The organism is Agrococcus sp. Ld7 (genome assembly GCF_045064095.1).
Classification (GTDB): domain Bacteria; phylum Actinomycetota; class Actinomycetes; order Actinomycetales; family Microbacteriaceae; genus Agrococcus.
On record NZ_JBISGY010000002.1, the window covers coordinates 220,326 to 277,996 of the forward strand.

Here is a 57,671-nt window from a genome sequence, read left to right on the forward strand (position 1 = left end):
CCCCTGCGGCCGTGGAGCACGAGCTGCACGATGACGAACCCCAGCGTCAGCACGGTGGAGATGGCGGTGGCCACCACCATCCAGAGGAAGTTCGGGTGGCTCACGAGGCCCGCGGGAGTGATCGCGCCCGTGGCGACCTTCAGCAGCGTCGGCAGCGCGACGAGCCAGTACGGCAGCTGCAGCAGGACGTAGACGGCGAACTCGATCAGCGACGCGACCGCGCGACGGCCCAGCGGCGCGCTCTTGAGCCCGAGCGCCGCAGCGTAGGCAGGGTCGGGCCGGCCATCCTCATCGAGTCCCTCGATGACCTTCCGGTCGTCCTGGATCTCCCAGATCATCGGCGTCGACGCTCCTTCCTCCGTCGTGCGAACGAGCGCAGCGACAGCCTGCCGCGCACGCGCGTGCGCAGATCCGCCTCGGCATGCATCCCCTGCACGCTCCGCTCCACATCGAGCCAGAACGCGTCGACCTCGTCCTTGGCGGGTTCGCCAGGGCCGAAGACGCCCTCGTCGACGAACTCGCCGATCTCGGTCGCTCTCGATCGAGGGTAGCGATCCTCGACGAGGCCGGCGACCTCGCGGCGGGTGACGCCGGCAGGCACGGGCAGCCCGAGATCGACCGCGTGATCGACGACCTCGTGCCAGCCGCCGGCGAGCCGGTCGCTCTCGCGCTCGGCGCGTGCCCTGCGCCGCCACCGGGCCGCCTTGATCGCTCCCACCAGCAGGAAGGGCGAGGCGAGCAGCAGCAGGAGCAGCAGCACCGAGCCGCCCACCCAGAGCCAGATCACCCAGGAGGTGTCCTCGAGCTCCTCCTCATCCTCCTGCCCCTCATCGGCCACGGTGTCCGGCGACATGTCCGCGGGCTCCTCCGGCGGCTGCGGAGGCTGCAGCACCTGCGGCTTCGGGTCCGGCTCCGGCTCCGGCTCCGGCTGGATGTCGTCGTTGTCCTCCGGCGGTGTCGGGTCGAACCTGACCCACCCGTGGCCCTCGAAGGGCACTTCGACCCACGCGTGCATGTCGCCGCCGGTGAGCTCCACCGGATCGGCGCTGCCCGTGAACCCGTCGCGCGGGTAGAGGCCCATGACCACGCGAGCCGGCACGTTGATGCGGTGCAGCGCGAGCGCGAACGCGGTCGCGTACTGCTCGTCGTCGCCGACCAGCACGTCGCGCTCGAACATGGCCTGGATGCGCGCGGCGCCGTGGCCAGCGAGCGAGGGGATCTTGTCATCCTCGAGGCCGTGGCTGAAGCTGCCGTTCTGCATCAGCCGCTGCATGTTCTGGATGTTCTCGAGCTGGTTCTGCCCCTCGTTGCCCCGCGTCGCGACCCATGCCTGCAGCAGGTCGGGCACGACAGCAGGATCCGGGACCTGCACATCGGTGACGCGCGCACCCTCGAGCCCCTCGTGCTCCGGCTGTGATGGCACGATCGCCTCGAGCGTGTAGGAGTCCCCGGCCGACAGCCCCGCGAGCGTGATCGCCGTGCCCGTCTGACCGTTGTAGTGCAGCGTGCGCTGCAGGGCATCCTCACGCTCGCCCTCGAAGCGCAGCGACTGGATGAAGCCCGTCTCCGGCACCCAGATGCCGGCGTAGTCCGCGAGCTCGACGCGCACGGTCGCGGGGCTCCCCGACTGCTGCACGAGCACCTCGTCGCCGATGCGCGCGAACGAGCCGGAGCCGGACGCCTGCTGCGACCCCGCCACCGCGAACACGGTGCCGTCGTAGTAGTCGAAGGTCGCCAGGCGCAGGCGCGCGCCGGCGGGCATGCCGCTGACGGTCATCAGCGTCGAGTCCTCGAAGTTCTTGTGCCAGCCGCGGTAGCCGGCGAGCGGACTCGGGTACTCGGCGAGCTCGATGGGCGGCTGCACGGTGTCGCGGAGCACCACTCGGCTCGCCGGCTGCACGGGGATGCTCAGCAGACCCGCGACGAGCAGCGCGGCCGCGATCATGCCGACGGCGCCGCGGGTGCGCTGCCGTCGCGCGCGATTGCGATGGCGCGAGTCGTTCGTGACCTCGACCTCGTCGTTGAGCTCGGTGCGCAGCGACGCGCGCCGCCATGCGGACCACGCCACCACGACACCAGCAACCACGACGCCGAGCGCAGCGGGCCAGAACGCGATCTTCGTGCCGAAGCTGATGCCGACGAGCAGCGCGAGCACGCCGGGCAGCATCGCGAACAGCGCAGCCCGGCGCAGTCGCAGCGCGAGCACGGTGGCGACCGTCGAGCACACCAGCAGGGTGAGGAACGGCACCACCAGCAGGCTCGGGAAGCCCTCGGCCGGCGGCTCTGCCGTCAGCAGGCCCTTCCAGGAGAAGACCACGCCCAGCAGCAGCTCGCGCCAGGCGTCGAGCGTGGGGATGACGCCGCCGATGGTCTTGCGCGGCACCGCGAGCGCCGGCCCGAAGAGCACCAGGGCGAGCACGACTCCCGCGACCGTGAGCAGCCAGCCGCGCAGCGGGCGCAGCGAGGTGACGGTCCCGACGGCGATGCCGAGCAGGGTGCCGCCCATGCCAGCAACCAGGTATGCGGTGCCGCCGAACACGGGGCCGAACGAGAGGGTCGCCGCGAGGCCGAGGACGGCGATCACCGCGGCGTCGACGAGCGCCTGCTTCGGGGCGCGCGGCAGCATGGAGGCGTCGATCACTGCAGCGCCACCCCCCGCATGATGCGCGGCAGGTCGCTCACGCTGCCGACGGTCGCGAGCAGGCTGTCGCCCATCGGCTGCAGGCGAGGCTTGGCGCCCTCGACCACGGTGAACGTGATCACCCGGGCCTGCGGCGGCAGCAGCGTGCGCGCCCGTCGCACGAGCGCCGGCTCGACTCCCCCGCCCGCGTGCAGCATGATGACGGACGCTCCGGCGTGCTCACGCGCGATCGTCGCCGCGAGGTCCAGGAAGCGATCGTCGCGCCCCGACCACTCGATGCCCGAGAGCGCGTCGAGCAGTCGCTTGCCGGTCGAGGCCGGCAGTGTGCGGCGCGAGGTCTGCACGACCACATCCATCTCGTCGCGCACGGCCTGCAGGCCGAGCGAGCCCAGGATCGAGATCGCCGTCTCGAACTCGGCCGGGTCGGCATAGTCCTCCGCGGCGGTTGAGAGCCCGAGTGCGAGCACGCTGCGCCTGGTCTGCTCGAACTGGCGCACCATCAGCGTGCCGGTGCGCGCAGACGACTTCCAGTGGATGTACCGCCGATCATCGCCCGCGACGTAGTCGCGCAGCGCGTGGAAGGCGATGTCGCTGTTGGTGAGGTCGCGGGTGGTGATGCCCTCGAGGTCTCGGATGAGGCCCGGAGCGCTCTCGTCGAGCTGCACCGTCTTCGGGTGCACGAACAGCTCGACCGGCTCGGTCCACTTCACCTGTCGGCGCAGCAGGCCGACGGGGTCGCCGCGCACCGAGCGCACGGGGCCCACCTGCAGGATCGTTCGGCGGCTGGTCGGGATCGCGAACACGTCCTCGTGCACATCCCCCGGCTGCATGCGCGGCAGGTGGAACGAGGCGAGCGCCTTGCCGACCGGCACCTCGATGGTGGCTGGCAGCAGCGGCTTCTGCGACGCCGCGTGGATCTCGATGCGGCCCAGCGCGCGCTCCCCCACCACGACGCGCGTGTAGGCGAGGTCGAGCTCGATCCGGTAGCGGTTGCGCCCGACCACGAAGGCGATCCCGGCGACGATCAGCAGCGCGCCGACGATGCCGATCACGATCAGCTCCTTCCACCCCAGCGCGATGCCGACGGCGAGCGCGGAGCCGGTGGCGATCAGCACGGCCCAGCCGAAGCCGGTGATCGGCTCCAGCACCGGCCACACGACGCGACGCAGCCACGCAGCCACCGCTGCGGACCAGGTGCTGGTGATGGATTCGTCGCCGACGACCGTCTCCATCGCACGCTGCAGCGGCGTGCGATCGCGCTGCACGGCGCTGCGCAGCCGCGTGGTGCCGGTTGCGGACGCGGCCGTGGCGCGCTCGGTGTCAGGGGCGGGGGTGGACGTCGCCCGCTCGGGCGCCGTCGTCATGCAGCGTGCTGCCGATCCTGCGGCGCCGCGACGTCGGCGATCGCCCGATCGATGATGCGGTCGCCGGTGACGCCCGAGAACTCCGCCTCTGGGTCGAGCACGATGCGATGCGCCCAGACGAACTGCGCGAGCTCCTTGACGTCATCCGGCAGCACGAACGCTCGGCCCTTCGCGGCCGCCCACACCTTCACCGCGCGCATGAGCGCCATCGCGCCGCGGACGGAGACGCCCAGGCGCGTGTCCTTCGACTCGCGCGTGTGCTCGGAGAGCTGCGCCACGTAGTCGAGCACCGATGCATCGACGTGCACGGTCGCGGCGAGGTCGATCATCTCGGCGATGGCGCCGGTGGTGATGACCGGCTCCACGCCTGCGGAGGCGTTGCGGATCGAGGCGCCGGCGAGGATCCGGATGGTCTGCTCGCGACCCGGGTAGCCGATCGACGTCTTCATCAGGAATCGGTCGAGCTGCGCTTCCGGCAGCCGGTACGTGCCAGCCTGCTCGATGGGGTTCTGCGTCGCGATCACCATGAAGGGGCGCCCGACCTCGTACGGCGTGCCGTCGACCGTGACCCGGCCCTCCTCCATCACCTCGAGCAGCGCCGACTGCGTCTTCGGGCTCGCGCGGTTGATCTCGTCGGCGAGCACGATGGAGGCGAAGATCGGGCCCTTGTGGAACTCGAAGGTTTGGGACTTCTGGTCGTACACCGTCACGCCCGTCACGTCGGAGGGCAGCAGGTCGGGCGTGAACTGGATGCGGTGATCGGTGCCCTGCACGGTCGCCGCCATCGACTTCGCGAGCTGCGTCTTGCCGGTGCCGGGCGCGTCCTCGAGCAGCAGGTGTCCTTCCGAGAGCATCGCCGTGAACGCGAGCCGAATGACGTCCTCCTTGCCGAGCACCACGGTGCCGACGTTGTCGACCAGCCGGGTGAAGGTCTCGGCGAACCAGTCCGCCTGCTCGCGGGTCATGGATGCGGTCATGGTGTTCCCTATCGTCGTCATGGCCAATTCACTTTCGGCGTGGTGAGGTCGATGCCGTGTCCGCTCACGCGCATCCACGCCTGTCCGGCGAAGCCGGAGTAGCAGGTCCGCGTGTCTCCGGGCTCGCCCTGGTACTCGGCGATCGTGCTGCCGTTGCGGCTGGTGATGTTCACCTTGCCGGTCTCGAACGGGTTGCTCGCGCCGTTGTTGGAGCCGGAGTTGTGGCACGTGAAGGTGTAGATGCCGGGCTCGAAGTCGTTCCAGTTGAGCTGGAACCACTGGCACTGCTCGCCGTTGTTGCCTCGGCAGTCGCCGGGATAGGCCACACCGCCCCTGCTGAGGCTGACGCTCGGGTTCAGCCGCTCCCGCGCGGTCGCCTGCGCGGTTGCCGTGGTGGTCTGCGCGCCGTGGCCCGACTCGGCGGCGCCGGTCGTCGATTCGACCGTGATGCGGACCGTCTGATTGCCGCGTGCACTGACGGTCTGCGTGCCGGAGTTCGCCACGCTCTGCCACGCGCCGCTGTCGATCCGGATGCGCGTCGAGATCGATCGACCGTTGGCTCCCGGCGCATCCCAGCTGAAGGTCACCTGCTCGATCTGCGCCGATCCGCTCGCAGCCGGCGCAGCGATGGGCCCGTACGGCCGCGCCTGGTTGCCCGCGTTCGTCCATCCCGAGGCGTACGCCGTGCCGTCGATCACGGCGACCGCGCGCACCGAGAACGTGTACGGCCCGCCATTGTTGTTCATGCCGGTGTAGGTGCCGCCGGGTCCGAACGACTGCGTGCCGGCACCGCCGCCGCGCACCTCGAAGCGGACCTCGTTCGACCGCAGGCCGTTCGAGCTGCCGGGCGTCCAGGTCACGACGGCATCCGTGTTGCCATCCGTCGCCGAGACCGCGGACGGCGCATCCGGTGCCGTGAAGGTCCGCACGGCAGGCGATGCCGCGGACGGCGTGCTGGTGCCCGCGTCGTTCGTGGCAGTCACCGTGAACGTGACGTTCTCGCCCTCGGCCGCGAGACTGAAGGTCGCCTGCGTGCCGGTGACCTGCGCCGGCGCGGCACCGTTCGACGGCGTCACGGTGTAGCCGGTGATCGTCGCGCCGTTCGCGTTCGGCTGCTGCCAGCTGACGGCGATCTGCACCTCGCCCGGGATCGAGCGGTCGGGGGTCGCACCGACGCCCTGCACCTGCGTCGGCGGGCCGGCGGGCGTGACGGGCTGCGAGTACGCGGAGAAGTCCCCCGGCTCGACCGCGAGGTTCACCGCCTGCACGCGGAAGGTGTAGGACTTGCCGTTCTCGAGCCCGGCCCACGTGTGGTTCAGCCCCTGCACCTGCTGCTGCACCGCACCGTTCGGCGCCGGCGGTGAGATCTCGACGACGTAGTACTGGATCGGCGAGCCGTTGTTCACCGGTGCCTGCCACGAGAGCGCGACCTGCGTGTCACCGCGCTCGCGCTGCGGGGGCGCGGGCTGCTCGGGGCGCACGTCGGGGCGCGCCTCGAGCGAGGGCGCAGAGGGGTCGGAGTCGCCGACCTCGTTCTGCGCGACCACCCGGAAGGTGTAGGTGGTGTTGTTGGTGAGCCCGGTGATGACGCACGTCGTCGATGCGCAGCCCTGCTGCACCGAGCCGTCGGACGACTGCACGAGGTAGCCCGTGATCGGCGCGCCGTTCGATGCCGGCGGTGCCCAGGTGAGCGTCACCTGCGCGTCGTCGACCGCGTCGACGTTCGGCCGCGGCGGCGCCTCGGGCCTGCCCTTGACGTTGAGCGTCAGCGTGCCCGACACCTGCCGCTGGATGAGCTCGGTGGCGTCCTGCACGGTGTAGCGCACGGTGAGCACTCCCGAGAAGTCCGCGCCGGGCGTGACGGTCACCTCGCGGTCGGTGTGCGAGACCTCGCCCTCGCCCCCGACCCGCTCGGCCGAGACGATCCGCAGCGGCACCCCGTCGCGAGCGAACGGGTTGAAGTCGTCCTGCACGACGTCGAGCGTGAAGCCGACCCCCTGCGTCGCCTCGCCGGTGTTGGGCCGGGCGATCGCCATGGGGCGATTGGTCGGCACCACCTCGACGACCACCGTGCCGGGCGCCCGATTGCCGTGCGGGTCGATCGCCACGATCTGGAACGAGCCGGTCGTGCCCGGCGGGGTGTTCGCGGCGGCGGACGCCGAGAAGACGCCGTTCTCGAGCGAGGTCTCGACACCGCTCATCGAGCCACCGGCGGCCTCGAAGACCATCGCCTCCATGTCGCCCGGGTCCGGATCGGTGGTCGCGTCGCGCAGGTCGAAGGCGACCGCCGCCTCGCCGGCGACCGGTCGCAGCACGGCGCCCGCGAAGACGGGCTCCACGACGCTCGAGGGCGTGACGTCGATCGGGATGGTCAGGAATACGGCGTTGCCGCCCTCTGCACCCTCCCCGTCGGTCACCTCGAAGGTGATCGACGCGGGCCCGACGTAGCCCTCCGGGGACCGGAACTGCAGCGTCTCCTTGTTCACGACCAGACCGGTGTCGTCGCTGTTGACGGCCGAGACGGACTCTCCGTTGGTGATGCGCGGCGGGTTGCCGTTGAAGGTGGCGACCCACTCGCGCAGCGGCAGCTCCCGCAGGGTGCCGGATGGGATCTGGATCGGCTCCGTGCGAGAGAGGGACGGCGCCCGGTCGCGCACCGGCGGCACGGCCACGAATGCCTCGGCGACCAGTCCGTCGATGTCCGTCACACGGTAGGTGACGACCTGGAACTGGTCGTTGGGCACGACCTGGATCGCGTCGCCCGCGACGGTGCCGGGGCCGGTGGCGACCGAGAGCGTGAGCTCGCTCGGGTCGCCGTCCGGGTCGAGATCGTTCTCGAGCACGGGCACGTCCAGCGGCACGTCGAGCTCGACGCCGTCGCGCGGCAGCGGGTCGTCGCGCGCGATGGGCGGCAGCAGCGGCGCGTCCTCGGCCACCGTCACGACCACGGACCCGGTCGTCGACGCGCCCCGCGCATCCGACACCGCGTAGGTGAACTGGTAGTCGCCGACCTCGGACGGCGAGCGAAGATCGACGGTGTGGCGCTCGGTGTTGACGACCGCGTCCGCGAGCTCCTGCGGCAGGTCGAGGCCGTCCACCTGGAGCGAGAGCGCGTCCTGGTCCGGATCGGAGTCGTTCTCCAGCACCGCGATCGCGACGGCTCGATCGGGCCGCACGGTGACCAGATCGACCTGGGCGAAGGGTGTCTGATTCACGTCCGCCGCCTGGGCGATGCCGATGATCGCAGACGCCGTGCCCTCCTCGCCCCACCGGTCGCGCACGCGGTAGGTGAACTCGACCGTTCCCGCGCTGTCGGGGAAGGCCTCGAAGTCGAAGTAGTCCGGACCCACCTCCGGCAGGATGCGACCGCCCTCGGGGCCCGTGTCGTAGCCGACCAGCTCGACGCCATCGCCGTCGGGGTCGATGCCGTCGAGCGGGATGGGGATCCGCACCGTCGACCCGGCGAGCACACGCGAGGTCACGACCTCCGGTGCGGGCGGCGCGTTCTCCTCCTCATCGCGCGGCACGATCGTCAGGGCGACGGTCGCGGAATCACGGTTGCCGAACGCATCGCTGATCTCGTACGTGACGGTCGCGCGCGTGGGCGCGTCGACGAGCGCGTGCACGCGCAGTCGCCCCTCGGAGAGGAACGCGATGCCCTCCTCGTCGGAGGCGAAGCTCGTGTCGACGATCTCGTCGACGAGCTCGAAGGGCGTGCCGTCGGGCGAGAAGTCATTGGCGAGCACATCGATCGACGCGTAGTCCCCCGCCCGCACTGTCGCCGCGTCGTCGACCGCCTTGGGCGCGCGCGGCTGCGCGGGCGGCGCGACCGGGATCACCTCGACGGTGCCGGTCTCGGAGAAGCGGCCGTTGGAGACGGTGTAGGTGAACTGGAACGGTGCGTCGAGGCCGTTGTCGCGGATGCTGACGACGCGACGGTCCCGCAGCTCGACGGTGATGGGCGCGGCGCCCTCGACCGTGATCTGCTGCACGACGAGTACACCACCGGCCGGATCCACGTCGTTGGCGAGCAGGTCGACGACCGCAGATCCCTGCCGCGGCAGCAGCGCCGTGTCCCGCACCGCGACCGGGCGCGCTTCATCGTCGGGCGTGCGGATGTCGACGCGGATGCGACCGACGCTCGGGAGCGGTCCGTCCGCGATCATGTAGTTGAGGTAGTGGGTACCGACCGTGCCGGAGATGATCCGCACGACGCCGGTCGACCTGTCCGACTCCATCTCGAGGCCCGCGGCCGGATCGACGGATGCGAGGCGCAGCGGCCGGCCGGACGGCGAGTAGTCGTTGAGCATGGGACGGATCGTCGCTTCACGACCCTCGACCGTGCTGACGAAGTCGGCGTTGGCGAGCGGCGGGGCATCGCCGCGCTCGCGCACGTCGACCTCGACGTCCGCAGTGGCCTCGCTGCGCCCGTCGCTGACGGTGACGGTGAGGGTCTGCACGCCGACGTCGCCGGTGGCCGTATAGATCAGTCGGCCGGAGGGATCGGTCTGGACGGTGTCGCCGGAATCGGTCGTCGCTTCGGTGAGGTACATGTCGTCGCCGTCGGGGTCGACCCAGTCGGCAAGGACCTGGTACTCGTACTCGCCGCCCTGCTCGACCGCGAAAGCCTGCGCGCGCAGCTGCTCCGGCGGAGCGTTCTCGGCATCGCTGCGCACCGCCACACGCACGCCTGCCGTGTCCGTGCCCTGTCGCCCGTCGTCGATCTCGTAGTTGAACGTGAAGCCGCCGGTGAAGCCCTCCGGCAGCTGGAGCTGCAGCGCGGAGTCGTTGGAGACCGGTGCGATGGAGACGCCCTCCGGGACCTCGCCCACGACGCGCGCAGTGAGCACGTCGCCATCGGCATCGCTGTCGTTCCAGAGCACCGGCAGGATGGTCGATCGGCCGGGGCGTGCGCCGAAGCTGTCGTCGTTCGCGTCGGGGTCCGTGTTCTCCTCGTTGAGCGGCGGCGGCTGATTGGTCAGCAGGTCCTCTGTGGACTCCGAGTCGTCCTCGTCGCTCGTCTCATCCGACTGCTCCGGCACCAGATCATCCCAGTTGTCGACCAGCACGAGCGTGTCGGCCAGCAGCCAGGAGGAGCCCTCCTGGAACTGGTTGAGCACGACGGCGTCGCGATTGATGCGGAAGGTCGCAGGACCGCCGGTCATCTCCGGTACCTGCTGCTCGCTCCGCTCCTGTCCATCGCAGTCGCGCACGAACTGCGCGCTGCCGGTCCAGACGGCGTACACGCACCCGTTCAGCTGCACCGGGCGCACGGCGTCGCCGCCGCCCTGACGCTGCTCGACCTGCGGCTGCCCGCCCCCGAGCGGCTGTCGAATGAGCGCCGTCGGCGTCGACACGAGCACGTCTCCGGCGTCGTCGCCGACGAGCTGCACCGCGGCATCCTCCGGCACCTCGGTCGCACCATCCGGCAGCAGCAGCGTTCCCGTCGACGGGTCGTGCACGACGGCCCGCGTGCCGACCACCGTCACGAGCGGCTCCTGCATCGCTCGCAGCTCGTCGCGATCGCGCACCACCGGCTCGTCGAAGGTGCCGTCGTCGAGCCGCGCGATGCTGAGCTGGGTGCCCTCGCTCGTCGACACCGCGTGCACGGTGCCATCGCGGCCGACCTCGACCGCGGCTCCACCGCCGAGCTCGGCGAGAGGTTCGGTGTTCTCCGGAGAGAATGCCAGGAAGTCGGCGAACGACATCGCCCACAGCATGCCGTCTGCGGGATCGACGACCGCGACCACGCCTCCGCCCATCGCGATCCTGCCCTGCACGGGCAGCTGCACGCTCGACCCCATGACGACCTGCACCGGGTCGACGACGATCGCCGTCGACGCCTCGCGGTTGTGGAGCAGCACATCATCGCCGTCCTGCAGGACGTCGAAGCTCGCGGTGGGCGAGGTCAGGCCGCCGTCGAGCTCCTGCGCCTGGATGTTGATGCGGCCGAGCTGCTGACTGTCCTGCTTCGTGACCCAGACGCCACCGTCATGCAGGTCGACATCGGTGGTGGTGAAGCCGTCGTAGGTGATCGCGAGGATGCCGAGCGCGAGCGAGACGGCGGTGATGAGCCCACCGGCCACCGTCGACTTGCGATGGCGCCTGATCCACCTGAACACTTCGGCCTCCCCGTGACCCCCGCGGCGGGCGCAGGGGTGCCCGCGGTCGCGGGCGCGACCTCGGCCATTGTGCCAGAACTGAGCAAAACAAGACCTGCGGATGAGCACAACGACGAGCGGGCCCATCCGTGGGATGGGCCCGCTCGTCGTTGCAGGTCGATCAGCCGCGCGCGCGCTCGTACGCCGCGAGCCGCTCCGCGTTCTCGGCGTTGAAGTCCTCGAGCGCCCGACGGTTCCACTCCCGCGCCCTGCGGCCGCGCCGGGCGACGATGCCGCCGACCCAGATGGGCACCTCGCGCGCGAGGATGAACGCAAGCACCGACAGCGGCGCGAGCACCAGCTGGCCGAGCGACTGCAGATCCATCCCGAACACCGATCCGTAGGCCGACCAGCCGCCCTCCTGCTCCATGTACGCACCCGCGATGTGCGCCGCGTAGACCAGCAGCGCAACGATGAAGCCGCCGAGGACGTGCGCCCACCAGCCTGCACGGTTGACGAGCAGCGTGATGAGCCAGTACGCGAGGAAGAACACCACGACCGGCAGCAGGTAGGACGGCAGCAGCCACACCGTCTCCAGCGTCTGGATCGCGTCGAAGCCACGGTCGAAGAGATAGCCGACCGCGAAGAACGCCGCGGCGAAGAGCGCTGCGAAGATCACGGTCGCGAGCAGTGCGACCGCGAAGCCCACGGCCCGCGCGCCCTTGCGACGAGGCGGCATCGGCTCCTCGACGAGGACGATCGGCGTGCCGCCGGCCGCCGCACGCGCGGTCTCGTCGTCGACGGCGATGCTCGACGCCGGCACCTCGTCACGCACGATCCCGAACCGCTCGGTGCGCTGATCGCCGTCGCCAGTCCGGTCGCCGTCCTGGGCCTCCAGCACGCGCGTCTGGGCGCCGGTGCGGTCGACGTCCGGTGTGCGGTGCGCCGCCATCGCGCGCGTCGCCTGATCGTCGTTCGACTGCTGCGGCAACGCCTGCGTGGGCTCCGGCTCGACGAAGTCGTGCCGCGAGGTGCCGGCTGCCTCATCCGAGCTGTGGTCGGACGCGCGCCCTGGCACGTCGTGCATGCTGGCGTCCTGGACGACCAGGTCATCCGCGGCTCTGTCGTCGCCTCGCGCGTCGGCGACTGTCTCGTCGTCTGCGTCGGCGCGTCGGCGCAGGCCGAAGGAGGGACGGCGCGGCTCCACGAGCGGCGGCGGCGAGGCGGGCACGCCCGCGTCAGCGGCGCCATGCTCGTCACTGCCGCCGGGCTGCTCCAGCGAGCTCTCCGCCGCCTCGTCATGCACCTGGTCGGCACTGGCCCGTGCGGAGTCGTCGGGGTGCGCCGCAGAGTGCGAGGGCCCGCGGAGGGTCGAGGGCGCGATCACGGTCGGTTCGATCGCGCTGTCGCTGCGCTCGTCCGCTGGCGTGTGCTCCGCGAGCGGCTGCCGCTCATCGTGGTCGGTGACCGAGGTCGAGGCGTCGTCGGCGTCCAGGGGCGCAGCCGCATCGCGGTCATCCGTGCGCGCGGCCCCGTCGGCCCCATCATTCGATGCGGCGTCGTCATCGGTCGACGGCGGGCTGCCGAAGAACCGCTCCCGCCACGAGGTGGGCTGCTCGTCGCTCATAGAAACCTCCTGCAGCGGCACGGTGCCGCGTCGTCGGCCGATTCTAAGCACTGCGCCTGCGGCGCCAGCCGCGCCACCCCGCCGCTGCCGCAATCGCCGCGACACGCAGCAGGGGCCGCACCCGATGTGGATGCGGCCCCTGCTGCGTGCGACGGTCAGACGATCTGACCGGGCTCCTCGTTGAACTCGCCACCGGTGAAGGCGTCGAAGTCGAGGTAGGAGAGGTCGGACTCGTCCACGCCGCCCGCATCCGCGAAGAGGCGGTTCGGGTAGCGCTCGGCCTTCGCCTCCTCCGTGGCCTCGACCGACACGTCGCGGTAGCGCGACAGGCCGGTGCCCGCGGGGATGAGCTTGCCGATGATGACGTTCTCCTTGAGGCCGAGCAGCGGGTCGCGCTTGCCGGCCAGCGCCGCCTCGGTGAGCACCTTGGTCGTCTCCTGGAAGGACGCGGCCGAGAGCCACGACTCCGTCGCGAGCGACGCCTTGGTGATGCCCATGACCTCCTGGCGCGCCGAGGCCGTCTTCTTGCCGTCGGTCAGCGCGGCACGGTTGAGCTCGTTGTACCGCGAGCGGTCGACGAGCTCGCCCGGCAGCAGATCCGTCTCGCCGTGGTCGACGACGGTCACCTTGCGCAGCATCTGCCGCACAATGACCTCGATGTGCTTGTCGTGGATCGGCACGCCCTGCGAGCGGTACACGTCCTGGACGCCGGAGACCAGGTGCTTCTGGACCTCGCGGACGCCGCGCACGCGCAGCACCTCCTTGGGGTCCACCGCACCGAGCTGGATCTGCTGACCCTGCTCGACGTGATCCCCGTCGCCGACCTCGAGGGTCGCGCGGCGGAGCACCTGGTAGACGACTTCCTCGTCACCGTTGTCCGGGACGATGACGACGCGCTTGGACTTCTCGTCCTCCTCGATGCGCACCCGACCGGCCGCCTCCGCGATGGGCGAGGCGTTCTTCGGGGTGCGGGCCTCGAAGAGCTCCGTCACGCGGGGCAGACCCTGCGTGATGTCGCTCGCGCCCACCGAACCACCGGTGTGGAAGGTGCGCATGGTCAGCTGCGTGCCGGGCTCGCCGATCGACTGGGCGGCGATGATGCCGACCGCCTCACCGATGTCGACGAGCTTGCCCGTGGCCAGCGAGCGGCCGTAGCAGTGCGCGCAGACGCCGACCGCGGACTCGCACGTGAGCACCGAGCGCACCTTGACGGTCTCGACACCCGCAGCGATGAACGCACGGATCTCGCGGTCGCCGATGTCCTGCGCAGCGGTGGCGAGCACCGTGCCGTCGTTCGTCACGACGTCCGTCGCGAGGTTGCGGGCGTAGACCGCCGACTCGATGTTCTCGTGCAGCGAGAGCTGACCGTCGATGACCTCGGCGATCGGCACCTCGAGGCCGCGCTCGGTGCCGCAGTCGTCCTCACGGATGATGACGTCCTGCGACACGTCGACGAGACGACGCGTGAGGTAGCCGGAGTCCGCGGTGCGGAGCGCGGTGTCGGCCGAGCCCTTGCGCGCACCGTGGGTGGCGATGAAGTACTCCGCCACCGTCAGGCCCTCGCGGTACGAGGAGATGATCGGACGCGGGATGACCTCACCCTTCGGGTTGGTCACGAGACCGCGCATACCGGTGATGTTGCGCACCTGGATCCAGTTGCCGTTGGCACCTGCGGTGACCATCCGGTAGATCGAGTTCTCCTTGTCGAAGGCCGCCTCGGTGGCCTTCTGCACCTCGTTGGTGGCCTTGGTCCACAGCTCGGTGAGGTCACCGCGGCGCTCGGAGTCGGTGATGAGACCCTTCTCGAACTTGCCCTGGATCTTCGCAGCCGACTCCTCGGCGCCGGCGACGATCTCGTCCTTGCGCGCCGGCGTGATGACGTCGGAGAGCGCGACCGTGATGCCAGAGCGCGTGGCCCAGTAGAAGCCCGCGTCCTTGATCTTGTCGAGCGTTGCCGCCACCACCGTCTTCGGGTAGTGCTCGGCGAGCGCGTTGACGATCAGCGAGATGACCGGCTTGGTGGCCGCCTCGCCCACGAACGGGAAGTCCGCCGGCAGCAGCTCGTTGAAGAGCGCGCGGCCGAGCGTCGTCTCGTGCAGGAAGGTCTCGCCGTCGACGAAGCCCTCCGGACGGTCCTGGTCGCGGAAGGCCAGGCCGTCGAGACGGATCCGGATGACCGAGCCGAGGTGGAGCGAGCCCTGGTCCATCGCCATGATGGCCTCGGCGACCGAGGAGAACGCACGGCCGGTGCCGACGCCATCCTCCTTCAGCGAGGTCAGGAAGTGCAGGCCGGAGACCATCTCGTGCGACGGGAGGGTGACCGGACGGCCGTCCGACGGCTTCAGGATGTTGCTCGAGGCGAGCATCAGCACGCGGGCCTCGGCCTGCGCCTCGACCGAGAGCGGCAGGTGCACAGCCATCTGGTCACCGTCGAAGTCGGCGTTGAACGCCGCGCAGACGAGCGGGTGCAGCTGGATGGCCTTGCCCTCGACGAGCAGCGGCTCGAAGGCCTGGATGCCGAGGCGGTGCAGCGTGGGCGCACGGTTCAGCAGCACGGGGCGCTCGCGGATGATCTCCTCGAGCACATCCCACACCTGCGGCTTCGAACGCTCCACCATGCGCTTGGCGTGCTTGATGTTCTGCGAGTGACCCAGGTCGATCAGGCGCTTGATGACGAACGGCTTGAACAGCTCGAGCGCCATCTGCTTCGGCAGGCCGCACTGGTGCAGCTGCAGCTGCGGGCCGACCACGATGACCGAACGGCCCGAGTAGTCGACGCGCTTGCCGAGCAGGTTCTGACGGAACCGGCCCTGCTTGCCCTTGAGCATGTCGGAGAGCGACTTCAGCGCGCGGTTGCCGGTGCCCGTGACGGGACGGCCGCGACGGCCGTTGTCGAACAGGGCGTCGACCGCCTCCTGCAGCATCCGCTTCTCGTTGTTCACGATGATCTCGGGAGCACCGAGGTCGAGCAGGCGACGCAGGCGGTTGTTGCGGTTGATGACGCGGCGGTAGAGGTCATTCAGGTCGCTGGTCGCGAAGCGGCCACCGTCGAGCTGCACCATCGGGCGCAGCTCCGGCGGGATGACCGGCACGACGTCCAGCACCATCGCAGCCGGGCTGTTGCCCGTCTGCAGGAATGAGTTGACGACCTTCAGGCGCTTGATCGCACGGATCTTGCGCTGGCCCTTGCCCTCGGCGATCTGCTTGTGCAGGTCCTCGCCCTCGGCGACCAGGTCGAACGCCTCCAGGCGCATCTTGATCGCCTCGGCACCCATGTGGCCGTAGAAGAACTCGCCGTACAGGTCGACCAGGTCGTGGTAGGTCGCGTCCTCGGCCTTCAGCTCGCCCACCTTCAGCGTGCGGAAGTCATCGAAGACGCGCTCCATCTGCGCGATCTGCTCGTCGGCGAACTTGCGCAGCTGCGCCATCTCGCGCTCGCCGGCGTCCTTGACCTTGCGCTTCTGGTCGGCCTTGGCGCCCTCCTCCTCGAGCTGGGCGACGTCGGTCTCCAGCTGTGCGAGGCGAGCGGCGATGTCGGCGTCGCGGCGCTTCTCGATCTCGCCGACCTTGAGGCGCAGCTCCTGCTCGAGCTGCGGCAGGCGCTCGTGACGCGCATCCTCGTCGACCGAGATGATCATGTACGCGGCGAAGTAGATGACCTTCTCGAGGTCCTTCGGCGCCATGTCGAGCAGGTAGCCGAGACGGCTGGGCACACCCTTGAAGTACCAGATGTGCGTGACCGGGGCGGCGAGCTCGATGTGGCCCATGCGCTCGCGGCGCACCGACGACTTCGTGACCTCGACGCCGCAGCGCTCGCACACGATGCCCTTGAAGCGCACGCGCTTGTACTTGCCACAGGCGCACTCCCAGTCGCGGCTGGGACCGAAGATCTGCTCGCCGAACAGGCCGTCCTTCTCCGGCTTCAGCGTGCGGTAGTTGATGGTCTCGGGCTTCTTCACTTCGCCGTGAGACCAGCCTCGGATGTCGTCGGCCGTTGCCAGCCCGATCCGCAGCTCATCGAACGTTGTTGCGTCGATCAATGCAATTCCCTCTTGTCGAATTCTTGTGCAGCTGCCGGATCAGATGTCGTCGATCGACGACAGCTCAGGGCGGGAGATGTTGATGCCGAGCTCCTCGGCCGTGCGGAGTGCCTCATCCTCGTCATCGCGGAGCGTGACGACGTCGCCGGCTGCGTTCAGCACCTCGACGTTCAAGCAGAGCGACTGCATCTCCTTCATGAGCACCTTGAAGGACTCGGGGATGCCGGGCTCCTGGATGTTCTCGCCCTTGACGATGGCCTCGTACACCTTCACGCGGCCGACGATGTCGTCCGACTTGATGGTGAGGAGCTCCTGCAGGGTGTAGGCGGCGCCGTACGCCTCGAGTGCCCAGACCTCCATCTCGCCGAACCGCTGGCCGCCGAACTGGGCCTTACCGCCCAGGGGCTGCTGCGTGATCATCGAGTACGGGCCGGTCGAGCGCGCGTGGATCTTGTCGTCGACCAGGTGGTGCAGCTTCAGGATGTACATGTAGCCGACCGAGACCGGGTACGGGTACGGCTCACCGGAGCGGCCGTCGAACATCTTCGCCTTGCCGCTGCCGTCGATCAGGCGGACGCCATCACGGGTCGGGAGCGTCGCGTCGAGCAGGCCGATGATGGCCTCCTCGGTGGCGCCGTCGAAGACCGGCGTCGCGACCTTGGTGCCCGCGGGCGCCTCGAGCGTTGCCGGGTCGAGGTCCTTCGCCCACTCGGGCGTGCCATCCACCTTCCAGCCCGTCGCGGCGATCCAGCCGAGGTGCGTCTCGAGCACCTGGCCGAAGTTCATGCGCTTCGGGATGCCGAGCGGGTTCAGCACGATGTCGACCGGCGTGCCGTCCTCGAGGAACGGCATGTCCTCCTCGGGGAGGATCTTGGCGATGACGCCCTTGTTGCCGTGACGGCCGGCGAGCTTGTCGCCCTCGGTGATCTTGCGCTTCTGCGCGATGTAGACCACAACCTTCTCGTGGACGCCGGAGCCGAGCTCGTCGTCGCCGTCCTCAGCGCGGAACTGCTTGACAGCGATGACCGTGCCCTGCTCACCGTGGGGCACCTTCAGCGACGTGTCGCGCACCTCGCGGCTCTTCTCGTTGAAGATCGCGCGCAGCAGTCGCTCCTCGGCGCTCAGCTCGGTCTCGCCCTTCGGCGTCACCTTGCCGACCAGGATGTCGCCGGGCGCGACCTCCGCGCCGATGCGGATGATGCCGCGCTCGTCGAGGTCGGCCAGCAGGTCGGGGCCGACGTTCGGGAGGTCACGGGTGACCTCCTCCTTGCCCAGCTTCGTGTCGCGGGCGTCGACCTCGTACTCCTCGATGTGGATCGACGAGAGCACGTCGTCCTTCACGAGGTTCTGGCTGAGGATGATCGCGTCCTCGTAGTTGTGGCCCTCCCACGGCATGAATGCCACGAGCAGGTTCTTGCCGAGCGCGAGCTCGCCGTCCTCCGTCGCAGGGCCGTCGGCGATGACCTCGCCGACCTCAATCCGCTCACCCGCCGAGACGATGACCCGGTGGTTGTACGAGGTGCCCTGGTTCGAGCGGTCGAACTTGCGCAGGAAGTACTGCTGCGTGCCGCCCTCGTCGAGCTGCACGGTGACCAGGTCGGCCGAGACCTCTGCGACGACGCCCGCGGCGGTCGCCGTGATGACGTCACCGGAGTCGATGGCCGCGAAGCCCTCCATGCCGGTGCCCACCAGCGGCGACTCCGAGCGCACGAGCGGCACGGCCTGACGCTGCATGTTCGCACCCATGAGCGCGCGGTTCGCGTCGTCGTGCTCGAGGAACGGGATGAGGCTGGTCGCAACCGACGCCATCTGGCGCGGCGAGACATCCATGTAGTCCACGGACTCGGGCAGGACGAGCTCGACCTCTTCGCCCTTCTTCCTCGCCACCACGCGCTCCTCCACGAAGCGCTGCTTGGTGTCGAGGCGGTTGTTGGCGTGGGCGACGATGAACTCGTCCTCCTCCGACGCCGTCAGGTAGTCGATCTGCGTCGTGACCACGCCGTTGTCGACCCGGCGGTACGGCGTCTCGATGAAGCCGAAGGAGTTGATGCGGCCGAAGGTCGCGAGGCGACCGATGAGGCCGATGTTCGGGCCCTCAGGGGTCTCGATCGGGCACATGCGGCCGTAGTGCGAGGGGTGCACGTCTCGCACCTCGACGCCGGCGCGCTCGCGCGACAGGCCACCGGGGCCCAGCGCCGAGAGCGTGCGCTTGTGGGTCAGGCCCGCGAGCGGGTTGTTCTGATCCATGAACTGCGACAGCTGCGAGGTGCCGAAGAACTCCTTGATCGCCGCGCTCACGGGGCGCACGTTGATCAGGGTCTGGGGCGTGATGGCCTCGATGTCCTGCGTCGACATGCGCTCGCGCACGACGCGCTCCATGCGAGCCAGGCCCGTGCGGACCTGGTTCTGGATGAGCTCGCCGACGGCGCGGATGCGACGGTTGCCGAAGTGGTCGATGTCGTCGATGTCGAGGCGGATGTCGACCGCCTCGCCCTTGCGCGTGCCCGGGACCGTCTGGTCACCGGCGTGCAGCGCGACGAGGTACTTGATGGTCGCGACGATGTCGTCGACCGAGAGCACCGAGTCGCTCATGGGCACGTCGATGCCGAGCTTGCGGTTGATCTTGTAGCGACCCACCTTGGCCAGGTCGTAGCGCTTCGGGTTGAAGTAGAAGTTGTCGAGCAGCGCGCGGGCGGCCTCGGCGGCGACCTGCTCGCCCGGACGCAGCTTGCGGTAGATGTCGCGGAGGGCGTCCTCCTTCGACATCGGCACGTCCTTCTCGAGCGTCGCCATGATCGACTCGTAGCCGGCGAACTCGCGGGCGATGTCCTCGCTCGTGAGGCCGAGGGCCTTCAGGAAGACCGTGACGGACTGCTTGCGCTTGCGGTCGATGCGCACGCCCACGGCGTCGCGCTTGTCGATCTCGAACTCGAGCCACGCACCGCGGCTGGGGATCACGCGGGCAGAGAAGACGTCCTTGTCGGAGTTCTTCTCGGGGGTGCGGTCGAAGTAGACGCCGGGGCTGCGGACGAGCTGCGAGACGACGACGCGCTCGGTGCCGTTCACGATGAACGTGCCCTTCTCGGTCATGAGCGGGAAGTCGCCCATGAAGACCGTCTGCGACTTGATCTCGCCGGTCTCGTGGTTCATGAACTCGGCGGAGACGTAGAGCGGTGCGGCGTAGGTCTTGCCGCGCTCCTTGCACTCCGCGATCGTGTACTTCGGCACATCCAGCACGGGCTCGGAGAACGAGAGCTGCATCTTCTCGCTCAGGTCCTCGATGGGCGAGATCTCCTCGAAGATCTGCTCAAGACCGGAGTCCGAGTGGACATCGTCGCGACCGGAGTCCTTCGCGGCATCCGCGCGGACCTTCCATTCGTCGTCGCCGATGAGCCATTCGAAGCTCTCGGTCTGCAGTGCGAGCAGGTCGGGTACAGTCAGCGTCTCCGCGATCTGTGCGAAGCTCAGGCGGCTCGCGTTTCGACCAGTCTTGGGGCTCAGTTCAGCCAAGGCAGATACCTCCGGTCCGGAAAGGGTTGCGGGTCTTCCCGGGATCGTGTCGTCGGTGAGAGACTCGTCAACACCCTGAAGCGCCCGATTCGGGCGCGCGCCGACCGCAATATGAAGGCAGAGGGGATGTCTTTGAGCGCAACTCGCTACGTTACGCCGCGAACGCGCTGATGTCCAGTCTGCGCGGCGTGTCGGTTGGCGGCGGTCGTCGACCCGATGGTAGCGGGGCTCGGGCGCGAGAGGATGGGCCGGTGAGCACTCCCAGCCGACGCCTCTCGAGCGGCCTGCACGCCGAGATGCGCTTCTCCGGCGCCGGCGGCTGGCAGCTCGTCGTCGACGGCACGCCGCAGTCGCACGTCGACCCGGAACGGCCGGAGCTGCTGGTCTACGAGTACGTGCAGCAGATAGGCCACGTGATCGACGCGATGCCGCCCGGGCCGCTCACAGCGGTCCACCTGGGCGCGGGCGCGCTCACCATCCCGCGCTTCATCGACGCCACCCGGCGCGGCTCGCGCCAGCAGGTGATCGAGCTCGAGCCGCTGCTGGTCGAGCTGGTGCGCGAGGTGACGCCGCTCCCCCGCGGCGCGAGCATCCGGGTGCGCTACGGCGATGCCCGCGAGCAGCTGACCCGGCTGCCGGCGGGCCTGCGCGGCGCGGTCGACCTGGTGGTGGTGGATGTCTTCTCCGGCGCCCAGACGCCCGCGCACGTCACAACGGTGGAGTTCCACGCGCTCGTGCGCGACCTGCTCGCTCCCGGCGGCGTCGCGATCGTGAACATCGCCGACGACCGCACCCTGTCGTTCGCGAAGCGGCAACTGGCGGCGCTCGACGAGGTGCACGGCGACGTGGCAGCGCTCGCCGACCCGGGGATGCTCAAGGGCAGGCGGTTCGGGAACGTGGTCGCGGTCGCGGGCGCGCTGCCCGATATCGACGAGATCGGCCGCGCGCTGCGGCGCGATCCGTTACCCGGCAAGGTGGTTGCAGGGGCAGAGCTGCGCCGCTTCCTGGGCGGCGCGCAGCCGGCCCGTGACGCCGATGCGACGCCCAGCCCGGCGCCGGATCGCGGCATCTTCGGCTGATCGATTCGGCACCCAACCGAGCGCTCCACCGCGGCCGCGACTGCCGGCCCTGGCGGCCGCGAGGGCCTCAGTGCGACGGAAGCGCGTCCTCTGCAGCCAGCGCGCGAACATCCTTCATCCGTTCGATCTGCAGAGCGATGAGCACGCCGGTGACGACAGCGCCACCGAAGGCGAGGGCAGGCCAGTTGTCGTGGGGCGAGAGTCGCGGCCATGCCAGCGCGGCCGCTCCGACGACGACGAGTGCCGCAAGCGCGCGGACGACGCTGCGGCCGTGCCAGGGGCCATCCGTCGGCAGCAGGTAGCCGAGCGCCAGGCCGGTCACGATCGCAGCAGCGAGCATCATGCCGATGAGCATTGCTAGACGCACGATGGCACGATGGGGCTGCAGGCCGACCGTCGTTTCCGCAAAGCTCGGCCCGGATCGGCGCGTGCTTCGCGCGAATCGTGCCGGGTGCGCGATCATGGCGACATGAGCGAGTCGATCGGCTACGACCAGACCGCGTTGCGGAACGCCGTCGACGTCGCTGCCGCCGCGCGCCGGCTGCGCCAGCTCGGCCGCGAGCGGTCGCTCGCCGCGGTCTCCGAGCGCGCGTGGCTGCTCGAGTCGATCGGGCGACTGGACGATGCGCTCGCCGCCGCGAACGAGGCCGTGACGCTCGCCCGCGCCTCCGGATCGCGCGACCGCGTCGCCGAGGCGCGGTTGCTGCGGGCATCCGTCGTCCAGACCCGCGGCGATCTGCGCACGGCGCTGCGCGAGTGCACGGCGATCATTGCCGAGTCGCGCTCCAACGACTGGGTCGAGCTGTGGGCGCACGCGCTGCAGCAGCGCGGCACCGTGCACTTCGCGCTCGGTCAGTGGCACGAGGCGTGCGTCGACTTCACGGTCGCGGTGGAGCTGTGCCGCGAGGCGGAGCTGCCCGCCGAGCAGCTCGAGGCGGCAGAGATCGCGCTGATGGTGGCGACCGACCGCGACCAGACCGAGGCGCTGCGCGCCGAGCGCGACGTGCCGCGCGCGAGCCACCCGATCTGGGGCGGGCGCTGAGCCGCACCGTCCACAGGTGCCCGCACGCGGTTCGCGCCGCATCGACCGCTGCTGGCATGCTTCCAGCCGGCGGAAGGTGACGGATGGCTGATCTCGAACGAGTGCGCGTGTGGGCGGCAGCGCTCATCCGCCTGCACCTCGACGACTCCTGGCACTTTGACTTCGACCGCGCCGCGAAGCGCGCGGGACTGACGAACTACACCGCGAAGCGCATCTCGGTCTCGCGGCACCTGGCCGCGCGCTGGGATGACGACGAGGTGCATCAGATCCTGCTGCACGAGGTGGCGCACGCGATGGTCGGGCCGGGCGCCGGCCACGGCCCGGTGTGGCGCCGCACGGCGCGCGAGATCGGCTACATCGGCGGGCGCACGCATCAGGGTGAGATCGCTGCGGAGCGCGCTGGCTGGGTGGGCAGTTGCCCGGGCGGGCACGAGCACGTGCGCTTCCGCGCACCGCGCGGTCGCTACGCGTGCAAGCCCTGCACGCGCGCCGAGCGACGCGTGGTGGAGGTGCGCTGGCGGAAGCGGGCGGACGCCGCCTGAGTCGCGCCGACGGGGGTCGGACTTCCACGACTCCGGCTCACGCGGCTCTGGCGCTCCCCGCGCTGACCTCCGGCAGCGAGCGTCCCATCAGCGCACCGATGACGCCCAGCACGGCGAGCAGCACCAGCGCCCATTCGTTGCCCCAGATAGCCAGCAGGCCGGTCAGTGCACCGGCCGCGAGCAGCAGCACGCCCATAGCCGTGTTCGCAACCGCCACGTACTCCGTGCGCCGGTCGCCATCAGCCATGTCGACGACGTACGTCTTGCGAGCCAGCCGCGTGCCGAGGTGCACGAACGCCAGCAGCAGGAACGTCACCGGGTAGAGCCACTCGGAATCGCGGGCCGCCGGCACCTGCAGGAGCACGAGGAACGCCGCGATGAACGCTGAGGCTCCGAGCGCGCACCACACCATCAGCAGTCGCGAGGAGCGGTCGGCAAGGCGCCCGAAGACGCGGCCGCCGAGCACGTTCGCGACGCCCTGGGCGATCACGAACAGGCCCAGGCCCGTCAGGTCGCCCCCGTGGTTGGCCACCCCGATCGCGACCACGAAGGGCGGGCTGAGCGCCGAGACGAGCAGCAGCGCGCGCACGAGCACGAAGCGGCGGAACGTTGGGTCGTGGCGCAGCAGCTGCCAGGACCGGCCGAGCCAGCTGGAGCCGTCCCCCGATTCGCCGGGCTCGGTCTCCGGCTCGCGGATCGTGGCATAGACGATGAGGGCCAGCACCCAGGTGCCGGCCGCGCCGAGCAGCAGCGCTGCGAGCAGTTCGGCGCCGACATCCCCGCCCCACACCTCCAGGCTCAGTCCGAGCCCGAGTGCGACTGCTCCGGAGAGCACCGTGACGATGCCGGTGATCTGCCCGCGCTGGCCCTTGGGGATCGTGCGCCCGAGCACGTCCTTGCTGGCCAGCGAGCAGAGCGCACGGCCGAGGGCGAAGACCGCGAGCGCCGCCAGGATCGCCGCTCCCGCCGCCCATCCCCGCAGTCCGAGCGCAGAGGCGGCGATGGCGGCGGTCGCCAGAGCCTGCGCGGCCGCGCCACCGACCCACGCCCACTTGCGGGCGGCGAGGCGCCGCATCCACGGGGTGAGTGCGGCCTGCGGGAGCATCGAGCCGGATTCCCTGATCGGGACCAGGAACGCCAGCAGCGAGCCGGGCGCACCGACGGCGGTGAGCAGCCACGGCAGCACGGTCTTCGCGCTCACGACCTGGTCACCGATGCTCTGCAGGGCCTGCGCGCCCATCTGGCGCATCCCGTTGCTGGCGATGTCGGGCCTGGCCGAGGCGACCACGTCGTCGTCGCTGCCCTCGCCCTTGACGAGCTTCGGGTACAGCCACGTCACAGCGCTCTCCCCCTGGCGATGGTCATGCATGCATCATGCCGTGCGCGAGCCTGCACGCAGGCGCGGCGCGGCGCCTCCTAGCCCCTCGGCTCCGACGACGCACCATCGGCCCCGGTCTCGCCGTTCGCGCTGCGGCCGTCGCGCTCGGGTGCACCGCGAGCATCGACCGCGCCACCTCTCGCGGCGGGCGCGGCGACCGAGGTCACTGCGGCATCCGACCCCGCTTCGCCGCCGGCCGTTGCCGCTCCGGGCGCGCTGGCCTCGTAGGAGTCGCTGATGCGCCGGTAGGACGTGGTGAGGAACGCGAGGCCCGCGGCCACGACCATCAGCGCACCCGCGCACAGGAACACCAGCGCGATCCCCCGGGCGATGCCGACGCCGAGCACGGGCTCGAGCACCGCGGCGCCCTCCGGCGATCGTGCCCACGGAAGGATGAGGAACTCGGCGAGCGGCGCGATCAGGAACGCGGCGATCGGCGCGGCCGCCGATTCGAATGCCATCGCGAACCCGAACACCCGCCCCTGCCGCGGCAGCGGCACGACGCGCTGGATGATCGTCTGCTCAGCGGCCTCGGCCGCTGGGATGAGCGCCATGTAGGCCCAGATCCCCAGCGCGTAGAGCCACCACCACTCCCGGATCGTGAAGACGGCACCCAGCACCCCCATGATGGCGACGACGATCAGCAGCGTGCGGATGGGGCGCTTCCCGAGGCCGAACCTGGCGATCACCAGGCCGCCCACGACGAAGCCGGTGGAGGCGAAGCCGAAGATCATGCCCCACGTCTGCACGTCGAAGAGCTCGAGCCCGTACGGATCCATGAGCGCCATGTAGACGCCGCCGATGAGGTTGTTGAAGGTCGAGAAGATGATGAGTGCGAACAGTCCGCCGATCGCCAGCACCGCGCGCACGGAGCCGCGCAGGTCGATGCCGCGCGCGTCGTCGTCGGGGTCGACCGCGACGACATCCTCCGGGATCCGCAGCGTCACCAGGTGCCCGAGGCTCAGTGCGAGCATGCCGATGGCGATCGCGATCGTCCATCCCATGCCGAGGAACCCGATCGAGAGGCCCGAGAACACGCTCGTCACGATCATCGCGAGCCCCTGCACGGTGCCGACGAGCCCGTTCGCGTTGGCCCGCCGCGCATCGGCGACCAGGATCGTGACGGTCGTCGACAGCGCGATGTTGCGCATGTGCTCCACGACCGAGCCGGCCAGGATGATCGCCATGAACAGCCACAGCCACGGCGCCCCGAGATCCAGCAGCACGGGCTCGGGCAGCAGCAGGTACATCGCGCCGGCGACGGCGAAGGCGGCGAGGGTGATGGAACCGGAGAGCACCATGACGCGCAGCTTGCGATGGTGGTCGACGATGGAGCCGAAGAGGATGCTGCCGAAGGCGACGAACAGCATGTAGGCGCCGCCGATGAGCCCCGTCGCGAGCACGCTGCGGGTCTCGAGGTAGACCCAGAACGTGAGCGCGAACCACACGTACGCGGTCGTCACGTTCGCGAGCGCGGTGTTGGCGAGCACGTGCAGGAACATGCGCTCGCCCCGACTGCGCCCAGCCGTGCGAGGCTCACGGGGAGCCACGTGGTCGACGCTAGCGATCGGCGGCGCCGCGCAACACCCACCTTCTCGCGCGCTCCGCCCTCCGCTGACAAGCGGTACGGAACGGCCGCCCCACGGCGCGACACCCGACCGTTCGGTACCGGTGGCGGCACTCGCGCGACCGAACGCCACCGCGGCGGGCCCGCGAGCGCCACCGGCGGCGGGCCCGCCCGCGCCACCGGGGGCAGGTGGGCAAGCGGTACGAGATGGTCGCCCCACGGGGCGACATCCGACCGTTCGGTACCGGTCGCGCGCGTGGCACCTGCGCCCCGCGAGCGAAGCGGTACCGAACGGTCGCCCTGCGGCCGCGGCGGCGACCGTTCCGTACCGCTACCGCTACCGCTACCGCGCCGCGGGCGCTACGAGCGCGAGTCGCGCGCGTCGGCCCACAGATCGACGCCGGGCTCGTCGCTCGCGAGCTCGTCGATGGCCGCGAGCTCGTCGGCGGTGAGCGGTGCTGCCGCGAGCGCCCCCAAGTTCTGCTCCAGCTGCTCGACGCGGGAGGCGCCGATCGTGAGCGAGGTCATCCGCTCGTCGCGCAGCGCCCACGTGAGCGCCAGCTGAGCGAGCGACTGCCCGCGCTGCTCGGCGATGTCGGCGAGCCCGCGGATGCGCCGGGTCGCCTCGCCAGACACGTTCGGGTTGACCGAGGCGCCCTCCCCGTACCGGCCGGCGCGCGAGTCGGCGGGCACCCCGTCGAGGTACTTGCCCGTCAGCAGGCCCTGCGCGAGCGCGGTGAAGCCGATCACGCCGATGCCGAGCTCGCCCGCGGTCTCGAGCAGGCCATCCGTCTCGATCCAGCGGTTGAGCATCGAGTACGAGGGCTGATGGATGGTGAGCGGCGTGCCGAGCGAGGCGAGGATCTCGTGCGCCTGACGGGTCTCCTCCGCGGAGTAGCTCGAGACGCCCACGTACAGCGCCCTGCCCGTGCGCACGATGTGATCGAGCGCACCCATCGTCTCCTCGAGCGGCGTGTCGGGGTCGGGGCGGTGGTGGTAGAAGATGTCGACGTAGTCGAGGCCCATGCGCTCGAGCGACTGGTCGAGGCTCGAGATCAGGTACTTCCGGCTGCCGCCGATGCCGTAGGGGCCCGGCCACATGTCCCAGCCCGCCTTCGTGGTGACGAGCATCTCGTCGCGGTGGGCCGCCAGGTCGCCAGCGACGATGCGACCGAAGTTGCGCTCACTCGCGCCATAGGGCGGGCCGTAGTTGTTGGCGAGGTCGAAGTGGGTGACGCCGCGGTCGAAGGCCGTCGTCACGAGCGCGCGCTGCCGCTCGAGCGGTGCGTCGTCGCCGAAGTTCTGCCACAGGCCGAGCGTGAGCACCGGCAGCTTGAGGCCCGAGCGGCCCGCGCGGCGGTACTGCATGGCGTCGGGGCGGTCGGTGTCGTAGCGGGTGGGGTCGGCGGTCCAGCTCATCGTGAGGCTCCAGCGTGCTCGTGGGTGGTGTCGGATGCGGTGCCAGCGTCGCCCGCGGGCGTGGCGTCGGCTGCAGCGCGAGCGTCGCCCGCGGGCGTGGCGTCGGATGCAGCGCGAGCGTCGCCCGCGGGCGTGGTGTCGGATGCGGAACGCACGTCGGCAGCGCGCGTCGCCGCGGCCGCCGCCTCCGCGGCGATCAGGCTGCGGGAAGCGCCTCGGAGCGCGATCGCGGCCGCGCACGCGGCGGCGCATGCCGGGCTGTGGAAGTCGATGCCGAGCGCTGCGAGCTCGTCGACGACACGGCCCGCGACCAGCAGGTCGGCAGCGGTCGGTCGCAGCGATCCGTCGGGCCACCGCCGACCGACCGCGATGATGGCGACGGATGCGCGGTCGCCGCGTCGCTCCTGCTCGTCGAGCGCTGCGCGCGCGACGAGCGCGGCATTCTCGAGCGTCGCCTCGAGCAGCAGCGCCGAGCGCGGCGCGAGAGTCAGCAGCGCCGCACGCTCGGGCCCTGGGTCGGCCGCGGCGAGCACGATCACGTCGGCAGCGGCTGCTCGGAGGCCCGCCGCGCCCCACTCGAGGGTGACCTGGTAGTCGGCGCTCATCAGCGCAGCGCGCCCAACCGGGCGAGTGCCGCGCGCACGAGTGCGCCGCGGCCACCCTCCATCTCGCTCGTCACCGTCTCGGATGCCGCGGCCTCCGGGCTCAGCCAGGTGAGCTCGAGCGCATCCTGGCGCGGGTCGCAGGTGCCCGTGACCGGCACGATGTAGCAGAGCGAGACCGCATGCTGCCGATCGTCGGAGTAGATGCCGTCCCCCGGCAGCGGGAAGTACTCGGCGATGTGGAACGGCGTCGGGTCGGCGGGCAGCTGCGGGAATGCCATCGGCCCCAGATCCTTCTCGAGGTGACGGGTGAGCGCATCGCGCACCCGCTCCCCGCGCATGACGCGCCCGGAGACGACCGTGCGCGTCATCTGGCTCTGCGCGTTCATGCGCAGCAGCAGGCCGACGTCGGTGACCTGGCCGAGTCCGTCGAGCCGCACGGGGAGCGCCTCGACGTACAGGATCGGCATCCGCTCCCTGGCCTGCTGCAGCTCGTCGTCGCTCAGCCAGCCGGGATTGGGGTCAGGGGTGCGCACGGCCATGGCCCCATTGTGCCTGCCCCGCGCGCCGCCCGCTCGCGAGCCGCGGATCAGGGGCGCAGTCGGCGTCCCGCGCGCTCCGCCCAGAGCGCGATCGCGAGCCACAGCGCCACCACGATGAGGCCGAGTGCGATGGACGGGATGTCGCCGAGCGCAGCGAACCAAGCGAGGGGGCTGGGCGTCATCGCCTCCAGCAGCGAGCGGGCCGCGAGCGTCGTGCCGACCGCGAGCAGGCTGATGCGGCCGACCGCAGCGACGGGCTCGGCGAACACGCCCAGCGCCGACGTGCTGCCCCGCAGATCCATGTCGATCGCCGGGTGCATCGCGGTCGCGAGCAGGCTGGCGAGCGACGCGACGGCGAGCGTCAGCGGCGGTGTCCACAGCACGGTCGAGGGCTCGAGGCTCTGCTGCCCCCAGACGGTGGGCGTGAAGTAGGCGAGGATGCCGAGCACGCCGAACAGCAGTGCGGCGAGCAGCCCGTAGCCGACCACGCGACCGCGCTGGTGCCGCGTGACGCTGCGCGCCCGCAGGAAGGCGTGCACGAGCGCCGCACCCGCCGCCGCCGGCAGCGCGAGACCGAGTCCTGCGACCACGGTCGTCACCCCGGCGGTCACGAGCGGATCCGCCGTGACGCCCGCCGCATCCGCCACCCCGCTGACGAGCAGCGTGGCAGGCGTGCAGCGATCGCTGAGCTCGCCGCAGAGGCCCACCGTGAGCCAGAGCGATCCTGCCCCGACCAAGGTAGCGATCGCGACGGCGAACGCCCACCCCGACCAGCTGCGGGCGAGCAGGCCGACGAAGCCCAGCGCCGCCACCGCGACGGCCAGCTGCAGCAGCGGACCGGTGACGCGCATGCGCTCCAGGCCGCCGAGCGTGCCGGCGTCCGGCGCCACGGGGATCCCCGCGACCGCTCCGCCGATGAGTGCGGCGGCAGCCGCGATCAGCAGGCCGAGGAGGATGAGCAGCAGCATGCGGCGCACGATCCGGCCGCCGCCCATCCAGCCGCGGTGCTGCCCCATCGCGAACGCGCAGCCGAGCACGACGGCGAAGGCGGGCATGGCGATCGCGTCGAGCCCGATCGCATCCCAGCCCTGCGAGGACGGGAAGGGCCTCCGGGGCGCGGCGAGCCAGAAGACCGTGCCGAGCACGAGCACGCCGCGCGCGGCGTCGAGCGACACAACGCGGCCGATGGTCCCGCGACGTCGGCCGGCGGCCTGGCGGCTCCCGCGCTGCGGGCCGCCAGCGGTGCGCAGCACCCTGGTGGTCGCCGAGGTGTTCGTCATGCTTCGAGGCTACGGTGTTGCGAGCGACGCGCGACGCTCGATCGGCGCCGCGGAGAGGGGCTTCCATGCTGCAGATCGACGCGGATGCGGTGCGCTGGCGCGAGGGCACGGACGGCGGGCACGACCTGCTCGTCGTCATGCACGGGCTCGGCTCGCACGAGGGCGATCTGTTCGGCCTCGCCCCGCACCTGCCTGCGGCGCTGACGATCGCCTCGCTGCGCGCGCCCCTGCCCTACGGCGGTGGCTTCGCCTGGTTCGACTTCTCGCCGATCGATAGCGCGGATCACGCGCTCATCGATGAGGCCGCTGCGGCCGTGCTCGCCTGGCTGGACGGCCTGGAGCGCCCCTGGCGGCGCGTGCACCTGCTGGGCTTCTCGCAGGGCGGCGCGATGGCCGTGCAGCTGGCCCGGCTGGCTCCCGAGCGCTTCGCCTCGATCGCGCACCTCGCATCCTTCGTGCACGCCGGCGAGCTGGAGAGCGACGCCGCCCTCGCCGCACGCGACCCGCGCATCCCGCTGCTGACCACGATCGGCACCCTGGACGACGTGATCGGACCCGACCGGGTCGCGCGCTCCGCCCCATGGCTCGACGCGCACTTCGACGTGGAGCGCCACACCTACGAGCGCCCGCACTCGATCGTCGCGGACGAGCTGGCGGACGTCGTCGCGTTCCTCGAACGCGTCTAGCACCGCCGAGGTGCGCGACGCGCCAGACTGGACGCATGGAGCGGTTCAGGCTGGGCGGTGTGCCGGGGGTGACCCCCGCGAAGTGGCTGCGGGTGTGGCGCGAGCGGGTGCCCGACGTGTCGGCGGTGCTCGTGGAGGTCGACGAGACGGATCCGGTGCGTGCGCTCCGCGACGGCCGCGCCGATGCGGTGCTCGCGCGGCTGCCGGTCGACGGCGACGACCTGCACGTGGTGCGGCTCTATGACGAGCTGCCGGTGGTGGTCGCCGCGAAGGGACATCCGATCGTCGCGTTCGAGTCCGTGACGGTCGCGGATCTCGACGGAGAGGAGATGCTCGACCAGGGCGGCATGTCGCTCGCCCAGCTGCTCGAGACGGTGGCGACCGGCGCGGGCCTCGCGATCGTGCCCATGTCGGTCGCGCGCGCGCTCGGCGGGCCCGGCACCCGCAGCCGGGTCGTGACCGACCTGCCGGTGACCACGATCGCCCTCATCTGGCTGCAGTCCGAGGACTCGCCGCTGCACCAGGAGCTCATCGGCATCGCGCGGGGGCGTCGGGCGGGCTCTTCACGCGGCGACCGAGGGCACACGGTCGAGCCCGGCAACGCCGCGATCGGCGCGAAGCCGCGGACCTCGAAGCCGAAGCCGACTGCCAACCGTCCGCACCGTCGCGGCGGCCCGGGCCGCTCCGGCAGGCCCGGTCCCGGCGGACGACGCTGACCCCGGCCGTGGCGGATGACCGGGCGGACCGCCCCACGGTCGAGGTGGAGGCCCCCTGGGCACGGGAGGCGCTCGCGCTGGCTGCCGACCTCGGGGTCGACCCCACCGTCGGGCTGAGCACAGCCGAGGCGGCTCGCCGGCTCGCGGTGAACGGCCCCAACGAGCTGCGCGGCACGCCGCCGGTCGCGTGGTGGCGGAAGCTGCTCGCGCAGCTTCGCGATCCACTGGTCTTCCTGCTCTTCGTCGCGATCGCGATCTCGCTCTTCGCGTGGATCGTCGCGGGCACCCGTGGCGCTCCGGTGGACGCCATCGTCATCGCGCTGATCGTGATCCTGAACGCCGTCATCGGCTTCTCCCAGGAGGCCAAGGCCGAGCGGGCGGTCGCGGCGCTCGCGACCATGACCGCCGCGACCGCCACGGTGCTCCGCGACAGGACGCTCACCACCGTCCCCTCCGACCGGCTCGTGCGCGGCGATGTCCTCGTGCTCGAGGCGGGCGATGCGGTCGGCGCCGATGCCCGCCTCATCGCCGCCTCGGCGCTGCACGTCCAGGAGGCATCCCTCACCGGGGAGTCGGCGGCGGCCCACAAGAGCACCATCGCGCTGCCCGTCGACGCGCAGCTCGGCGACCGTGCGTCGATGGTGCATCAGGGCACCGCTGTCGCCCAGGGCGTCGGTCGGGCGCTCGTCACCCGCACCGGCATGGGCACCGAGATGGGCTCGATCGCGCACATGCTCGACCGCACCGCGTCGAGCCCGAGCCCGCTCGCGGTGGAGATCGCGCGGATCTCCAAGGCGCTCGGCATCGTCGTGGTGCTCATCGCGGTCGTCGTCATGGCGACGATGCTCCTCATCACCGGTGCGCGCAGCGTCGACGAGGTGGTGCAGATCCTGCTCCTCGGCGTCTCGCTCGCCGTGGCGGCCGTGCCGGAGGGACTGCCCGCGATCCTTTCCGTCGTGCTGGCGATCGGCGTGCAGCGGCTGGCCGCGCACAACGCCGTCGTGAAGGAGCTCGAGGCAGTCGAGACGCTCGGCTCAGCGACGATCATCTGCTCCGACAAGACGGGGACGCTGACGAGGAACGAGATGACGATCGAGCGCATCGTCACCGCATCCGGCCGCGTGAGCCTCACGGGCATCGGGTATCGGCCGACGGGCGAGGCACTGCTCGATGGAGTGCCCGAGGACGCGATCACCGAGGCTCGCTTCGTGCTGGCCGCGGGCTCGCTCGCGAACAACGCCCAGCTGACCGAGGTCGACGGCGTGTGGCAGATCCAGGGCGACCCCACGGAGGCGGCGTTCCTCGTCGCTGCGCCGAAGCTCCCTGGCACGCTCGCCGCGATCGAGCGCTTCGAACGCACCGGAGAGATCCCCTTCACTTCGGATCGGAAGAAGATGTCGGCGCTGCAGGTGGATGCGGCCGGCAGGAAGGTGCTCATGAGCAAGGGCGGCCCGGATGTGCTGCTGCCCGACTGCACGCACATCCGCGTCGGCGACGGGGTCGTCCCACTCGACCAACAGCGACGCGCCAGCGCGCTCGCCGATGTCGATGCCCTCTCCCGCGAGGCCTACCGCACGCTCGGCGTCGCGTATCGGATCGCCGACGAGCATGCGCACGACCTGCTCGATGGCGACCTCGACGGTGATGAGGAGCACGATCTCGTCTACCTCGGCGTCGTGGGGGTCATCGACCCGCCGCGAGCCGAGGCCGCATCCGCCGTCGCCCAGGCTCGCCGCGCCGGCGTCGCCGTCACGATGATCACCGGCGACCACCCGGTCACCGCAGCCCGCATCGCCGCCGACCTCGGGATCGTCGAGGCTGGTGCGCGCGCAATCACCGGCGCCGAGCTCAGCGCCATGGACGACGAGGAGCTGCGGCGGGCGGTCGAGCAGGTGCGGGTCTTCGCCCGGGTCTCGCCTGCGCACAAGCTGCGCATCGTCGACGCGCTGCAGGCGAACGAGCACATCGTCGCGATGACCGGCGACGGCGTCAACGACGCCCCGGCGCTGAAGTCCGCGGACATCGGCGTCGCCATGGGCGTGACGGGCACAGGGGTGACGAAGGAGGCGGCGCGCATGATCCTCGGCGATGACAACTTCGCCACGATCGTCACCGCGATCCGTCAGGGCCGCGTCATCTTCGACAACATCAAGAAGTTCCTCCGCTTCCTGCTCTCGTCGAACCTGGGCGAGGTCCTCACGGTCTTCCTCGGTGTGCTGCTCGCCAGCGTGCTCGGGTTGACGGATGCGTCCGGCAGCGGACTGGCTGTGCCGCTGCTGGCCACCCAGATCCTGTGGATCAACCTCGTCACCGACTCGGCGCCGGCCCTCGCGCTCGGCATGGATCCGGAGATCGACGACGTCATGGGGCGCCGACCGCGCCGGCCGGACGAGCGCGTCATCGACAGGAGGATGTGGGGCGGCATCCTGTTCGTCGGCACCGTGATGGCGATCACGATGCTGCTCACCATCGACATCTTCCTGGCGGGCGGGCTCATCGCCGGCGACGACGCTCTCGACGTCGCGCGCACCGCGGGATTCACCACCCTCGTCTTCGCGCAACTGTTCAACGCGTTCAACTCACGATCGGAGACCACTTCCGCCTTCCACCGCATGTTCGTCAACCGGTGGCTGTGGGGATCGATCGCCCTCGTCGTCGTGCTGCAGGTGCTGGTCGTCGAGGTGCCGCTGCTGCAGACCGCCTTCGGCACCGCATCGATGGACCTCGTGCACTGGGCCGTATGCGTCGGCATGGCGTCCCTCGTGCTGATCGCCGACGAGCTGCGCAAGCTCGTGCTGCGCGCCATCGAGCGAAGCAGGAGTGCCCGGCACAAGAAAAACCGCGCCCTTGCTGGCGAGAGCAAAGACGCGGTTCCGCGGTGACGGTGGGATTTGAACCCACGGTAGGGGGTTGCCCTACACGACTTTTCGAGAGTCGCACCTTCGGCCGCTCGGACACGTCACCAAGGGGAGAGCGTACACGAGCCGCGGGGCACCGCTCAAACCGGCGCGATACCGAGCTGACGCACGTGCCGGTGCTCCACGAGCCCCTCGTGCGTCTTCTCCCCGCCGTCGGCATGCCAGCTGTGCGCCTCGTAGAAGTGCTCCGCGCGCTCGTTGCCGAGCAGCACCCACAGGTAGGCGGTGGCGTGGCCATCGCGAACGAGGCGCCGCTCGAGCTCACTGAGCAGCGCGTGGCCCACCCCGCGCGACCAGCGCGACGCATGCGCGTAGATCGCATAGACCTCACCGGTCGCGGGCGCGTCCGCATCGCGCGCGGGCCCGCACATCGCCCAGCCGACCACTTCCGCATCCACGACCGCCACCAGGTCGTGGCAGCGCGGATCGGCGTGCATGTCGTCCCAGTGCTCCATGCGACGAGCGGTCTCGCGCTCGATGTCCATGCGGTCGAGGATCTCCTGCGGCACCAGGCCGCCGTACGCCGCACGCCACGTCTCGACCCGCACCCGCGCGATGCCGGCGACGTCGTCGATCGTGGCGTCCCTGATGTTCGCGGTCACGCGAGCTCCCCGCTCGTGGCGTCCCGCACGCGGATGCGAGTGCTGACGGTGCCGACGGTGAGCATGGGGCAAACGTAGCCGATGCCGGCCCCGCACCGCTGACACCCCCGGCTGGGCCGCCGTCGCGTGTCAGCGCTCGCCGCTAGCCTGAAACCCATGGCCAAGGCACCCGCATTCCGCTGCTCCGAGTGCGGCTGGACGACCCTGAAGTGGGTCGGTCGCTGCGGCGAGTGCCAGCAGTGGGGCACGATCGAGGAGGTCGGCGTCTCCACGGCGCGCGTGAGCGCCGGCGCCGTGCCCGCCTCGCGCGCTGCGCGCCCCATCACCGAGCTGCAGGCGACGGATGCGCCGCGCTGGCCGACCGGCGTCGCCGAGTTCGATCGCGTGCTCGGCGGCGGCATCGTGCCAGGCGCGGTCGTGCTCTGCTCGGGCGAGCCCGGCGTGGGCAAGTCGACGCTGCTGCTCGCTGTGGCGGCGAAGGCCGCGGCGGCAGGCAGGCGCGTGCTGTACGTCTCCGGTGAGGAGTCGCTCGCGCAGGTACGGCTGCGCGCGGAGCGCACCGGCGCGCTCGAGCCGCAGCTGTACCTCGCGAGCGAGACCGATCTCGCCACGATCCTGGGGCAGGTGCGCGACACGAGGCCGGAGCTCGTGATCGTCGACTCGGTGCAGACGGTCGCGAATGCCGACAACGAGGGGCTCGCGGGCGGGCCCAGCCAGGTGCGCGACGTCGCGTCGGCGCTGACCCGCGCCGCGAAGGCCGCGGACCTGCCGCTGCTGCTCGTCGGCCACGTGACGAAGGACGGCTCGGTCGCGGGGCCGCGCGTGCTCGAGCACCTCGTCGACGTCGTCGCCCACTTCGACGGCGACCGGCAGACGGCGCTCCGCTTCGTGCGCACCTCGAAGAACCGATTCGGCCCGACGGATGAGGTCGGCTGCTTCGAGATGACCGGTGACGGCATCGCGGAAGTGCCAGACCCCTCTGGGCTCTTCCTCTCGCGCTCCACGACGCCGCTCGCCGGCACCTGCGTGACGGTCGCGCTCGAGGGGCGGCGCGCGCTGCCGGTGGAGGTGCAGGCGCTCGTCGTGGCGGCATCCACCCCGCAGCCGCGGCGGGTCGTGAACGGCGTCGACGCGTCCCGCGTCGCCATGGTGCTGGCCGTGCTCGAGCGGCACGCGGGGCTGCACCTGGGCACCAAGGATGTCTACGTCTCGACCGTCGGCGGGATCAAGCTCACCGAGCCGGGCGCCGACCTCGCCATCGCGCTCGCGATCGCGAGCGCCGACAGGAACGTGGCGCTGCCTCGCCGGCTGGCCGCCATCGGTGAGATCTCGCTGGCCGGCGAGATCCGCGCCGCCTCCGCAGCCGCGCGTCGCGTCACCGAGGCGCGGCGACTGGGCTACGCGCGCGTCATCGACGAGTCGGTGGCGCTGGTGCGCAACGCCATCCCGGAGGCGATCAGCCAGGGCCGCCGGGAGTCGGCGCCGGGCCCCAGACCGGTTGCGGTCCCCGACTTCTGAACCGGGCTGCCGAGTCGGCTACTCGAGGATGAACTGCCGGCTCTGGGCGCTCACGAAGTCGCCGACTCGCACGCTGAGGTTGTAGGCCGCGCCGTCGGCGGTGACCTGCGGCTGCTCGGTCGTGCAGGTGTCGGCCGACGAGCGCGTGCGGTCCCACTCGATCGGCATCGTCGACTGCGGCGTTCCGGGCTCGAGCGCGACCACGTTGTCCTGAACATCCGCCGCGCAGTCCGACCAGCGGTAGACGACCTCGTCCCCCGTGCGGATCTCGTACTCCTGCACGCTCGTGCCTGCGTTCAGCGAGCAGGCGGCCTCGCCGGTGTTCTCGATCGTGAACGAGAGCTGCACGAGCTCGCCCTCCGCATAGGTCGTCCGATCCGTGACGGGGGTGACGCGGATGCTGCCCGCATCGCAGGGCTCCGTCGAGTCGGCTTCCGGATCGCCGCCGATCGGCGTGAAGGGCTGCGTCGGCGACGGGCTCGGCTCGGGCTCTGGCGTCGGTGATGCGGCGGGGGTCTCCGGTGCCGCGGTCGGCACGGGCTCGGTCGGCGTCTCACCGCTCGCCCACGGCTGCCACAGCAGCAGCCCGACGGCCACGAGCACGAGCACGAGCAGCAGGCCCAGCATCGTGCGGCGCCGGCGCACTGCGGCGCGACGCTTGGACGACATCCCCTTGCTCACTGCACCAGGGTAGGTGAGGCCGCGCTCACAGCAGCTTGAGCATGCGCGTGTTGCCGAGCGTGTTGGGCTTCACGTGCGCGAGATCGAGGAACTCGGCGACGCCGCCGTCCAGTGAGCGCAGCAGCTCGCCGAACACCTCGGGCTCCACGACCTGCTCTGCGACCTCCTGGAAGCCGTGCCGCAGGAAGAAGTCGGTCTCGAAGGTCAGGCAGAAGAGCCGCTGCAGCCCGAGCGCTCTCGCGCGCTCCTCGAGCGCGACGAGCATCGCGTGCCCGACGCCCTTGCCGAGCGACCCCTGGGCAGCGGCGATCGTGCGCACCTCGCCCAGGTCCTCCCACATGACGTGGAGCGCCCCGCAGCCGACCAGCTGCCCGTCGCGCTCCGCCACCACGAACTCCTGCACCGCCTCGAACAGCGTCACGAGCTCCTTGCCCAGCAGGATCCGGCGATGCACGTAGGGCTCGATGAGCCCCTGCATGCCGCGCACGTCGCTGGTGCGGGCGGGGCGCACGGTGATTGCGGATGCGTCGACACTCATGGGTCACGAGCCTACGCCCCGCACGCGCGAAGGAGGGGCGGAGCCGAAGCCCCACCCCTCCTCGTCGGACGGTCAGCAGCCGGTCAGGCGCGCCACCTCCAGGCTCAGCGACGGCTCGCCGCCGAGCAGTGTGATCGACGTCGGCGCCAGCTCATCGAGCGTGTTCAGCACCGGCTGCGGCACGCAGCCCTCTCGCGTGATGAGCAGCGGCGCACCCTGCGCTCCCGCGACAGCGCTGCCAGCGAGCGCGTCGGGGAACAGCAGGCCGGAGGCCAGGTAGGCGCCATTCGGAGCCGAGTCGAACGCCGACCCCGTGACGAGCGCGCTCGTCGCGAACCGGTTGGCCCCGCCGTGGCGAGTGACCACGAAGCCCGCATCCACGAGCTCCCCAGCGTTCGACGACGGCACGGCGTCGGTCGAGCCGACGATGCGCACGCGGTCGATGCTCAGCCCGTCGAGCGTCGCGACCGTGGCCGCGGGGACCTCGGTGCGGGTGTCGATGAGCACGAGCGGCCACGAGAGGTGGCCAGCTGCGGCACCCGCCGACAGCGCATCCGGGAACCGCGTGCCGGTGGCGATGTAGGCGCCCTCGGCCGAGTCGAAGGCGTACGCGGCCACGAGCCGGCTGGTGTCGAAGCGGTTCACGCCGGCGAGCCGGTCGATCGTCGCGACCGAGTCGATCGCCCCGATCGACGTCTCGACGGCAGCGCTCACCGACGGCAGTCCGCCGACGATCACGACGCGCTCGGCGCCGAGACGACCGATCTCGTCGAGCACGACCGCCGGAGCCTCACCCTTGCGCACCAGCAGCACCGGTCCGCCCTCGTAGGCCGCAGCCGGGCTGGCCGACATCGCGTCGGGCCAGACCTCTCCGCTCGCGACGTAGACGACCGGCGCGCCCGAGGGGTAGCCGGACTTCGAGATCTCCACGGCCGTCTCGAAGCGGTTCGCGCCCTCGATGCGGTCGGTCGGCGAGACCACGGCGAGCTGGAACGGGATCTCGGTGCCGTTGTCCGCGCGCAGCGCGAACATCGCCGCCGCAGGCTCGCTGCCGGCGCCGCCGGGCACGAGGGCCCGGAACGTGACCTCTGCAGAGGTCGTGAGCGGGATGCCCGCGCCGTCGTTGTTCACGACCACGTCGGCCGATCCGAGCACGGTGCCCTCGCTGTCCAGCACCTCGAGCGTCGAGGAGGCCTCGGCGCCGGTGGAGCGGATCCGGTCGATCTGGTCGACCTGGATCGTCACGTCCGTGCCCTCCACGACCGGAGCGTCACCGAGACCGCTCACGTCGACGTGGTTCACCGACCAGTCCGGGCCGATGCCCGGGTTGGCGCCCAGGAACGCGGTGAACGCGTCGAGGTCGACCAGGCCGGAGTCGCGGCGGTCGGCGCCATCCTGGAAGGTCCAGAAGTTGTCGCCGCCGTCGAGCAGGAACGATGAGCTCGCAACACGGATCTGCTGATCCGCAGCCACGGGCTCGCCGTCGATGTGGATGTCGCTGACGCGGTCATCCATGGCACGGCTGGGGTCCGAGACGTACGTGACGTTGTCGCTCAGGCCCAGCTGCAGGTACGGACGCGAGATGCCGTCGGTGCTGCCATCCAGGTTGCGCTGCCACTGCTGCTCGAGCACCTGGTCGAGCTGCTCGCCCGTGAGCGTCATGCTGCCCAGGTTGTTGATGAAGGGCAGCACGGCGTTGGCCTCAGCCAGGCGCACGATGCCGTCGGTGTCCTCGCCGACATTCTCGGCCGCCTCGAAGAGCAGGCTGTCGCGCAGGCCGCCGGGGTTGACGATGCCGATCTCGGCACCACCGCGGGATTCCGGCGCGACCTGGTCGCGGTACATGGTCGCGACGAGCTCACCCATGGTGGACTCCTCCGCGCGGTTGCCGCGATCCTGCAGCGGCACCGTGATGTCGGCGCTGATCGTGCCGACCCGCACGTTGCCCGCCACCGCGGCCTCGGCCTCGGCCTCGTCGACGATGTCGGCGATCTCCGCGACGCGCGGGTACTGCGCGATGTAGGCGGAGCCGTCGGTGTCAGGGGTGGCGTGGTTCGTCGCCGTGAGCGTCGTGATCGCGCCGGTCGTGGTGTCGACCTCGAGCACGACCTGACCGACGTGGCCGGCGTACTCGCCCGACTGCACGAACGGCCGCGTGGCGCCGGGGACGCCGGGCACGGCGCGCATCTCGGCGTACGCCTGGTGCGTGTGGCCGTTGAAGACCACGTCGACGTCTGCGGAGAATTCCTGGTCGTACGCGAGCCCGTGGTCGTGCAGCTCGGCGACGACGACGTCTGCCTCACCGTTGTCCGGGTTGCCGTCGCTCAGCTCAGCGGCGACGCGGTTGATGGTCTCGGCGACCGGGGCGAACTCCACGCCCACGATGCCGCCGGGCGAGACGAGGGAGGGCGTCTCCTCGGTCACGGCGCCGACGACGCCGACGGTGACCCCGTCGATCTCGTAGGTGACGTGCGAGGGCCCGATGGGGGCACCGTCGAGCGTGACGTTCGCCGACAGGTAGGTCCACTCCGCGAGTGGCATGACGCGGTCGACGAGGTCATCGACGCCCTGGTCGAACTCGTGGTTGCCGACCGTCGAGGCGTCCAGCCCGAGCGCGTTCAGCACATCGATGGTGGGCACGTCCTGCTGCGAGCCGGACGTGAAGTTGGAGGCACCGATCAGGTCGCCACCACCGGTGAGCAGCGAGGCGCCGGCGTGCGCGCCGCGCAGGTCCTCGACGAGGCCCGCGAAGTTCACGGTGTCCGGGCTCTCGACACGGCCGTGGAAGTCGTTGATGTGGAGCAGGTTGATGACGGCGGTGTCACCGACAGCTGCTGCGGCGTCGTCGGGGCCGGTCGCGACCGCGGCCTGCGGGGCGACCAGCGCCCCGAGTCCGACCGCGCATGCCGCGCCGAGCGCGACACTGCGCTTGGAATGCTTCTTCACGTGAGTCTCCGATGCATGGGATGTGAGGTGGGCGCCGAAGCGCAGTGCCCCGAGCCTATGCAGTTCCCCACTACTGAGGAAGTCCCAATCCTCTCCGGGAGATGAACACCGGGTGAGGATGTGCCGAAGACGCGGAACAGGGGCCCCTCGCGGGGCCCCTGTTCCATGCGGCGATCGCTCGCCCTGCCGTGTCGACTCAGGCGTCGACGGGCTCGAGCTCCGGCTCGTGCGGCTCCGGGCTCGTGTGCGTGAAGACGAACTCGCCGTCGGCGAAGTCGACCATCACGTGCTCCCCCGCGCCCAGCTCGCCGTGCAGGATCTTCTCGCTCAGCACATCCTCGATCTCGTGCTGCACCGCGCGGCGCAGCGGCCTCGCTCCCAGCGCGGGATCGTGGCCGATCTCGATGAGCCGCTGCTTCGCAGCCGGAGCAAGCTCGATCGTCATGTCCCGGTCGAGCAGGCGCTCGGCCAGTCTGCCGATGAACAGGTCGACGATCTGCAGCAGCTCGGACGGCGAGAGCTGCGGGAAGACGATCATCTCGTCCACGCGGTTGAGGAACTCGGGCTTGAAGTTCTTCTTGAGCTCCTCGCGCACCTTGCCGCGCATCCGGTCGTAGTCGTTCTCGGAGCTGCCCTCGAGCACGAAGCCGACGGGACCGCCGGAGATGTCCTTGGTGCCGAGGTTCGTGGTCATGATGATGACGGTGTTCTTGAAGTCCACCACGCGACCCTGGCCATCGGTGAGGCGACCCTCCTCGAGGATCTGCAGCAGCGAGTTGAAGATGTCGACGTGCGCCTTCTCGATCTCGTCGAAGAGCACGACCGAGAACGGCTTGCGCCGCACCTTCTCGGTGAGCTGGCCGCCCTCCTCGAAGCCGACGAACCCGGGAGGGGCGCCGAACAGCCGCGAGACCGTGTGCTTCTCGCTGTACTCCGACATGTCGAGCGAGATCAGCGCGTCCTCGTCGTCGAAGAGGAACTCCGCGAGCGCCTTGGCGAGCTCGGTCTTGCCGACACCCGTTGGGCCGGCGAAGATGAACGATCCCGAAGGACGGCGGGGGTCCTTGAGGCCCGCCCGCTGACGCCGGATGGTCTTCGCCAGCACGCTGACGGCCTCCTCCTGGCCGATGACGCGCTGGTGCAGTGCCTTCTCCATGAACACGAGGCGAGCGGACTCCTCCTCGGTGAGCTTGAACACCGGGATGCCGGTCGCGTTCGCGAGCACCTCCGCGATGACGCCCTCATCGAGCACACCCGTGGGGCCGCCGTCGCCCGAGCGCCACTGCTTCTCGAGGCGCAGCCGCTCGCCGAGCAGCTCCTTCTCCTCGTCGCGCAGGCGCGCAGCCGCCTCGAAGTCCTGGCCCTCGATGGCGCCCTCCTTGCGCGTGCGCACGTCGGCGATCTTCTCGTCGAACTCCCGCAGCTCCGGCGGCGCCGACAGGATCGACAGGCGCAGGCGAGCGCCGCCCTCATCGATCAGGTCGATCGCCTTGTCCGGCAGGAAGCGATCCTGCACGTAGCGGTCGGCGAGGTTCGCCGCAGCGACGAGCGCCCCGTCGGTGATGGTGATCTTGTGGTGCGACTCGTAGCGGTCGCGCAGACCCTTGAGGATGTTGATCGTGTGCGCGACGGACGGCTCGCTGACCTGGATCGGCTGGAAGCGGCGCTCGAGCGCGGCGTCCTTCTCGAAGTGCTTGCGGTACTCGTCGAGCGTCGTGGCACCGATCGTCTGCAGCTCGCCCCGCGCGAGCAGGGGCTTCAGGATGTTCGCGGCGTCGATCGCGCCCTCAGCGGCACCCGCCCCGACGAGCGTGTGGATCTCATCGATGAACGTGATGATGTCGCCACGCGTGCGGATCTCCTTCGTCACCTTCTTGAGGCGCTCCTCGAAGTCACCGCGGTAGCGGCTGCCGGCGATCAGCGAGCCGAGGTCGAGCGTGTAGACCTGCTTGTCCTTCAGCGTCTCCGGCACCTCGCCCTTGATGATCGCCTGCGCGAGACCCTCGACGACGGCGGTCTTGCCGACACCGGGCTCACCGATCAGCACGGGGTTGTTCTTGGAGCGGCGAGACAGGATCTGCATGACCCGCTCGATCTCCTTCTCGCGCCCGATCACCGGGTCGAGCTTGCCGTCGCGAGCGGCCTGCGTGAGGTTGCGGCCGAACTGGTCGAGGATCTGCGATCCCTTGGCGTCGGCCTGTGCGGCCTGCTCGCCACCGACAGTCGTCGACTCCTTGCCCTGGTAGCCGGCCAGCAGCTGATTGACGGTCTGGCGCACGCGGTTGAGGTCGGCGCCCAGCTTCACGAGCACCTGGGCGGCGACACCCTCGCCCTCGCGGATCAGGCCGAGCAGCACGTGCTCCGTGCCGATGTAGTTGTGGCCGAGCTGCAGCGCCTCGCGGAGGCTCAGCTCGAGCACCTTCTTGGCGCGCGGCGTGAACGGGATGTGCCCCGAGGTCTGCTGGCTGCCGGTGCCGATCATGTCCTGCACCTGGGCGCGCACGGCATCGAGCGAGATGCCCAGCTGCTCTAGCGCCTTCGCGGCGACGCCGTCGCCCTCATGGATGAGGCCGAGCAGGATGTGCTCCGTGCCGATGTAGTTGTGGTTGAGCAGCTTCGCCTCTTCCTGGGCGAGCACCACGACCCGGCGAGCGCGGTCGGTGAATCTCTCGAACATCGCTGCCTCCCTTCCTTGGTCTCCGAGCGTAGCCGCGCGCAGGGGGACGACGTGCGGCTGTTCGCTGTCGGCGCGACAGGCGCCGATTCACCGGCGGCGCTCACGGAACACCAACGTGCAGTGGATACCCTCGTGCCGACGCGAGGAGCACGGTGACCGATCAGACCACGCCCCCATGGGACCAGGGACAGGGCCAGCTGGCACACGACCAGCAGGCGTACGGCCAGCAGGCGTACGACCAGCAGGCGCACGACCAGCAGGCGTACGGCCAGCCCGCACACGGCCAGCATGCAACCGGTCAGCAGACGTACGGCCAGGCCCCGTACGGACAGCCCCCGTACGGGCAGCCGGTCCATGGCCAGCCTGCATACGGCCAGCCGCCCTACGACCAGGCCCTCCACCCCCAGCCGGGCTACGCCATGCAGCCCCCGGCCCCCACCAAGCCGGCGCTGCTGCCGGCCGCACTGCCCATGTCGGGCCGTCCCTTCGCGATGGCGTTCCAGCCGCTCGAGCGCCGCGTCGGGCGGTGGTTCCTGGCATGGGCGATCGCGCTGGGCTTCTTCTTCGTCGGCCAGCTCATCTCGATCGCCCTGATGCTGCCCGGGATCGGCACCTTCCTCGAGACCATCGACCTGTCGAATCCGCCCACGGACCAGACCCAGCTGGGCCTGGACTTCATCGAGGCCGTGGTCGGCACGCCGCTCGGCATGGCCGCCGTCAACATGGCGTGGGCGGTCATGATCCCCGGGGCGATCGTGGCCATGGCCGCCTTCGGCAAGCACGCCGCTGGCTTCGCCATGAGCGTCGCTGGCGCGTGGCGCTGGAGCGTCGTCGCTCGCTCCGCGATCGTGATCGTGCCGATCTTCGCCATCTACATCGGGCTCTCGCTCTGGATGGACCCGGCCATCCAGTGGCAGTGGAACCCGAACTGGGGGCTCGTCATCGCCGTGCTGCTGACCACGCCGCTGCAGTCCGCGGGCGAGGAGTTCACCTTCCGCGGCCTGCTGCCGCAGCTGATGGGCGGGTGGCGCGTGCATCGCTACGTGCCCGCGCTCGTGATGCTGCCTCCCGTGGCGCTCGTGATCCTGCTGCAGCCGGCGACCTGGCCGCTGTCGCTGCTCGCGCTCGCCGCCGCGGCCGTCGGGCCATGGGTGCTGACCGGCCGGTTCGGCAACGCCGTCTGGACCGGTGTCGCGACGGGTCTGCTGTTCGGGGCCATGCACGCGCATCCGTCGTTCGCCGCGACGCTGCAGCTCGCGCTCGTGGGCTTCACCTGCTCGATGCTCACCTACCGCACCGGCGGGCTCGAGGCCGCATCCGTGCTGCACGCGTCCAACAACGTGTTCATCATGGTGCCGCTCGCGCTCACCGGCGTCTCGGCGTTCTCGTCATCGCAGCCGGTGGCCGGTGAGGACTGGCTCTCGACCGCGATCACCGCGGCCGCGCTGGGGCTCGCCTACCTCGCCGTGCACCTCACGATGCGCCGGGTGCAGCGCTTCACGCGCGGCAGCGCGGCTGCAGACATGCTCGAGCCGCAGCCCCAGGTGCAGCAGCCGCCCCAGCCGATGGCGGCAGCACCCACCCACTGAACCAGGGCGCCGGCGCACTCCGCGTCCGCCCGGCCCGCTCCCGCCCGGCTCAGCCGGGCCCGGCTCGCCGTCGACCGGTGCTCTTCCGCCCGAGCAGTGCTGGCGCGCCAGCCCCACTCGTGCGCAATCGCACCGCTCGGCGCGCGGCCGGCGCGTGCGCCACGCTACTTGGGGGCGGCGCCGCCGGGCGCCGAAGCCTCGGGCGCCGGTGCGGACGACGCATCCGCGGTCTCATCGCTCGCGGCGGGGGTGGCGCCCCTGGGCGGCAGGCCCAGCTTGACGCGCTCCTCTGCCTCGATGCGGTCGTACTGCATGCGGGCGGTGCGATCGCCGCGGATGATCATGCGCATGACCATCCAGAAGATGAGTCCGAGCACGATCGTCGGGATGAGCGAGAAGATCGCGTTCCCCCACCAGCTCTCAGGCATGGCTCCAGCCTACCGGGCGCGGACCTTGGGCGCGCCGCTCAGCTGAGCAGCGCACGCACGCGCTCGCGTCCGATCGCCAGCAGCAGGGTCGGGATGCGGGGTCCGGTCTCGCGGCCGACGAGCAGTCGGTAGAGCAGCGCGAAGAAGGCGCGCTGTGCCGATGAGAGCTCCTTGTCGCCCTTCACCATGGCGCCGGGCTCGAGCCCGCGCTGCACCTTCGCGACGCCGTACACCTGGTGGGTCAGACCGTCGAGCGTCCATGCCTCCTCGATCGCGGGCAGGCCCTGGCCGCCGTCGAGCAGCAGCGCGATCGCCTCGCGCTCCTGCTCGGTGAGCTGGTCGAGCGCTGCGCGATCCGCGCGGTCGCGCACCACGGTGTGCTCCTCGGCGGGCATGTGGGTCGCGACCCACGCCTCCACCCGGTCGAGCCGCGGTCGCAGGCAGTCGAGATCGGTGATCGGGTCGTCGGCATCCAGACCGCCCAGGATGCGCAGCACCTGCTCCTCGTCGCCGAAGGTGAGGTCGATGACGGAGGCCAGTGTCCGGTAGGGAACGCGTCGCGGCGTCTCGCGCATGCGATCGTGCGCCGTCGAGGTCGCGCGCTCGAGCGCCGCCAGCTCGGCGTCGCCGGCCGTGCCCGCCCCCGACTTCTTGAGCAGCGCATCCCACTCGTCGTAGGTGCGCTGCAGCGCGGAGCCGAAGGCCACGTCGAAGGACTGGTTCATGCGACGACGCGCGTAGAGCCAGCGCAGCACCGGCGCCTCCATCACCTCGAGCGCATCGGAGGGGGTCGGAGCGCCGCCGCGCGACGACGACATCTTCGCAACGCCCCCGAAGCCCACGAACGCGTACATGGGCCCGTAGGGCCGCTCCCAGCCGAACACCGGCGCGAGCTGCAGGCCGACCTGGAACGACGAGCCGGGGCTCTGGTGATCGACGCCGGAGGGCTCGAACACGACGCGCTCGTAGGCCCAGCGCATCGGCCAGTCGACCTTCCAGACCAGCTTGCCGGAGCGGAACTCGCGCAGCAGCACCGTCTCCCGGTGGCCGCACTGACACGAGTAGGCCATCTCGGTCGTCTCGTCGTCGTAGGCCTCGATGGACGTGAGGTCCTTGCCGCAGCTCGTGCAGTAGGGCTTGTAGGGGTAGTACTCGCCTCCGCTCGAGCCGTCGCCCTCGGAGGCGGCGCCGGAGGAGGCGTCGAGCGCCTGCTGGAGCGCTTCGTCCTCATCCTTGGCGGCCGGCAGCGTGCGGTACTGCGCGAGGATCGCGTCGATCTCGCGGCGGTGCCGCATCGCGTGCAGGATCTGCTCGGTGTAGGCGCCCGCGGCGTACTGCTCGGTCTGGCTGATGCCTCGGTAGCGCACGCCGGCGGCCGCGAAGCCCTCCTCTGCCTGCGCTCGGAAGTGCGCCGCCCACGACTCGTGGGGGCTGCCCGGAGGCGCAGGCACGCTCGTGAGCGGCTTGCCGATGTGCTCGCTCCACGCCTCGTCGACACCCTCGATCCCCGCCGGCACCTTGCGGAACCGGTCGTAGTCGTCCCAGCTGAGGATGTGCTCGGCGTCGAGTCCGCGGCGCTCGATCTCGTCGATCACCAGGTGCGGGCTCATCACCTCGCGGAAGTTGCCGAGGTGCACGGGACCGGAAGGAGAGATGCCGGATGCGGCGACGGGGGTGGTGCCCCGGCGCGCGGCGTCGCCGATCACCTCGTCGGCCATGCGCGAGACCCAGTCGGCGCGCTCGTGCTCGGGGCTCGCCGCGGGGGCGCTGCGCTCGGTGGCGGTGCGGTCGTCAGGCATCTCGGTCACGACTCACGATCCTACCGACGCCGCGGCATCCGCCCTCGGCCCGCAGCGGGCGCCGTCGGCGCTGCGCGAGAGTGCAGCCTCGGATTCGCACGGGTCAGGGGATGACCGTGACCAGGTTGTCGATCAGGCGGACGGTGCCGACGCGCGCCGCGATCAGCACCTGCACGGGGCCGTGGTGCTGCTCACCGGCGAACGCGAAGGTGCCCGGATCGACGACCGCCAGGTAGTCGAGCTGCACGCCGCTGTCGGACTGGAACACCGACTGCGCCGCCGCGAGCATCGCCTCGACACCGCGGTCGGCGGCAGAGCCGGCCGCCTCGAGTGCGCGCGAGAGCGCTCGAGCGTCCTGGCGCTCCCCCTTCGACAGCATCGCGTTGCGGCTCGAGAGCGCAAGCCCGTCGGCCTCGCGCACCGTCGGCACACCGACGATCGTCAGCGGCAGGTTGAGGTCGCGCACCATGCGGCGCACCAGGAAGAGCTGCTGCGCGTCCTTCTCGCCGAACATCGCGGCGTCGGGCTGCACGATCGAGAACAGCTTCGCGACCACCGTGAGCACGCCGTCGTAGTGACCCGGGCGGCTGCGCCCCTCGAGCACCGTGCCGAGGTGGCCCGCGGTGACGAGCGTCGCGCTGCGGCCGCCGTCCGGGTACATCTCCTCGACGGACGGCATGAAGACCGCTTCGACGCCCAGCACGATGAGCTGCTCGGTGTCGGCCTGGGGCATGCGCGGGTAGCGGGCGAGATCCTCGTGCGGCCCGAACTGCAGCGGGTTGACGAACAGCGAGGCAATCACGACGTCGGCGTGCTCGCGCGCGACGCGGACGAGCTCGAGGTGGCCGGCGTGCAGCGCGCCCATCGTCGGAACCAGCGCGACGCGCTTGCCCTCGGCCCTGGCGCGGGCGACGTAGCTGCGGGTCTCGTCGATGGTGGTCAGTGTCTGGATGGGCATGCGCTCTCCACGGTGCTGGGACTCGTAGAAGCCTAGAGGTGCCTAGGCTGGGCTCATGCCGCACCGAGCAGTCGTCATCACAGTCTCCGACCGAGCCGCGGCGGGCACGCGAGCGGATGCGTCGGGCCCGGTCGCCGTCGAGGCGCTGCGGCGGGCGGGCTTCGCGTGCGCTGACCCGCGCGTGGTGCCCGACGGCGCGGACTCCGTCGAGGCGGCGCTGCGCGACGCACTGGCGGCCCGGCCGCTGCTCGTGCTCACGAGCGGCGGCACCGGCATCGCGCCCAGCGACCGGACGCCGGAGGGCACGGCGCGCGTGCTCGAGCTCCCGGTGCCCGGCATCGCCGAGGAGCTGCGGCGCATCGGTGCGGCCGCCGCGCCCGGCGGCCTGCTCTCCCGCGGGCTCGCGGGGATCGCGGGCGGGGCCCTGGTGGTGAACCTGCCCGGCTCACCCGGCGGTGTGGCCGACGGTGTCGCCGCCGTGCTGCGGGTCGCCGACCACGTCGCGAGCCAGCTGGGCGGGGGTGATCACCGGTGAGCGCGGCGACGCCGGACGGCTCCCCCACGGGCGCGGTGCGCCTCGCGCGGGTGGAGGCGGTGCCGCTCGACCTCGCGGCGCACCTGGACGCCGTCGAGGACGATGCCGCCGGCGCCATCGCCACCTTCATCGGCCGCGTGCGCGATCACGATCCGCACGCGAGCGCGGCGGTCGTGGCGCTCGAGTACTCGGCGCATCCGGATGCGTCTGCGGCCCTGCGCGGCATCGCCGAGCGCGCCGCCGCAGGCACGCGCGCGGTGGTCGCCGTGAGCCATCGGGTCGGCACGCTGCGGGTCGGGGACCTCGCGGTGGTGATCGCCGTGGCGGCACCGCATCGCGACGAGGCGTTCACGGTCTGCCGCGCCGTGATCGAGACGATCAAGCTCGAGCTGCCCGTCTGGAAGCGGCAGCACGCCGCCGACGGCTCCGCGCAGTGGCAGGGCCTCGGCGGCTGACGGCTCGCTCAGCCGCCCGCGAAGGGCGGCAGCACATCGACGACCTCTGCGCCGGTGAGCGCGGCATCGTCACCGACGCGGGCTCCGTCGACCAGCACGGCGCACTGCGCCAGGATGCCCGCGAGCGCGGGGTGATCGGCGACCAGGCCGTCGCGCAGCGCGCCCACGGTCTGCTCACCGCGGCGCTCCTCATCCAGCCCGGTGGCCTCGAGCGCGGCGGCGAAGTAGCGCACGCGGCTCACGTCGACCCCTCGCCGCGCTCCTGAGTGGCCTCGGGCCGCCAGTTGCCCGCCAGCTCGGTGATAGCGGCGACGGCCGCCTGGATCTCCTCCTGGCTGCCGCCGCGGCCGCCCGCGACCAGGCCGGCGACGAACGCGCTCAGCGGCGCCGCCGGGCGTGCCACGCCGACCGCGACGTCGCGCGCGAGATCGAGCACGAGCGCGATCGGCACCGCCTCGGCGGGCAGGTCGAAGTGCTCGCGCAGGGCGGCCGACCACTCGTCGAGCGCCTCCGGCGGCAGGGTGCGTGCACTCATGGCGCCTCCTCCTGACTGTCATCGCACCGCTCGCGCCGATGCGGCTCGAGCGCGTGCCTGCTCCAGATCGTCCCAGGTGTCGACGTCCGACGCCAGCGCTGCGGGCGCGGCGATCAGCTCGAGCGCGAGCGGCGCGAGCAGCAGCCGCATCGAGGCGCCGTCGCCGGAGCTCGGCAGCGCGGCCGCGGCGGTGCGCAGCGCGCTCGTGCGGTACAGCCCGCAGAGCCACTGCGCCCTCCCGCCGACTGTGAGGCAGCGGCCGTCGATCCCTGCCGGCAGCGCCTCGATGCCGTCGCGGAGCCGCATCGCAGCCGCGGGCGCCGCGGGCTGATCGCACGCGAGCACCAGGATCCAGGCCGGCTCCGATGCCGCCGGCAGCGCCCCCAGGGCTGCGACGATGCCGGCTGCGGGTCCGCCCAGCGGCGGATCCTCCCGCACCCAGCGCACGCGCGCGGCCACGGCATCCGTCGCCGGACCCGCGACGACCACGGGGCTGCAGCCGATCATCTCGGCGCCATCGATCGCGAGCTGCAGCAGGCTGCGCCCGCCCACCTCGAGCAGCGGCTTCTGCACGCCACCCATGCGCGAGGCCCGCCCGCCCGCGAGCAGCACCGCTGCGCAGCCGCCGTCGGGGGCCGTCACCTCGTCCGTCGCGCGCACCGCACTCAGTCCGACTGCGGCCGCACCCAGGCGCCGGAGCGGCCGCCCTCCTTCGCGACGATGCGCACGTGCTCGATCGAGGCGAGCCGATCCATGCCCTTCACCATGTCGATGATCGCGAGCGCGGCGACCGAGACGGCGGTGATCGCCTCCATCTCGACGCCCGTGCGATCGGCGGTGCGCACCGTGGCCTCGATCTCCACGCCATCGTCGACGATCGCCAGATCGACCACGGCGCCGTGGACGCCGATCACGTGCGCGAGCGGCAGCAGCTCGGCCGTGCGCTTGGCGGCCTGGATGCCCGCGATGCGCGCGAGCGCGAGCACGTCGCCCTTGGGCACCGAGCCGTCGCGCAGCGCGGCGATCACCGCGGCGCTGCACCGCACCGACCCGCGCGCGGTGGCCGCCCGCACGGTGGGCGACTTGGCGGTGACATCGACCATGCGGGCGTGCCCTGCGGCATCCAGATGCGTGAAGCTCATACGACCACCATGACATCCAGGAGGTCTCCCTCACTCACGCGCTCGGCCTCGGCCGGCACGATCGCGTACGCCTCGGCGTGTGCGAGCCCGCCGGCCAGGTGCGACCCGGAGCCGCCTGCGGTGGCTGGCCGCACCCGCCACGCCGCCGGGTCCGAGCGGTCGATGACCGCGGGCAGGTACTGCCGGCGACCGACCGCGCTGCGCCATGACGACGCGGCTGGCAGCCGCAGCGGCGGCCGTGCGAGCTCGCGGGCGCCCTGCATCGCGCGCAGCGCCGGTCGCACGAACACCTCGAACGAGACTGCGGCGCTGACGGGGTTGCCCGGCAGCCCGAACAGCAGCGTGCCGGCCTCGGAGGCGCCGAAGCCCTGCGGCTTGCCCGGCTGCATCGCGACCTTCGTGAATGACATGGACGCAGCCAGCCCCGTGCGCACGGGCTCGTAGGCTCCTGCGCTCACCCCGCCGCTGCACACGCAGGCGTCGGCGCCGAGTCGTTCCGCCTCAGCGACGGCTGCGACGACTTCTGCTCCGTCGTCGCCGACGGTGCGCACCAGCACCACCTCTGCCCCCGCAGCAGTCGCGAGCGCCGCCAGCAGCACGCTGTTCGACTCGGGGATCTGCCCGCGATCGAGCGTGACGCCGGGCGGCACGAGCTCTGCACCGGTCGCGATCACCGCCACGCGGGGACGGCGCGCGACCGCGACCTCCGGCACGCCGCTCGCAGCGATCGCCGCGATGGCGAGCGCCGTGAGCTCTGCACCGTCATCGACCACCGGGTCTCCTGCGCGAAGATCCTCGCCCCGCAGCCGCACGTGCGCGCCGCGGCGACTCGGCGCCTGCTCGACCGAGATCCGCTCGAGCGAGTCGGCCAGACCCCCCGCGGTGTGCTCGAAGGGCACCACGGTGTCGGCTGCGCTCGGCAGCACGGCGCCGGTCATGATCCTGGCCGCCTCGCCGGGCCGCAGCGCGGGGTCGGCGGCCGATCCCGCCGGCACATCTGCCACCACCGTCAGCGGCACGGGCAGGCCGTGCGCGACGTCGTCGAAGCGCACGGCGAAGCCGTCCATCGCCGAGTTGTCGAACACCGGGATGTCCACCCCCGCGAGCACGCGCCCACGCAGGATGCGGCCGGCTGCCTGCGCGACCGGCAGCCGCTCCGAGTCGACGCTCCGCACGCGCGCGAGCACGGTCGCCAGCTGGGCCTCGACCGAGCGCAGGTCGCCGCTCACGCCGAGGCGTCCTGCAGCGCCGCGCGCCAGGCGAGCATGCCGCCGGCGAGCACGACCGCGTCGACACCGGCCGCCCGCATGGCCGCGGCCGCCTGATGCGCGCGCGCACCGGAGTGGCACACGACCACGGTCGGTGCGTCACCGCCCGCCGCCGCCCCCGGATCGGCGAGCACCCGGGCCAGCGGCACATGGCGCGCACCGGGGATCATCCCGCTCGCGACCTCGTCGCTCTCTCGCACATCCAGCACGCTCGTACCGGCGAGCGCATCCGCCAGGACCTCTCGAGCGCGCGCGGGCGCCTCGTGCGGCAGCGCACGCGCAGCCGTCAGCCGCACCTCGCGCTGCGTCGCACGCAGGCCGTCGATGACGAGCACGCGGCCGAGCAGGCTCTCCCCCACGCCCGTGACGAGCTTGATCGCCTCGAGCGCCATGAGCGAGCCCACCTGCAGGCACAGCGCCCCCATCACGCCGACCTGCGCGCACGAGGGCAGCTCGCCGACCGACTCCGGCGGGTGCAGATCCGCGAGGACCACCGGCGCGACGCCCGGCGGCGGCGCATTCCAGAAGACCGTCACCTGCGCATCGAAGGCCTGGATGGTGCCCCAGACGAGCGGGACACCCAGCTGCTCGCAGGCACCGGCGACCATCGCACGGGTCTCGAAGCTGTCGGAGCCGTCGATCACGAGGTGCGCGCCGCGCAGCGCGTCCGCCGTGTTCGCGGGCGTGAGCCGCCGCTCGAGCGGCACCACGCGCGTCTCCGAGAGCTCCGCCGCCACCCGTGCCGCGGAGGCGACCTTCGGCGACCCCACATCGCGGAGCCGATGGATGACCTGCCGGTGCAGGTTCGAGAGCTCGACCACGTCGTCGTCGATCACGGTGAGCGTGCCGACGCCCGCAGCTGCCAGGGCCAGCACAAGCGGCGCACCGAGCCCGCCGGCCCCGACGATGGCGATGTGCGCGCCCGCGAGCCGGCGTTGGCCGATCTCACCCAGCTGCGGGAGGCGCGCGTGCCGCGCGGTGCGCAGGCGCTCGCGCTCCGACAGCGCCGCATGCGGCTCGACCAGCGGGACCATACCCATGGCGCCAGGCTACGCGGAACCGCGCCCAGCGGCCACGACCAGGCCGCAGAACCGCGTGTGCCATGGAATTGCGCTCGATTCTCCGCATCTGCGGAGATAGAGTGCACGCATGCAATCCTTCAAGGTGTCGCAGGCCGCACGGCTGCTCGGCGTCAGCGACGACACCGTGCGCCGCTGGATCGAGCAGGGCGAGCTGCCGACCGGTGCGGGCAGGCCGATCGAGGTGCCCGGCGATGCGCTCGCCGCCAAGGCGATCGAGCTCGCGTCAGCACCGGCCGACCCTGATGGCACGCGCTCGAGCGCCCGCAACCGCTTCGTGGGCCTGGTCGTGCGCGTGCAGCGCGATGGCGTCATGGCGCAGGTCGACATCCAGGCGGGCCAGCACCGGGTCGTCTCGCTGCTCTCGGCCGAGGCGGTCGACGAGCTCGGGCTCGAGGTGGGCTCGCTCGCCGCAGCGGTCGTGAAGGCGACCAACGTCGTCGTCGAGACGCCGAGCGCATGATGCGCCGTCGGCTCGCAGCAGTGACCGCCGCGACGCTGCTGCTCGCAGGCTGCGGCGCGTCGGGCGACGCCGACGACGGCGACCAGCGCGCGTCCCTGACGATCGCCTCGGCCGCATCGCTCGCCGATGCGATGGGCACCATTGCCGAAGCCTTCGAGCGCGATCACGATGGCGTCGACGTGCAGCCGGTAGTGAGCGACGGCTCCTCGACGCTCGCCACGCAGATCCGCGCAGGCGCCCCGTACGACGTGTTCGTCTCGGCAGACGAGCCCACCATGGCGGGCGTCGCCGAGCTGGTCGGTGAGCCGCTGCCGCTCGCGACCAATGCTCTGGTGATCGTGGTGCCGCTCGGCAACCCCGGGGGCGTGCGCGAGCTCCGCGACCTCGCGGGCGTCTCCACCGTGCTCTGCGCGCCCGAGGTGCCGTGCGGCGCCGCCAGCGAGCGGCTGCTCGCACTCGGCGGTGTCGAGCTGCGACCGGTCAGCCTCGAGCAGAGCGTGCGCGGGGTGCTCACGAAGGTGGAGGCGAACGCGGTCGACGCAGGGCTCGTCTACTCGACCGACGCAGCGGCATCCGAGGCGGTCGAGACCATCGATGCCGCCGGTGCCGACAGGGTCGTCAACCGTGCGGTGGTCGCGGACGTGCTCGACTCGCCCGAGCCCGAGCTGGCAGCCGAGCTGGCGCGCTTCATCGCCGGCGATGAGGGTCGCGCGGTGCTCGCCGAGCTCGGCTTCGGCCCTCCGTGACCGCGCAGAGGGCCTCCTGGCCGTGGCCGCCGGTGCTTGCGGCGCCCATCGTGCTCGGGCTGCTGCTGCTCGTGGTGCCGCTGATCGCACTGGTGGGGAAGGTCGAGTGGGCGAGCCTCGGCACCGACATCGCATCGCCGGAAGCGCTCAGCGCGCTCGGCCTCTCGCTCGGCACCGCGCTGCTCGCGACCACGATCTGCCTGGTGCTCGGCGCCCCCCTGGCGATCGCGATCGCCAGGGCCGGCGATCGCGGCGCCGCGCTGCTGCGGGCCCTCGTGACCATCCCGCTCGTGCTGCCGCCGCTGGTCGACGGGGTGGCGCTGCTGGCGCTGCTGGGGCGCGACGCGCCGCTCGGCCGCGTGCTCGCCGCGTGGGGCGTGGAGGTGCCGTTCACCACCGCCGCGGTCGTGCTCGCCCAGACCTTCGTGTCGTTGCCGTTCCTGGTGCTGGCGATCGAGGGCACGGTGCGCGCCCGCGGGATGGCGCTCGAGCGCACCGCGGCATCGCTCGGTGCCCCGCCGTGGACGGTGCTGCTGCGTGTCACCCTGCCGCTCGCGGCACCGGGGCTGCTGGCCGGCACGACCCTGTGCTTCGCACGCGCACTGGGCGAGTTCGGTGCCACCGCCATCTTCGCCGGCAACGCGCCGGGTGTGACGCGCACGATGCCGCTGGCCATCTACACCGCCTTCCACGGCACCGGCGCAACCCAGGCGACCGCGATCGCGCTGTCGCTGCTGCTGCTCGTGAGCGCCATCGCGGTGCTGCTGCTGGCCCGTGCGTGGCGGCCGGGTGCGATGACGGGGAGCGTGCGGTGAGCGGCGCGGCGCTCGACGCCCGCATCGTCGTGCACCGCGCGCACGGCATGACGGTGCGCGCGCACGTGCGCGCCGCGGCCGGCGAGGTGGTGGCGCTCATCGGGCCGAGCGGCGCGGGCAAGTCGACCATCCTGCAGGCGATCGCGGGCTCCGTGCCGCTCGCCGAGGGCGAGGTCGTGATCGGCGACCTGCGGGTCGCGAGCGCACGCCGCAGCCTGCCCGCACACCGCCGTGGCGTCGTGCTGCTCGATCAGCACGCTCGGCTGTTCCCGCATCTGACGGCGAGCGAGAACGTCGCGTTCGGGCTGCGCGCTCGGGGCCTGACGACGGCGGCGGCTGCGCAGCAGGCGACGGCTTGGCTTGACCGGGTCGGGCTGCACGGGCTCGGCGACCGCGCGCCGGAACGGCTCTCCGGCGGGCAGCAGCAGCGCGTCGCGCTCGCCCGCGCGCTCGCGGTCGAGCCAGCGCTCGTGCTGCTCGACGAGCCCTTCACCTCCCTCGACGTCGAGACGGCGGCTGACGTGCGCGCCCTCGTGCAGGAGCAGCTGGCCTCCAGTGGCGCGACCGCGCTCGTGGTGACGCATGCGGCAGAGGATGCGGCGGCGATCGCCGGGCGCATCGTCGTCGTCGAGGCGGGCGGCATCGCGCAGCAGGGCGCGGTGCGCTCGGTGCTGGAGCGGCCGACGACCCGCTTCGCAGCCGCCTTCGCGGACGTGAACCGCATCGACGGCGTCGTGCAGGGCGGCGAGTGGAGCGCTGGCGGAACGCTGGCGCTGCATGTGCAGGGCCAGGGTGCGCCGATCGCCGACGGGCCAGCTGCCGCCGTAGTGCGCCCCGCCGACGTGCGCGTGGCAGCGGCGCGCGCGGCGCGCGACCCGCGTGCGAGCAACGCGACGGTGGTGCGCGTGCTGCGCCGACCGGCGGGCGTGCGGGTGGCGTGCGCGCTCGCGGGCGCGGCACCGGACGCCCCCGGCATCGCAGCCGACCTCGACGAGGCGACCGCGGCGAGCCTGGCCCTGCGCCCAGGGGATCACGTGCGACTCTCCATCGACCCGCAGCACCTGCGCCTGCTCCCGCAGGACTCGCAGCACGCCACGAGCGCGCCTACCGTGGAGGCATGACCGCCCACGAGCCCCGCCCCGCGCGCACCGTCAGCCGTCGCATCAGCGACCATGCCGCGGTGGTCGCGATTGCGACCGATCCCGAGACCTTCTCCAGCGCCGTCTCGCGCCACGTGCAGGTGCCGAACGGGCTCGATGGCGAGGCGCACCGGCAGGCGCGCGCCATGCTGGACCCATTCCTGGACGCGCAGCGCGTCGCCGCCTCGACGCCCGCGTTCGTGCGTGTCGCGCAGCAGCTGCTCGAGCAGCTCGCCGGCAGGGAGGCATTCGATGCGGTGAGCGAGCTCGGCGCACGGTACGCGGTGCGCGCGCAGTCCGCCTGGCTCGGCTGGCCAGCGACGATCGAGGACGAGCTGCTGCAGTGGGTCGCCGACAACCGGGCCGCCACCCGGTCGGGCGACCGCACGCGCATGGCCGGCGTCGCCAAGCGCTTCGACGCGATCGTCCGCGCTCGCGTGCAGGAGCGCATGGGCACCGACGCCCCGGACGACCTCACGACCGCGCTGGTGCGCACCCGGGACGCCGACGGCCAGCCGCTGCCGCAGGAGGTGCTCGTCTCCGTGCTGCGCAATTGGACGGGCGGCGACCTCGCCTCCCTCGCGCTGTGCATCGGGGTCGTGGTGGCATGGCTCACGAGGCACCCCGAGCACGCCGAGCGGCTCGCCGCCGCGGACGACGACGAGCTGGACGCGACGCTCGACGAGATCCTCCGCATCGATGACCCGTTCCTGGCGAACCGTCGCATCGCGACCCGCGACACCGAGGTGGGTGGCTGCCCGATCGCGCAGGGCGAGGTCGTGGCCCTCAGCTGGCGGCAGGCCAACGTCGACCCGGCGCGCTTCCCGAGTCCGTACGCCTTCGACCCGCACGGCAATGCATCCGACAACCTCGTCTGGGGCATCGGCCCGCACGTGTGCCCGGGGAGGCCGCTCGCGACGCTGCAGCTGCGCGTGCTCACGCGGGAGCTGCTGCGCACCGGCAGCGTCCGCACCGCCGAGGAGCATGGCGGCATCGAGCGCGAGACGCCGCCGGCTGGTGGCTACCGACGCTTCATGGCGGCCATCGAGCGGCACGACGCCTGACTGCCTCAGGGTCGCCGGAGTCGCTGCGGATCGGGGGTGCTGATCGGATCCCACCCGCGCTTGGGGGCCCGGCTGCCCTGCACGTCATCGCGCGAGCGATAGACGACGTAGGGGCGGAAGAGGTAGCCGACCGGGGCAGAGAAGACGTGCACCAGGCGCGTGAACGGCCACAGGGTGAACAGCGCGAGGGCGGCCAGCACGTGCAGCTGGAAGAGGATGGGCACGCCCACCATCAGCTCCGGCTGGGGCTGGAAGCCGAAGATGCTGCGGATCCATGGCGAGATGGTCTCGCGATAGTGGAACCCGGGCCCGAAGAGCTGGTGCACGACCGTCGCGAGCGTGCCGAAGCCGAGCGCCGCCGCGAGGAAGACGTACATCACCTTGTCCATCAGCGTGGTGGCGAGGAAGACGGGTCCGACGGTGCGGCGACGGTAGATGAGGATCGCGAGGCCCGCGAGCGTCAGCACAGCGGCCGCGGTGCCGAGCGCGGTCGCGCCGAAGTGGTACATCTCCTCGGTGATGCCGATCGCATACAGCCACTCGCGCGGGATGAACAGGCCCACGACGTGCCCTGCGAGCACCATCAGGATGCCGAGGTGGAACATCGGTGATCCCCACCGCAGCAGCGTGTTCTCGTAGGTCTGGCTGGAGCGCGTCGTCCAG

General features: G+C 71.4%; 45 protein-coding genes and 1 tRNA gene (2 of these 46 cut by a window edge). 15 read left to right on the forward strand and 31 right to left on the reverse strand.

Translation table 11 applies throughout. From position 1 onward, the window contains the following. The 8 genes from ACJJVL_RS01320 to rpoB all read right to left on the reverse strand — a co-directional run. A protein-coding gene (locus ACJJVL_RS01320) for an RDD family protein (protein ID WP_405216203.1) crosses the window boundary here: on the reverse strand, window positions 1-338 show its beginning. Its footprint begins 1,204 nt before the window's first position; 338 of the gene's 1,542 nt are visible here — the first part of the coding sequence; its start codon is at window positions 336-338; its stop codon lies beyond the left edge, outside the window. Beyond that, the gene (locus tag ACJJVL_RS01325) at window positions 335-2,641 is read right to left on the reverse strand and encodes a transglutaminase family protein (RefSeq protein ID WP_405216204.1); all 2,307 of its coding nucleotides are present in this window, start codon (window positions 2,639-2,641) and stop codon (window positions 335-337) included. Before ACJJVL_RS01325 ends, ACJJVL_RS01320 begins: the two co-directional genes overlap by 4 nt. After that, window positions 2,638-4,005, reverse strand: a complete 1,368-nt coding sequence (locus tag ACJJVL_RS01330) for a DUF58 domain-containing protein (protein WP_405216206.1) — start codon at window positions 4,003-4,005, stop codon at window positions 2,638-2,640. Before ACJJVL_RS01330 ends, ACJJVL_RS01325 begins: the two co-directional genes overlap by 4 nt. Continuing rightward, window positions 4,002-5,003 carry an AAA family ATPase gene (locus ACJJVL_RS01335; protein WP_405216208.1) on the reverse strand — a complete coding sequence of 334 codons (1,002 nt, stop codon included), beginning with the start codon at window positions 5,001-5,003 and terminating at the stop codon, window positions 4,002-4,004. The genes ACJJVL_RS01330 and ACJJVL_RS01335 overlap by 4 nt, the downstream gene beginning before the upstream one ends. Continuing rightward, window positions 5,000-11,104: an Ig-like domain-containing protein gene (locus ACJJVL_RS01340; RefSeq protein WP_405216210.1), complete on the reverse strand. Its 6,105-nt coding sequence runs from the start codon at window positions 11,102-11,104 to the stop codon at window positions 5,000-5,002. Before ACJJVL_RS01340 ends, ACJJVL_RS01335 begins: the two co-directional genes overlap by 4 nt. A gap of 160 nt (window positions 11,105-11,264) precedes the next feature. Next, complete coding sequence (locus ACJJVL_RS01345; RefSeq protein ID WP_405216212.1) at window positions 11,265-12,710, reverse strand: hypothetical protein; 1,446 nt, start codon at window positions 12,708-12,710, stop codon at window positions 11,265-11,267. Between the two features lie 155 nt (window positions 12,711-12,865). After that, window positions 12,866-16,750, reverse strand: coding sequence for a DNA-directed RNA polymerase subunit beta' (rpoC, locus tag ACJJVL_RS01350; RefSeq protein ID WP_405216214.1), 3,885 nt, complete (start codon window positions 16,748-16,750; stop codon window positions 12,866-12,868). A 39-nt stretch (window positions 16,751-16,789) separates the two neighbouring features. Next, window positions 16,790-20,260, reverse strand: coding sequence for a DNA-directed RNA polymerase subunit beta (gene rpoB, locus ACJJVL_RS01355; RefSeq protein WP_405216216.1), 3,471 nt, complete (start codon window positions 20,258-20,260; stop codon window positions 16,790-16,792). A gap of 296 nt (window positions 20,261-20,556) precedes the next feature. Between rpoB and ACJJVL_RS01360 the strand changes: the two genes are divergently transcribed. Then, window positions 20,557-21,339, forward strand: a complete 783-nt coding sequence (locus tag ACJJVL_RS01360) for a spermidine synthase (protein ID WP_405216302.1) — start codon at window positions 20,557-20,559, stop codon at window positions 21,337-21,339. Window positions 21,340-21,406: 67 nt separating this feature from the next. On the opposite strand, the gene ACJJVL_RS01365 is transcribed toward ACJJVL_RS01360, so the two are convergent. Continuing rightward, complete coding sequence (locus ACJJVL_RS01365; RefSeq protein ID WP_405216218.1) at window positions 21,407-21,682, reverse strand: hypothetical protein; 276 nt, start codon at window positions 21,680-21,682, stop codon at window positions 21,407-21,409. Window positions 21,683-21,808: 126 nt separating this feature from the next. Between ACJJVL_RS01365 and ACJJVL_RS01370 the strand changes: the two genes are divergently transcribed. Both ACJJVL_RS01370 and ACJJVL_RS01375 read left to right on the forward strand, forming a co-directional pair. Further along, window positions 21,809-22,381 carry a hypothetical protein gene (locus tag ACJJVL_RS01370; RefSeq protein WP_405216220.1) on the forward strand — a complete coding sequence of 191 codons (573 nt, stop codon included), beginning with the start codon at window positions 21,809-21,811 and terminating at the stop codon, window positions 22,379-22,381. A gap of 83 nt (window positions 22,382-22,464) precedes the next feature. After that, window positions 22,465-22,923 carry a SprT-like domain-containing protein gene (locus ACJJVL_RS01375; protein ID WP_405216222.1) on the forward strand — a complete coding sequence of 153 codons (459 nt, stop codon included), beginning with the start codon at window positions 22,465-22,467 and terminating at the stop codon, window positions 22,921-22,923. A 37-nt stretch (window positions 22,924-22,960) separates the two neighbouring features. On the opposite strand, the gene ACJJVL_RS01380 is transcribed toward ACJJVL_RS01375, so the two are convergent. The 6 genes from ACJJVL_RS01380 to ACJJVL_RS01405 form a co-directional block, all read right to left on the reverse strand. Beyond that, window positions 22,961-24,292, reverse strand: a complete 1,332-nt coding sequence (locus tag ACJJVL_RS01380) for an MFS transporter (protein WP_405216224.1) — start codon at window positions 24,290-24,292, stop codon at window positions 22,961-22,963. 47 nt (window positions 24,293-24,339) lie between these two features. Next, window positions 24,340-25,803, reverse strand: coding sequence for an MFS transporter (locus ACJJVL_RS01385; RefSeq protein ID WP_405216304.1), 1,464 nt, complete (start codon window positions 25,801-25,803; stop codon window positions 24,340-24,342). Between the two features lie 425 nt (window positions 25,804-26,228). Continuing rightward, window positions 26,229-27,287 (reverse strand): L-glyceraldehyde 3-phosphate reductase, encoded by a 1,059-nt coding sequence (mgrA, locus tag ACJJVL_RS01390; protein ID WP_405216226.1) that lies wholly within the window; start codon window positions 27,285-27,287, stop codon window positions 26,229-26,231. After that, window positions 27,284-27,892, reverse strand: a complete 609-nt coding sequence (locus ACJJVL_RS01395) for a hypothetical protein (protein ID WP_405216228.1) — start codon at window positions 27,890-27,892, stop codon at window positions 27,284-27,286. Before ACJJVL_RS01395 ends, mgrA begins: the two co-directional genes overlap by 4 nt. Then, on the reverse strand, window positions 27,892-28,431 hold the full coding sequence (locus ACJJVL_RS01400; protein WP_405216230.1) for an NUDIX hydrolase family protein: 540 nt from the start codon (window positions 28,429-28,431) through the stop codon (window positions 27,892-27,894). Before ACJJVL_RS01400 ends, ACJJVL_RS01395 begins: the two co-directional genes overlap by 1 nt. 47 nt (window positions 28,432-28,478) lie before the next feature. Next, complete coding sequence (locus tag ACJJVL_RS01405) at window positions 28,479-29,711, reverse strand: hypothetical protein (RefSeq protein ID WP_405216232.1); 1,233 nt, start codon at window positions 29,709-29,711, stop codon at window positions 28,479-28,481. 65 nt (window positions 29,712-29,776) lie between these two features. On the opposite strand from ACJJVL_RS01405, the gene ACJJVL_RS01410 reads away from it, so the two are divergent. Genes ACJJVL_RS01410 through ACJJVL_RS01420 form a run of 3 tightly spaced genes read left to right on the forward strand, consistent with a single transcriptional unit; the run spans window position 29,777 to window position 33,995 of the window. Further along, window positions 29,777-30,397 (forward strand): alpha/beta hydrolase, encoded by a 621-nt coding sequence (locus ACJJVL_RS01410; protein ID WP_405216234.1) that lies wholly within the window; start codon window positions 29,777-29,779, stop codon window positions 30,395-30,397. A gap of 35 nt (window positions 30,398-30,432) precedes the next feature. Then, a complete protein-coding gene (locus tag ACJJVL_RS01415; RefSeq protein ID WP_405216236.1) occupies window positions 30,433-31,113 on the forward strand; it encodes a LysR substrate-binding domain-containing protein in 681 nt (226 codons plus the stop codon). Window positions 31,114-31,121: 8 nt separating this feature from the next. Continuing rightward, complete coding sequence (locus tag ACJJVL_RS01420; RefSeq protein WP_405216238.1) at window positions 31,122-33,995, forward strand: cation-translocating P-type ATPase; 2,874 nt, start codon at window positions 31,122-31,124, stop codon at window positions 33,993-33,995. Here ACJJVL_RS01420 and ACJJVL_RS01425 read toward each other — a convergent pair. Both ACJJVL_RS01425 and ACJJVL_RS01430 read right to left on the reverse strand, forming a co-directional pair. Next, window positions 33,990-34,077 (reverse strand) — tRNA-Ser (locus ACJJVL_RS01425). The genes ACJJVL_RS01420 and ACJJVL_RS01425 overlap by 6 nt on opposite strands. 34 nt (window positions 34,078-34,111) lie before the next feature. Further along, window positions 34,112-34,633: a GNAT family N-acetyltransferase gene (locus ACJJVL_RS01430; RefSeq protein WP_405216240.1), complete on the reverse strand. Its 522-nt coding sequence runs from the start codon at window positions 34,631-34,633 to the stop codon at window positions 34,112-34,114. Window positions 34,634-34,789: 156 nt separating this feature from the next. Between ACJJVL_RS01430 and radA the strand changes: the two genes are divergently transcribed. Beyond that, window positions 34,790-36,151 carry a DNA repair protein RadA gene (radA, locus tag ACJJVL_RS01435; RefSeq protein ID WP_405216242.1) on the forward strand — a complete coding sequence of 454 codons (1,362 nt, stop codon included), beginning with the start codon at window positions 34,790-34,792 and terminating at the stop codon, window positions 36,149-36,151. An 18-nt stretch (window positions 36,152-36,169) separates the two neighbouring features. Here the strand turns inward: radA and ACJJVL_RS01440 are convergent, their stop codons facing one another. The 4 genes from ACJJVL_RS01440 to ACJJVL_RS01455 all read right to left on the reverse strand — a co-directional run bounded on the left by ACJJVL_RS01440 (window position 36,170) and on the right by ACJJVL_RS01455 (window position 42,993). Then, on the reverse strand, window positions 36,170-36,832 hold the full coding sequence (locus ACJJVL_RS01440) for a hypothetical protein (protein ID WP_405216244.1): 663 nt from the start codon (window positions 36,830-36,832) through the stop codon (window positions 36,170-36,172). A gap of 25 nt (window positions 36,833-36,857) precedes the next feature. Next, a complete protein-coding gene (locus tag ACJJVL_RS01445; RefSeq protein ID WP_405216246.1) occupies window positions 36,858-37,370 on the reverse strand; it encodes an amino-acid N-acetyltransferase in 513 nt (170 codons plus the stop codon). Window positions 37,371-37,442: 72 nt separating this feature from the next. Beyond that, the gene (locus tag ACJJVL_RS01450) at window positions 37,443-40,316 is read right to left on the reverse strand and encodes a cell wall-binding repeat-containing protein (protein WP_405216248.1); all 2,874 of its coding nucleotides are present in this window, start codon (window positions 40,314-40,316) and stop codon (window positions 37,443-37,445) included. Window positions 40,317-40,512: 196 nt separating this feature from the next. Continuing rightward, on the reverse strand, window positions 40,513-42,993 hold the full coding sequence (locus tag ACJJVL_RS01455; RefSeq protein ID WP_405216250.1) for an ATP-dependent Clp protease ATP-binding subunit: 2,481 nt from the start codon (window positions 42,991-42,993) through the stop codon (window positions 40,513-40,515). 152 nt (window positions 42,994-43,145) lie between these two features. Between ACJJVL_RS01455 and ACJJVL_RS01460 the strand changes: the two genes are divergently transcribed. Further along, window positions 43,146-44,582 carry a type II CAAX prenyl endopeptidase Rce1 family protein gene (locus ACJJVL_RS01460; protein ID WP_405216252.1) on the forward strand — a complete coding sequence of 479 codons (1,437 nt, stop codon included), beginning with the start codon at window positions 43,146-43,148 and terminating at the stop codon, window positions 44,580-44,582. A gap of 164 nt (window positions 44,583-44,746) precedes the next feature. Here the strand turns inward: ACJJVL_RS01460 and ACJJVL_RS01465 are convergent, their stop codons facing one another. From ACJJVL_RS01465 to panC, 3 genes are all read right to left on the reverse strand, one after another. Further along, window positions 44,747-45,010 carry a hypothetical protein gene (locus ACJJVL_RS01465; RefSeq protein WP_405216254.1) on the reverse strand — a complete coding sequence of 88 codons (264 nt, stop codon included), beginning with the start codon at window positions 45,008-45,010 and terminating at the stop codon, window positions 44,747-44,749. Window positions 45,011-45,048: 38 nt separating this feature from the next. After that, window positions 45,049-46,809: a lysine--tRNA ligase gene (gene lysS, locus ACJJVL_RS01470; RefSeq protein ID WP_405216306.1), complete on the reverse strand. Its 1,761-nt coding sequence runs from the start codon at window positions 46,807-46,809 to the stop codon at window positions 45,049-45,051. A 103-nt stretch (window positions 46,810-46,912) separates the two neighbouring features. Next, window positions 46,913-47,767, reverse strand: coding sequence for a pantoate--beta-alanine ligase (gene panC, locus ACJJVL_RS01475; RefSeq protein WP_405216256.1), 855 nt, complete (start codon window positions 47,765-47,767; stop codon window positions 46,913-46,915). A 55-nt stretch (window positions 47,768-47,822) separates the two neighbouring features. Between panC and ACJJVL_RS01480 the strand changes: the two genes are divergently transcribed. Both ACJJVL_RS01480 and ACJJVL_RS01485 read left to right on the forward strand, forming a co-directional pair. Beyond that, on the forward strand, window positions 47,823-48,302 hold the full coding sequence (locus ACJJVL_RS01480; protein ID WP_405216258.1) for a molybdenum cofactor biosynthesis protein B: 480 nt from the start codon (window positions 47,823-47,825) through the stop codon (window positions 48,300-48,302). Beyond that, window positions 48,299-48,757, forward strand: a complete 459-nt coding sequence (locus tag ACJJVL_RS01485) for a molybdenum cofactor biosynthesis protein MoaE (RefSeq protein ID WP_405216260.1) — start codon at window positions 48,299-48,301, stop codon at window positions 48,755-48,757. The genes ACJJVL_RS01480 and ACJJVL_RS01485 overlap by 4 nt, the downstream gene beginning before the upstream one ends. An 8-nt stretch (window positions 48,758-48,765) precedes the next feature. Here ACJJVL_RS01485 and ACJJVL_RS01490 read toward each other — a convergent pair whose 3' ends face one another. Genes ACJJVL_RS01490 through ACJJVL_RS01515 form a run of 6 tightly spaced genes read right to left on the reverse strand, consistent with a single transcriptional unit; the run spans window position 48,766 to window position 52,742 of the window. Further along, window positions 48,766-48,999 carry a MoaD/ThiS family protein gene (locus ACJJVL_RS01490; protein WP_405216262.1) on the reverse strand — a complete coding sequence of 78 codons (234 nt, stop codon included), beginning with the start codon at window positions 48,997-48,999 and terminating at the stop codon, window positions 48,766-48,768. Next, on the reverse strand, window positions 48,996-49,292 hold the full coding sequence (locus ACJJVL_RS01495) for a DUF6457 domain-containing protein (protein WP_405216264.1): 297 nt from the start codon (window positions 49,290-49,292) through the stop codon (window positions 48,996-48,998). The genes ACJJVL_RS01490 and ACJJVL_RS01495 overlap by 4 nt, the downstream gene beginning before the upstream one ends. A gap of 18 nt (window positions 49,293-49,310) precedes the next feature. Further along, window positions 49,311-49,952 carry a molybdenum cofactor guanylyltransferase gene (locus ACJJVL_RS01500; RefSeq protein WP_405216266.1) on the reverse strand — a complete coding sequence of 214 codons (642 nt, stop codon included), beginning with the start codon at window positions 49,950-49,952 and terminating at the stop codon, window positions 49,311-49,313. A gap of 5 nt (window positions 49,953-49,957) precedes the next feature. Further along, window positions 49,958-50,434 carry a cyclic pyranopterin monophosphate synthase MoaC gene (moaC, locus tag ACJJVL_RS01505; protein ID WP_405216268.1) on the reverse strand — a complete coding sequence of 159 codons (477 nt, stop codon included), beginning with the start codon at window positions 50,432-50,434 and terminating at the stop codon, window positions 49,958-49,960. Then, window positions 50,431-51,663, reverse strand: coding sequence for a gephyrin-like molybdotransferase Glp (glp, locus tag ACJJVL_RS01510; RefSeq protein ID WP_405216270.1), 1,233 nt, complete (start codon window positions 51,661-51,663; stop codon window positions 50,431-50,433). Before glp ends, moaC begins: the two co-directional genes overlap by 4 nt. Further along, window positions 51,660-52,742 carry a ThiF family adenylyltransferase gene (locus tag ACJJVL_RS01515; protein ID WP_405216272.1) on the reverse strand — a complete coding sequence of 361 codons (1,083 nt, stop codon included), beginning with the start codon at window positions 52,740-52,742 and terminating at the stop codon, window positions 51,660-51,662. The genes glp and ACJJVL_RS01515 overlap by 4 nt, the downstream gene beginning before the upstream one ends. Window positions 52,743-52,851: 109 nt before the next feature. Between ACJJVL_RS01515 and ACJJVL_RS01520 the strand changes: the two genes are divergently transcribed. Genes ACJJVL_RS01520 through ACJJVL_RS01540 form a run of 5 tightly spaced genes read left to right on the forward strand, consistent with a single transcriptional unit; the run spans window position 52,852 to window position 57,008 of the window. Continuing rightward, on the forward strand, window positions 52,852-53,244 hold the full coding sequence (locus ACJJVL_RS01520) for a molybdopterin-binding protein (protein WP_405216274.1): 393 nt from the start codon (window positions 52,852-52,854) through the stop codon (window positions 53,242-53,244). Between the two features lie 20 nt (window positions 53,245-53,264). Continuing rightward, window positions 53,265-53,990 carry a molybdate ABC transporter substrate-binding protein gene (modA, locus tag ACJJVL_RS01525; protein WP_405216276.1) on the forward strand — a complete coding sequence of 242 codons (726 nt, stop codon included), beginning with the start codon at window positions 53,265-53,267 and terminating at the stop codon, window positions 53,988-53,990. Beyond that, window positions 53,987-54,805, forward strand: a complete 819-nt coding sequence (locus ACJJVL_RS01530) for an ABC transporter permease (RefSeq protein WP_405216278.1) — start codon at window positions 53,987-53,989, stop codon at window positions 54,803-54,805. Before modA ends, ACJJVL_RS01530 begins: the two co-directional genes overlap by 4 nt. Continuing rightward, entirely contained in the window at window positions 54,802-55,926 is a 1,125-nt protein-coding gene (locus ACJJVL_RS01535; RefSeq protein WP_405216280.1) for a sulfate/molybdate ABC transporter ATP-binding protein, read from the forward strand. The genes ACJJVL_RS01530 and ACJJVL_RS01535 overlap by 4 nt, the downstream gene beginning before the upstream one ends. Continuing rightward, a complete protein-coding gene (locus tag ACJJVL_RS01540) occupies window positions 55,923-57,008 on the forward strand; it encodes a cytochrome P450 (protein WP_405216282.1) in 1,086 nt (361 codons plus the stop codon). Before ACJJVL_RS01535 ends, ACJJVL_RS01540 begins: the two co-directional genes overlap by 4 nt. A gap of 5 nt (window positions 57,009-57,013) precedes the next feature. Here ACJJVL_RS01540 and narI read toward each other — a convergent pair whose 3' ends face one another. Next, window positions 57,014-57,671: the 3' portion of a respiratory nitrate reductase subunit gamma gene (gene narI / locus ACJJVL_RS01545; RefSeq protein WP_405216284.1), read on the reverse strand. Its footprint extends 101 nt past the window's final position; the window shows 658 of its 759 coding nt (coding positions 102-759); the start codon falls outside the window, past its right edge — the gene reads right to left on this strand; its stop codon occupies window positions 57,014-57,016.

Bases quoted from the DNA above. Each gene is read 5' to 3' on its own strand.
- ACJJVL_RS01330 (WP_405216206.1), bottom strand. From the start codon at position 4,005: ATGACGACGGCGCCCGAGCGGGCGACGTCCACCCCCGCCCCTGACACC.
- ACJJVL_RS01335 (WP_405216208.1), bottom strand. From the start codon at position 5,003: ATGACGACGATAGGGAACACCATGACCGCATCCATGACCCGCGAGCAG.
- ACJJVL_RS01345 (WP_405216212.1), bottom strand. From the start codon at position 12,710: ATGAGCGACGAGCAGCCCACCTCGTGGCGGGAGCGGTTCTTCGGCAGC.
- ACJJVL_RS01360 (WP_405216302.1), top strand. From the start codon at position 20,557: ATGCGCTTCTCCGGCGCCGGCGGCTGGCAGCTCGTCGTCGACGGCACG.
- ACJJVL_RS01365 (WP_405216218.1), bottom strand. From the start codon at position 21,682: ATGATGCTCGCTGCTGCGATCGTGACCGGCCTGGCGCTCGGCTACCTG.
- ACJJVL_RS01370 (WP_405216220.1), top strand. From the start codon at position 21,809: ATGAGCGAGTCGATCGGCTACGACCAGACCGCGTTGCGGAACGCCGTC.
- ACJJVL_RS01375 (WP_405216222.1), top strand. From the start codon at position 22,465: ATGGCTGATCTCGAACGAGTGCGCGTGTGGGCGGCAGCGCTCATCCGC.
- ACJJVL_RS01380 (WP_405216224.1), bottom strand. From the start codon at position 24,292: ATGCATGACCATCGCCAGGGGGAGAGCGCTGTGACGTGGCTGTACCCG.
- ACJJVL_RS01385 (WP_405216304.1), bottom strand. From the start codon at position 25,803: ATGTTCCTGCACGTGCTCGCCAACACCGCGCTCGCGAACGTGACGACC.
- mgrA (WP_405216226.1), bottom strand. From the start codon at position 27,287: ATGAGCTGGACCGCCGACCCCACCCGCTACGACACCGACCGCCCCGAC.
- ACJJVL_RS01395 (WP_405216228.1), bottom strand. From the start codon at position 27,892: ATGAGCGCCGACTACCAGGTCACCCTCGAGTGGGGCGCGGCGGGCCTC.
- ACJJVL_RS01400 (WP_405216230.1), bottom strand. From the start codon at position 28,431: ATGGCCGTGCGCACCCCTGACCCCAATCCCGGCTGGCTGAGCGACGAC.
- ACJJVL_RS01405 (WP_405216232.1), bottom strand. From the start codon at position 29,711: ATGACGAACACCTCGGCGACCACCAGGGTGCTGCGCACCGCTGGCGGC.
- ACJJVL_RS01410 (WP_405216234.1), top strand. From the start codon at position 29,777: ATGCTGCAGATCGACGCGGATGCGGTGCGCTGGCGCGAGGGCACGGAC.
- ACJJVL_RS01415 (WP_405216236.1), top strand. From the start codon at position 30,433: ATGGAGCGGTTCAGGCTGGGCGGTGTGCCGGGGGTGACCCCCGCGAAG.
- radA (WP_405216242.1), top strand. From the start codon at position 34,790: ATGGCCAAGGCACCCGCATTCCGCTGCTCCGAGTGCGGCTGGACGACC.
- ACJJVL_RS01445 (WP_405216246.1), bottom strand. From the start codon at position 37,370: ATGAGTGTCGACGCATCCGCAATCACCGTGCGCCCCGCCCGCACCAGC.
- ACJJVL_RS01455 (WP_405216250.1), bottom strand. From the start codon at position 42,993: ATGTTCGAGAGATTCACCGACCGCGCTCGCCGGGTCGTGGTGCTCGCC.
- ACJJVL_RS01465 (WP_405216254.1), bottom strand. From the start codon at position 45,010: ATGCCTGAGAGCTGGTGGGGGAACGCGATCTTCTCGCTCATCCCGACG.
- lysS (WP_405216306.1), bottom strand. From the start codon at position 46,809: ATGCCTGACGACCGCACCGCCACCGAGCGCAGCGCCCCCGCGGCGAGC.
- panC (WP_405216256.1), bottom strand. From the start codon at position 47,767: ATGCCCATCCAGACACTGACCACCATCGACGAGACCCGCAGCTACGTC.
- ACJJVL_RS01480 (WP_405216258.1), top strand. From the start codon at position 47,823: ATGCCGCACCGAGCAGTCGTCATCACAGTCTCCGACCGAGCCGCGGCG.
- ACJJVL_RS01495 (WP_405216264.1), bottom strand. From the start codon at position 49,292: ATGAGTGCACGCACCCTGCCGCCGGAGGCGCTCGACGAGTGGTCGGCC.
- moaC (WP_405216268.1), bottom strand. From the start codon at position 50,434: ATGAGCTTCACGCATCTGGATGCCGCAGGGCACGCCCGCATGGTCGAT.
- ACJJVL_RS01515 (WP_405216272.1), bottom strand. From the start codon at position 52,742: ATGGGTATGGTCCCGCTGGTCGAGCCGCATGCGGCGCTGTCGGAGCGC.
- ACJJVL_RS01520 (WP_405216274.1), top strand. From the start codon at position 52,852: ATGCAATCCTTCAAGGTGTCGCAGGCCGCACGGCTGCTCGGCGTCAGC.
- ACJJVL_RS01540 (WP_405216282.1), top strand. From the start codon at position 55,923: ATGACCGCCCACGAGCCCCGCCCCGCGCGCACCGTCAGCCGTCGCATC.